At 36.8% G+C, this 57671-nt stretch carries 59 protein-coding genes (1 of these 59 cut by a window edge); 34 read left to right on the plus strand and 25 right to left on the minus strand.

Translation table 11 applies throughout. The features are described 5' to 3' along the window. From ftsH to ACHZAX_RS16865, 5 genes are all read left to right on the plus strand, one after another. On the plus strand, nt 1-398 hold the 3' end of the coding sequence (gene ftsH, locus ACHZAX_RS16845) for an ATP-dependent zinc metalloprotease FtsH (protein WP_320019913.1). It extends 1639 nt beyond the left edge of the window; the window shows 398 of its 2037 coding nt (coding positions 1640-2037); the start codon falls outside the window, past its left edge; its stop codon occupies nt 396-398. A 217-nt stretch (nt 399-615) separates the two neighbouring features. Beyond that, the gene (locus ACHZAX_RS16850; RefSeq protein ID WP_320019914.1) at nt 616-1440 is read left to right on the plus strand and encodes a phosphatidate cytidylyltransferase; all 825 of its coding nucleotides are present in this window, start codon (nt 616-618) and stop codon (nt 1438-1440) included. Between the two features lie 25 nt (nt 1441-1465). Further along, nucleotides 1466-2125 (plus strand): phosphatidylserine decarboxylase family protein, encoded by a 660-nt coding sequence (locus tag ACHZAX_RS16855; protein ID WP_101308124.1) that lies wholly within the window; start codon nt 1466-1468, stop codon nt 2123-2125. Between the two features lie 94 nt (nt 2126-2219). Further along, on the plus strand, nt 2220-3089 hold the full coding sequence (locus ACHZAX_RS16860; RefSeq protein ID WP_320019915.1) for a hypothetical protein: 870 nt from the start codon (nt 2220-2222) through the stop codon (nt 3087-3089). 4 nt (nt 3090-3093) lie between these two features. Beyond that, the gene (locus ACHZAX_RS16865; RefSeq protein WP_320019916.1) at nt 3094-3870 is read left to right on the plus strand and encodes an SDR family oxidoreductase; all 777 of its coding nucleotides are present in this window, start codon (nt 3094-3096) and stop codon (nt 3868-3870) included. A gap of 193 nt (nt 3871-4063) precedes the next feature. Here the strand turns inward: ACHZAX_RS16865 and ACHZAX_RS16870 are convergent, their stop codons facing one another. The 3 genes from ACHZAX_RS16870 to ACHZAX_RS16880 form a co-directional block, all read right to left on the minus strand. Next, nucleotides 4064-4249, minus strand: a complete 186-nt coding sequence (locus ACHZAX_RS16870; RefSeq protein WP_394698290.1) for a hypothetical protein — start codon at nt 4247-4249, stop codon at nt 4064-4066. A gap of 98 nt (nt 4250-4347) precedes the next feature. Then, entirely contained in the window at nt 4348-5376 is a 1029-nt protein-coding gene (locus ACHZAX_RS16875) for a PGAP1-like alpha/beta domain-containing protein (RefSeq protein ID WP_320019918.1), read from the minus strand. A 39-nt stretch (nt 5377-5415) separates the two neighbouring features. Continuing rightward, a complete protein-coding gene (locus tag ACHZAX_RS16880) occupies nt 5416-6480 on the minus strand; it encodes a putative type IX sorting system protein PorV2 (protein ID WP_320019919.1) in 1065 nt (354 codons plus the stop codon). Between the two features lie 126 nt (nt 6481-6606). On the opposite strand from ACHZAX_RS16880, the gene ACHZAX_RS16885 reads away from it, so the two are divergent. After that, nucleotides 6607-7362 (plus strand): CDP-alcohol phosphatidyltransferase family protein, encoded by a 756-nt coding sequence (locus tag ACHZAX_RS16885; protein ID WP_320019920.1) that lies wholly within the window; start codon nt 6607-6609, stop codon nt 7360-7362. Between the two features lie 82 nt (nt 7363-7444). Here ACHZAX_RS16885 and ACHZAX_RS16890 read toward each other — a convergent pair whose 3' ends face one another. The 4 genes from ACHZAX_RS16890 to ACHZAX_RS16905 form a co-directional block, all read right to left on the minus strand. Then, entirely contained in the window at nt 7445-8536 is a 1092-nt protein-coding gene (locus ACHZAX_RS16890; RefSeq protein ID WP_320019921.1) for a chorismate mutase, read from the minus strand. Nucleotides 8537-8793: 257 nt separating this feature from the next. Beyond that, a complete protein-coding gene (cydB, locus tag ACHZAX_RS16895) occupies nt 8794-9927 on the minus strand; it encodes a cytochrome d ubiquinol oxidase subunit II (protein WP_320019922.1) in 1134 nt (377 codons plus the stop codon). A gap of 2 nt (nt 9928-9929) precedes the next feature. Then, a complete protein-coding gene (locus ACHZAX_RS16900) occupies nt 9930-11486 on the minus strand; it encodes a cytochrome ubiquinol oxidase subunit I (protein ID WP_320019923.1) in 1557 nt (518 codons plus the stop codon). Then, entirely contained in the window at nt 11483-11734 is a 252-nt protein-coding gene (locus ACHZAX_RS16905; protein WP_101308115.1) for a DUF4492 domain-containing protein, read from the minus strand. Before ACHZAX_RS16905 ends, ACHZAX_RS16900 begins: the two co-directional genes overlap by 4 nt. A gap of 627 nt (nt 11735-12361) precedes the next feature. On the opposite strand from ACHZAX_RS16905, the gene ACHZAX_RS16910 reads away from it, so the two are divergent. The 3 genes from ACHZAX_RS16910 (at nt 12362) to ACHZAX_RS16920 (ending at nt 15751) form a co-directional block, all read left to right on the plus strand. Continuing rightward, nucleotides 12362-13297: a 4Fe-4S dicluster domain-containing protein gene (locus ACHZAX_RS16910; protein WP_101308114.1), complete on the plus strand. Its 936-nt coding sequence runs from the start codon at nt 12362-12364 to the stop codon at nt 13295-13297. 179 nt (nt 13298-13476) lie between these two features. Further along, the gene (gene nrfD / locus ACHZAX_RS16915; RefSeq protein ID WP_101308113.1) at nt 13477-14817 is read left to right on the plus strand and encodes an NrfD/PsrC family molybdoenzyme membrane anchor subunit; all 1341 of its coding nucleotides are present in this window, start codon (nt 13477-13479) and stop codon (nt 14815-14817) included. 13 nt (nt 14818-14830) lie between these two features. Beyond that, complete coding sequence (locus ACHZAX_RS16920; protein WP_320019924.1) at nt 14831-15751, plus strand: c-type cytochrome; 921 nt, start codon at nt 14831-14833, stop codon at nt 15749-15751. 3 nt (nt 15752-15754) lie between these two features. On the opposite strand, the gene ACHZAX_RS16925 is transcribed toward ACHZAX_RS16920, so the two are convergent. After that, a complete protein-coding gene (locus tag ACHZAX_RS16925) occupies nt 15755-15886 on the minus strand; it encodes a hypothetical protein (RefSeq protein WP_262885054.1) in 132 nt (43 codons plus the stop codon). 41 nt (nt 15887-15927) lie between these two features. Here ACHZAX_RS16925 and ACHZAX_RS16930 point away from each other — a divergent pair, with 41 nt between their 5' ends. From ACHZAX_RS16930 to ACHZAX_RS16980, 11 genes are all read left to right on the plus strand, one after another. Next, nucleotides 15928-18399 (plus strand): heavy metal translocating P-type ATPase, encoded by a 2472-nt coding sequence (locus tag ACHZAX_RS16930; RefSeq protein ID WP_320019925.1) that lies wholly within the window; start codon nt 15928-15930, stop codon nt 18397-18399. A gap of 7 nt (nt 18400-18406) precedes the next feature. Next, nucleotides 18407-18616, plus strand: a complete 210-nt coding sequence (gene ccoS, locus ACHZAX_RS16935) for a cbb3-type cytochrome oxidase assembly protein CcoS (RefSeq protein ID WP_101308110.1) — start codon at nt 18407-18409, stop codon at nt 18614-18616. A 4-nt stretch (nt 18617-18620) separates the two neighbouring features. After that, complete coding sequence (gene ccoN, locus ACHZAX_RS16940; RefSeq protein ID WP_101308109.1) at nt 18621-20750, plus strand: cytochrome-c oxidase, cbb3-type subunit I; 2130 nt, start codon at nt 18621-18623, stop codon at nt 20748-20750. A 200-nt stretch (nt 20751-20950) separates the two neighbouring features. Then, complete coding sequence (locus tag ACHZAX_RS16945; RefSeq protein ID WP_101308108.1) at nt 20951-21151, plus strand: cbb3-type cytochrome oxidase subunit 3; 201 nt, start codon at nt 20951-20953, stop codon at nt 21149-21151. A 23-nt stretch (nt 21152-21174) separates the two neighbouring features. Further along, complete coding sequence (locus tag ACHZAX_RS16950) at nt 21175-21741, plus strand: cbb3-type cytochrome c oxidase N-terminal domain-containing protein (protein WP_320019926.1); 567 nt, start codon at nt 21175-21177, stop codon at nt 21739-21741. An 87-nt stretch (nt 21742-21828) separates the two neighbouring features. Then, a complete protein-coding gene (ccoG, locus tag ACHZAX_RS16955; RefSeq protein ID WP_320019927.1) occupies nt 21829-23226 on the plus strand; it encodes a cytochrome c oxidase accessory protein CcoG in 1398 nt (465 codons plus the stop codon). A gap of 45 nt (nt 23227-23271) precedes the next feature. Then, nucleotides 23272-23709: a FixH family protein gene (locus ACHZAX_RS16960; protein WP_180327171.1), complete on the plus strand. Its 438-nt coding sequence runs from the start codon at nt 23272-23274 to the stop codon at nt 23707-23709. 70 nt (nt 23710-23779) lie between these two features. Continuing rightward, nucleotides 23780-24154 (plus strand): GxxExxY protein, encoded by a 375-nt coding sequence (locus ACHZAX_RS16965; RefSeq protein WP_320019928.1) that lies wholly within the window; start codon nt 23780-23782, stop codon nt 24152-24154. 60 nt (nt 24155-24214) lie between these two features. Next, entirely contained in the window at nt 24215-24946 is a 732-nt protein-coding gene (locus tag ACHZAX_RS16970) for a sulfite exporter TauE/SafE family protein (protein ID WP_320019929.1), read from the plus strand. An 80-nt stretch (nt 24947-25026) separates the two neighbouring features. Continuing rightward, nucleotides 25027-25881 (plus strand): hypothetical protein, encoded by an 855-nt coding sequence (locus tag ACHZAX_RS16975; RefSeq protein ID WP_320019930.1) that lies wholly within the window; start codon nt 25027-25029, stop codon nt 25879-25881. A gap of 123 nt (nt 25882-26004) precedes the next feature. After that, nucleotides 26005-26268: an SEC-C metal-binding domain-containing protein gene (locus ACHZAX_RS16980; protein WP_320019931.1), complete on the plus strand. Its 264-nt coding sequence runs from the start codon at nt 26005-26007 to the stop codon at nt 26266-26268. A 69-nt stretch (nt 26269-26337) separates the two neighbouring features. Here the strand turns inward: ACHZAX_RS16980 and ACHZAX_RS16985 are convergent, their stop codons facing one another. Beyond that, complete coding sequence (locus ACHZAX_RS16985; protein WP_320019932.1) at nt 26338-26769, minus strand: c-type cytochrome; 432 nt, start codon at nt 26767-26769, stop codon at nt 26338-26340. Nucleotides 26770-27068: 299 nt separating this feature from the next. Between ACHZAX_RS16985 and ACHZAX_RS16990 the strand changes: the two genes are divergently transcribed. The 9 genes from ACHZAX_RS16990 to ACHZAX_RS17030 all read left to right on the plus strand — a co-directional run bounded on the left by ACHZAX_RS16990 (nt 27069) and on the right by ACHZAX_RS17030 (nt 35303). Continuing rightward, nucleotides 27069-27851 carry an SCO family protein gene (locus tag ACHZAX_RS16990; RefSeq protein ID WP_101308100.1) on the plus strand — a complete coding sequence of 261 codons (783 nt, stop codon included), beginning with the start codon at nt 27069-27071 and terminating at the stop codon, nt 27849-27851. A 95-nt stretch (nt 27852-27946) separates the two neighbouring features. Then, on the plus strand, nt 27947-29557 hold the full coding sequence (locus ACHZAX_RS16995) for a cytochrome c oxidase subunit I (protein WP_320019933.1): 1611 nt from the start codon (nt 27947-27949) through the stop codon (nt 29555-29557). After that, on the plus strand, nt 29550-30164 hold the full coding sequence (locus ACHZAX_RS17000) for a cytochrome c oxidase subunit 3 family protein (protein WP_101308098.1): 615 nt from the start codon (nt 29550-29552) through the stop codon (nt 30162-30164). Before ACHZAX_RS16995 ends, ACHZAX_RS17000 begins: the two co-directional genes overlap by 8 nt. A 10-nt stretch (nt 30165-30174) precedes the next feature. Further along, nucleotides 30175-30462: a cytochrome C oxidase subunit IV family protein gene (locus ACHZAX_RS17005; RefSeq protein WP_101308097.1), complete on the plus strand. Its 288-nt coding sequence runs from the start codon at nt 30175-30177 to the stop codon at nt 30460-30462. A gap of 3 nt (nt 30463-30465) precedes the next feature. Next, on the plus strand, nt 30466-31410 hold the full coding sequence (coxB, locus tag ACHZAX_RS17010; RefSeq protein WP_320019934.1) for a cytochrome c oxidase subunit II: 945 nt from the start codon (nt 30466-30468) through the stop codon (nt 31408-31410). Nucleotides 31411-31423: 13 nt separating this feature from the next. Beyond that, a complete protein-coding gene (locus tag ACHZAX_RS17015; RefSeq protein ID WP_320019935.1) occupies nt 31424-32290 on the plus strand; it encodes a protoheme IX farnesyltransferase in 867 nt (288 codons plus the stop codon). A 377-nt stretch (nt 32291-32667) separates the two neighbouring features. After that, nucleotides 32668-32985 carry a cation transporter gene (locus tag ACHZAX_RS17020; RefSeq protein WP_320019936.1) on the plus strand — a complete coding sequence of 106 codons (318 nt, stop codon included), beginning with the start codon at nt 32668-32670 and terminating at the stop codon, nt 32983-32985. A gap of 944 nt (nt 32986-33929) precedes the next feature. Further along, nucleotides 33930-34742: an HNH endonuclease gene (locus ACHZAX_RS17025; protein WP_320019937.1), complete on the plus strand. Its 813-nt coding sequence runs from the start codon at nt 33930-33932 to the stop codon at nt 34740-34742. Between the two features lie 225 nt (nt 34743-34967). Then, the gene (locus tag ACHZAX_RS17030; RefSeq protein ID WP_320019938.1) at nt 34968-35303 is read left to right on the plus strand and encodes a GIY-YIG nuclease family protein; all 336 of its coding nucleotides are present in this window, start codon (nt 34968-34970) and stop codon (nt 35301-35303) included. Nucleotides 35304-35458: 155 nt separating this feature from the next. Here the strand turns inward: ACHZAX_RS17030 and ACHZAX_RS17035 are convergent, their stop codons facing one another. From ACHZAX_RS17035 to ACHZAX_RS17060, 6 genes are all read right to left on the minus strand, one after another. Beyond that, the gene (locus ACHZAX_RS17035; protein ID WP_320019939.1) at nt 35459-36025 is read right to left on the minus strand and encodes a c-type cytochrome; all 567 of its coding nucleotides are present in this window, start codon (nt 36023-36025) and stop codon (nt 35459-35461) included. A 25-nt stretch (nt 36026-36050) separates the two neighbouring features. Continuing rightward, nucleotides 36051-37214 (minus strand): hypothetical protein, encoded by a 1164-nt coding sequence (locus ACHZAX_RS17040; RefSeq protein WP_320019940.1) that lies wholly within the window; start codon nt 37212-37214, stop codon nt 36051-36053. Nucleotides 37215-37234: 20 nt separating this feature from the next. Next, nucleotides 37235-37756 (minus strand): DUF3341 domain-containing protein, encoded by a 522-nt coding sequence (locus tag ACHZAX_RS17045; RefSeq protein ID WP_320019941.1) that lies wholly within the window; start codon nt 37754-37756, stop codon nt 37235-37237. Between the two features lie 195 nt (nt 37757-37951). Then, nucleotides 37952-39331: an NrfD/PsrC family molybdoenzyme membrane anchor subunit gene (nrfD, locus tag ACHZAX_RS17050; protein WP_101308089.1), complete on the minus strand. Its 1380-nt coding sequence runs from the start codon at nt 39329-39331 to the stop codon at nt 37952-37954. A gap of 10 nt (nt 39332-39341) precedes the next feature. Beyond that, nucleotides 39342-42326, minus strand: a complete 2985-nt coding sequence (locus ACHZAX_RS17055; RefSeq protein WP_320019942.1) for a Fe-S-cluster-containing hydrogenase — start codon at nt 42324-42326, stop codon at nt 39342-39344. 62 nt (nt 42327-42388) lie between these two features. Beyond that, on the minus strand, nt 42389-43543 hold the full coding sequence (locus ACHZAX_RS17060) for a cytochrome c3 family protein (protein ID WP_320019943.1): 1155 nt from the start codon (nt 43541-43543) through the stop codon (nt 42389-42391). 641 nt (nt 43544-44184) lie between these two features. On the opposite strand from ACHZAX_RS17060, the gene ACHZAX_RS17065 reads away from it, so the two are divergent. From ACHZAX_RS17065 to ACHZAX_RS17085, 5 genes are all read left to right on the plus strand, one after another. Beyond that, the gene (locus ACHZAX_RS17065; protein WP_320019944.1) at nt 44185-45252 is read left to right on the plus strand and encodes a hypothetical protein; all 1068 of its coding nucleotides are present in this window, start codon (nt 44185-44187) and stop codon (nt 45250-45252) included. Further along, a complete protein-coding gene (locus tag ACHZAX_RS17070; RefSeq protein ID WP_320019945.1) occupies nt 45252-45668 on the plus strand; it encodes a hypothetical protein in 417 nt (138 codons plus the stop codon). Before ACHZAX_RS17065 ends, ACHZAX_RS17070 begins: the two co-directional genes overlap by 1 nt. Further along, nucleotides 45665-46081 (plus strand): hypothetical protein, encoded by a 417-nt coding sequence (locus tag ACHZAX_RS17075; RefSeq protein WP_394698291.1) that lies wholly within the window; start codon nt 45665-45667, stop codon nt 46079-46081. The genes ACHZAX_RS17070 and ACHZAX_RS17075 overlap by 4 nt, the downstream gene beginning before the upstream one ends. Continuing rightward, nucleotides 46081-46494, plus strand: a complete 414-nt coding sequence (locus ACHZAX_RS17080) for a hypothetical protein (protein WP_320019947.1) — start codon at nt 46081-46083, stop codon at nt 46492-46494. Before ACHZAX_RS17075 ends, ACHZAX_RS17080 begins: the two co-directional genes overlap by 1 nt. 144 nt (nt 46495-46638) lie before the next feature. Then, entirely contained in the window at nt 46639-48117 is a 1479-nt protein-coding gene (locus ACHZAX_RS17085) for a rhomboid family intramembrane serine protease (RefSeq protein ID WP_320019948.1), read from the plus strand. 83 nt (nt 48118-48200) lie between these two features. Here ACHZAX_RS17085 and ACHZAX_RS17090 read toward each other — a convergent pair whose 3' ends face one another. The 10 genes from ACHZAX_RS17090 to ACHZAX_RS17135 form a co-directional block, all read right to left on the minus strand. Continuing rightward, entirely contained in the window at nt 48201-49301 is a 1101-nt protein-coding gene (locus tag ACHZAX_RS17090; protein ID WP_320019949.1) for a collagen-like domain-containing protein, read from the minus strand. 108 nt (nt 49302-49409) lie between these two features. Further along, on the minus strand, nt 49410-50003 hold the full coding sequence (locus ACHZAX_RS17095) for a Yip1 family protein (protein WP_320019950.1): 594 nt from the start codon (nt 50001-50003) through the stop codon (nt 49410-49412). A gap of 15 nt (nt 50004-50018) precedes the next feature. Continuing rightward, on the minus strand, nt 50019-50789 hold the full coding sequence (locus ACHZAX_RS17100; protein ID WP_180327168.1) for a TIGR00266 family protein: 771 nt from the start codon (nt 50787-50789) through the stop codon (nt 50019-50021). Nucleotides 50790-50832: 43 nt separating this feature from the next. Next, the gene (locus tag ACHZAX_RS17105) at nt 50833-51351 is read right to left on the minus strand and encodes a DUF3592 domain-containing protein (RefSeq protein WP_320019951.1); all 519 of its coding nucleotides are present in this window, start codon (nt 51349-51351) and stop codon (nt 50833-50835) included. 12 nt (nt 51352-51363) lie between these two features. Next, nucleotides 51364-52410 carry a hypothetical protein gene (locus tag ACHZAX_RS17110; protein ID WP_320019952.1) on the minus strand — a complete coding sequence of 349 codons (1047 nt, stop codon included), beginning with the start codon at nt 52408-52410 and terminating at the stop codon, nt 51364-51366. Nucleotides 52411-52596: 186 nt separating this feature from the next. Beyond that, complete coding sequence (locus tag ACHZAX_RS17115; RefSeq protein ID WP_320019953.1) at nt 52597-53121, minus strand: outer membrane beta-barrel protein; 525 nt, start codon at nt 53119-53121, stop codon at nt 52597-52599. 56 nt (nt 53122-53177) lie between these two features. Then, on the minus strand, nt 53178-54401 hold the full coding sequence (locus ACHZAX_RS17120) for a hypothetical protein (protein ID WP_320019954.1): 1224 nt from the start codon (nt 54399-54401) through the stop codon (nt 53178-53180). A 2-nt stretch (nt 54402-54403) separates the two neighbouring features. Continuing rightward, entirely contained in the window at nt 54404-55024 is a 621-nt protein-coding gene (locus ACHZAX_RS17125) for a hypothetical protein (protein ID WP_320019955.1), read from the minus strand. Nucleotides 55025-55168: 144 nt separating this feature from the next. Next, entirely contained in the window at nt 55169-55831 is a 663-nt protein-coding gene (locus tag ACHZAX_RS17130; protein ID WP_320019956.1) for a hypothetical protein, read from the minus strand. Between the two features lie 46 nt (nt 55832-55877). Continuing rightward, entirely contained in the window at nt 55878-57593 is a 1716-nt protein-coding gene (locus ACHZAX_RS17135; RefSeq protein WP_320019957.1) for an OmpA family protein, read from the minus strand. Between the last annotated feature and the right edge of the window lie 78 nt (nt 57594-57671).

Consider the following 57671-nt stretch of genomic DNA (forward strand, 5'->3'; position numbering starts at 1 on the left):
ATTTGGAAAAAGTAACCAAGCAAGCAATGGCGATGGTTTCAATATTCGGTATGAGTGAGAAAGTGGGAAATGTTAGTTATTACGACTCATCAGGACAATCAGATTATGGGTTTTCAAAACCATACAGTGAGAAAACTGCTGAACTAATTGATTCTGAAATTAAAATCTTAATCGAAACAAGTTACAAAAGAGCCAAACAAGTTCTTTTAGACAATATGTCGAAACACAAAAAACTTGCAGAATTACTTTTGGAACGTGAAGTTATCTTCAGTGAAGATTTAGAAGCAATTTTTGGCAAACGAAAATTTGGAGAGCCTCAAGGTTTGGGTGAAAAGAAAATCACTCCAACTACTAAAGCTGAAAACACAACTAAAGACAATGAAAGTCAGGCTGTTTAATCAGTCCTTACCATCATAACTTAAATTGCTAAATTATTGAGGAAACTCAATAATTTAGCTTTTTTTTAACCTCTTTTTTTTCTTATCCACTCCTAAAAGATTCGCTTAAGATACCCGATTGTAATAAGTGCTGAAAAAACACTATTTTTGGGATCGAATAATTACAAAAGCAAAATCTGCAGGTTAGGGTCAGATTCAACTATATAAAATATATCAAGTGGGGAACTTTATCAAGAGAACATTATCAGCTGCAATTTTTGCAATTGTTTTAATAGCGGGAATTACCCTTCACCCAATTGGCTTTTTAGTCGTTTTTCTTGGAATTACCCTATTAGGTACTTTTGAATTTTACAAATTGGCTAAAAAAGCAAACAGCACACCACAATGTTATACTGGTATGTTTGCTGCTGGAATATTATTTTTAGCCTGTTTCGCGAACACTTACTTAAACAACTCTGGTATTTTTCTTTTGCTCGCAGTAACGGTTGTGATGATCCCCATTATTGAATTGTACCGAAAAAAAGAAAATCCATTTGTGAATATCGCATTTACATTGTTGGGTTTACTATATGTGGCACTACCCTTCTCATTATTGAATTATATGGTTTTTCCATTTAATAGTCACCAATTTCATTACGAAATAATTCTGGGTGTTTTTGTGATGATTTGGGCGAATGATACAGGAGCTTATTTAGTAGGTGTTAATTTTGGAAAACACAGACTTTTTGAGCGCATTTCGCCGAAAAAATCATGGGAAGGAAGCATTGGCGGTGCAATTATAACACTGGGAATTGCTTGGTTATACTCCAATTACTCCAACGACTTAACTCTGATTCAATGGTTGGTAACCGGAGTAATCGTTGTTGTTTTCGGATCAATTGGTGATTTAGTCGAATCTCTTTTCAAGCGGAGTATCAACATTAAAGATTCAGGAAATATTCTGCCTGGACACGGTGGCATTCTTGATCGCTTTGATGCCATTTTGTTAGTATCTCCTATGGTTTTTGTATTCTTGCAAACAATCAAAGAATTTTTTCATTAAATTTGCCAAAATTTAAATTCAAAATATGACAATTCACAAGGAAGGATTCGGAATTATTGCAGTATTTTTTATCGCTATTGCAGTTATAGATGCAATACTGTTTTTCACCATTGGTTCCGGACTTTTATTCGATATCTTCTTAGCGGTAAGCATCGCATTTTTCTTGTTGGTTGTATCTTTTTTCAGGGTTCCTAAACGTACCCCTGTTATTGGAGATAATTTGATTATTGCTCCTGCAGATGGAAAAGTGGTTGTGATAGAAGAAACAGAAGAATCGGAGTATTTTAAAGATAGAAGACTTCAGGTTTCTATCTTTATGTCACCCTTAAACGTTCATATTAACTGGTATCCTGTACAAGGATTGATAAAATATTGCAAACACCATAGTGGCTTATTCTTAAAAGCCTGGTTGCCTAAATCTTCTACCGAAAACGAAAGAACTACAATCGTAATCGAGAAAGACAAGAACATCACCATTTTAATGAGACAAATTGCCGGTGCTGTTGCCCGTAGAATCGTGTCTTACTCGGTAGAAGGCGAAAAAGTAGAGCAATGTGAGCAGGAAGGATTCATTAAATTTGGTTCAAGAGTTGATCTTTACCTTCCCTTGGGAACAAAAATTGATGTGAAATTAAACCAGAAAGTAACTGGTTCTCAAACTATCATTGGCCGTTTCTCCGATTAAATTAACAGTAACATATCCTTATCGCGAATAATATTTCAGGTCTGATCTGTAAAAAGTCGTAACTTCACGTTTGCGAACTTTTAACCAATATATCATGACAAAAATTATTCAGTTTACAGCCATCGCCCTAATTTGCATACAAAGCTCTGCAAGTTTTGGACAGCAAACAGATGTTCCCGCGTTTCTCAGCCCGGAACTTGAATTTGTTTGGGAAAGTGAAAACACTCTTGAAGTTCCTGAATCGGTATTTTTCGATGCTGACAATTCCTGCATATATGTTTCGAATATAAAAGGAACGCCCAGCAATCAGGATGGTAATGGATACATTTCCAAGCTTAACCTAAAAGGTGAAATTACTACACACAAATGGATTACCGGACTTGACGCTCCTAAAGGAATGGCCAAATACGGCAATTTCCTTTTTGTTAGTGATATTAACGATTTGGCAGTAATTGATATTGCAAAAGGTGAAATTGTAAAGAAATATCCTGCCCCAACAGCCATTTTTCTAAATGACGTTGCAGTAAATCCTAAAACCGGAACTGTTTATGTTTCCGATAATATGACAGGGAGTATTCACCGTCTGAAAAATGGAAATTTTACTGTCTGGTTAAAAGATGATCAACTGGATCATGTAAACGGCTTAACCTTTAAGGATGATTATCTTTGTGCCGGTGTTCTCAACAAAATTATTAAAATTGAGACAGACACAAAATTAATTAAAACTCTTGCTGATAACACAGGAAGCATAGATGGATTGATAAGTATTGATGACAACACCTGGATAATATCAGATTGGGTGGGCAACATACAGATGATTAAATCGGGAAAAGCTAAAAAACTGCTAAGCTCGGCCGAACAGCAAATAAACGCAGCCGATTTAGGCTATATTCCCGAACAAAAAATAATTTTAGTTCCTACATTTCATAACAATAGGGTAATTGCCTATCAGTTAAAAATATAATTTTATGGATTTACACATTAAAAATCAACTCTTTGTGGTTTGCGGTGCCACATCGGGATTCGGAAGTGCCGTATTAAAAAATTTAGTCGCTGATGGTGCTAATGTAATTGCCATTGCCCGCGGACAAGAGAAACTGGATGAATTGCAACATTCCAATCCAGATCAAATAGAAAGCTTTTGCGGTGATATCACTCAATCGGAAACCATCCGTCTGTTATTGGAAAAAATAGGCAATAGAAAGCTCTCTGGTGCTTTTGTAAATGCCGGCGGTCCACCGGCAATGAAAACCCTGGAGACAAAACTTGACGATTGGGATAATGCCTATCATCAGCTATTGCGTTGGAAAGTAGAATTGACCCAGACTCTTGTTCCTTTGATGATGAAAGAAGGTTACGGAAGAATGGTTTTTTTAGAAAGTTCGTCGGTAAAACAACCCATTGATAATTTGGTATTGAGTACCTCCCTGCGTCTTTCGGTTGTTGGTTTTGTAAAAACCCTTTCGCAGGAAATTGCCGAATCGGGAGTAACACTAAACATTGTTGGCCCGGGATATCATGAAACACCTGCCATTAATAGATTATTAGAGAAAAAAGCTGAACAGGAAAATATCACTTCACAGGAAGCTAAAGATAAAATTGCCTCGGGCATCAGAATGAAACGAATGGGAAATCCTGAAGATTTGGGTCAACTGACCGCTTGGTTGCTTTCTCCTTCCTCAGGCTACATCACCGGGCAAACCATCAGCGTTGACGGCGGACAAATATTAGGAATTCACGGATAAAAACAAACCCCAAAGAATAAAATTCTTTGGGGTTATTATTTTTTCCTTCGTATGTTATTTCCATATCCCAAAGGGAAAATTTAATGTACTACATTAGCAACAATACTAGACAGCCAGACAATCAAAACTGACAAAACCAAAATAAAGAGTAATTATTGAAATTGCATAACATAGGGTGTTCTTTTAACACAGGTTATGCTGAATTCCCGCAAACAACATATGGAATTCCAACACTTACATTTTCATTTCCTTGGTCTACATTCAGATTCCCAAAAGAAACATTTACGATCCCTTTATCAACATTCAAATTCCCATAAGCAACATTGGAAGTGTTTTGACTTACATTTTCGCTCCCGAAGACTACAATCACATGCCCCACAGCTGCAATTCTTACTCATTCATGCAAAATTGACAGTGTGCGTTGCATGTTAAGTCAGGTAAAATCAACATCATATAATGTAGTCAGTAAAATTTTTCTTATCTCTTTCTGCGAAACCACGATCGAACTTTCCTTTTCTGAATAGAAAGTTTCAGTTTGGTTATTTTAAAGTATTTATTTGTTCTTCCAACTAATTTTTCTTTGAATGTTAAGCGTTCGGAGAGAATGAACCCATTCAGTATTTTGGAAAATTCGGGCGTACGCAAATAACCATAAGATTTATGAGGATTAGCGACACCATTTATTTCATAGTTGTTTACAACTAAAAAATCGACAGGTTTTACGCCAAATTTATTCTCAGAAAAATCATCAGCCAATTCATAGTTTAAAGCTACTTTATCCAAAATATCAGAAAAGTTGTACCAATTGTTCTTAACACCTTCAGGTGTAATCATGAAACTTTGTCCGTTTAATTTTTGCCTTTGTTCTGCGGCAATTTTACTAACAACTATTGGCAAACCCAGAGGAGAACCAATGGTAATTAAAGTATGAATCTTAATTTGATCAGCTAAAAAAGTCAGAACATCGAAAGCCACTATCGATCCCATTGAATGAGCGATCAACATGATATTATCCTTCTGATATTTTTCGAGTACTTTTAATAATCTCTCTCTTATCAGATCTTTTATTTTGGAGGTGGATGCTACTTCTACAGTAGTTTCCTCTTTGTAGTAAGTCTCCAGATCTGTAAAGTAATTACTTAAAATACTGTCCGTTATAAAAGAATAATTTAAAGAGAAGTCTTCATTTAGAAAAATTCTGTTTAGTTGCCGGTTCAAAAATCCAATAATCTTTTTTCTTGTATCATGATTCTCCGGCAAGAGTTTCTTGCTTGGTTTTGCATAAATTTCATCCAGGTAATAAGGACTTTCCTTATCTTTTTCGAACTGATTTAATGGTTTATCGTGCAGAATATCGGCCCAATAAACCATTTCATGTTTTGGTAAATCAGTTTTGTAATTGTTGTTTTTTAAGCCTTCAATCATGGCTCGTTCCCACCAACGTTCCAATAAGTCCTTAGGTGGTTTATTGCCTAAACCATGAATTTGGATAATAACATTTGCCATGCGTTATTGTAATTCTATTAAAATGATTGTAAGTCTTATCTAATCAAAAGCATAAGACAAGGAAAATACGTTGGAATATTTAGCTATTGACTGATCTCCAATATCCGTTAAGGCATAATCCAATCTGAAATTTTTATAACGAATCCCCAAACCTAAATTGGGTTGAAAAGTCCACGACTTAGTTTGGTCAAAATCGGTTTCTTCCTGAAAATTACTTAGTCCGGCACGAAGAAATATAAACTGTTTGTAGGAAGCTTCCAAACCAAAGTGAGGATCGATACTGATTGGATCTCCCTGAATCAAAACATTTCTCTGTCCGTCGAAAGTCATATCCATATCGAGCTCCGTTAACAATGAAAATTTGTCCGAAATGGTAAATTCCCGGCTTACTGCAAGAATCAATCTTGGCAAAGTAATTTCCGTAGAATTCTCAGGTATTTCGTTGCCTGTTAGTTCAAACACTTTTTCAAGATCTCCTGTTTTAAACACCCATGCATTAAAAGTGCTTGTGGCATCTCTAAGAACGGCACCCATCCGCCATTTCCCTTTTCGGTATGTTCCTGCAATATCAAATCCAAAGCCGTAAGCCGAGGCAAAATCACCAGTGTGCCGATAAATTAATTTCACATTTCCACCTATGCTCAATCCTTCTATTTCTGTTTTTCGGGAATATGAAAAAAGAAATGCATAATCGGCTGCCGAGAAGGTCGTTACCAAATCGTAGCGGATGTTTCCATCTTTGTCAATTAATTCCAGTGTATTCGGAATATCATCAACCCCGTAACGCAGCAAACTTAAACCAACCGCACTTTTCTCATTTATTTTCATGCCAAAACCCAAATAATCGTATGCTGATAAGCCTCCGAAATATTCGGCATGCATCGCCGAAACATCAAACTTTGTTCTTAACTCCACTAAATTAGCCGGATTCCAATAAGACGATTCAACATCATTTTGAGAAGCAATGGTGGCATTTCCCATTCCAAAAGATCTTGCACCTACTCCAATAGACAGGAATTCATTACTATATGTTGGTGCTGAAGTCTGGCCAAATACCGACGCAGCAAGACATAAGCAAATAAAAAATGCAATAATTCTGGACATATAGTTAATTTTCATTGACAGGTAAAAATACTATGCTTTTTTTAAACTTATGCATCGAAGCAAAAGAAATCATAAGTTTCGAAAAAATCCATTATTTTTGTGGCGTACTATACAAAATCAAAATTCATGTCAGAAGCAAAAGGGATTATCAAACACATTCCAAATTCAATTACTTGTTTAAACTTACTATCAGGATGCACTGCGAGCCTTATGGCGATGGAAGGCTATTTAGTAAATGCCGCTTTCCTGATTCTTTTAGCTGCTGTATTCGACTTTTTTGACGGTTTAGCTGCCCGCGTGCTTAAAGCTTATTCTCCTATGGGCAAGGAACTAGACTCACTTGCCGACATGGTTAGTTTTGGTTTTGCTCCGGGGGTTATTGCTTTGGCTTATTTGAAAAATGCTGTTTTAGGCAGTCCTTCTGCCGATTTTGTGCCTGCAGAATTAAGTTATCCGCAAATTGCTCTCTTGTTATCGGCATTTATTATCCCAATATTTTCAGCCCTGCGATTGGCTAAATTTAATATTGACACCCGGCAAACTTCCTCATTTATTGGTGTACCAACTCCGGCAAATGCAATGTTTTGGGCCTCGCTTCCATTGGTGCTATTCTATGGAAATTATCCATTAATTGAGGAATGGCTTTCAAACGAATTCGTTATTATCGGAGCTATCCTTATAACATCATTTTTATTGGTAACAGAAATCCCAATGTTTGCCCTTAAAGTAAAAAGCTTAGCCTGGAAAGAAAATAAAATCCGCTACCTATTTCTGATTGCCTTACTTGTTCTTTCTATTCTTTTAAAATGGCTGGTGATTCCAATGATTCTGTTTGTTTACATTATCTTCTCGTTGATTAACAACCTGATCAGTAAAAAATAAACATCTGCTTTTGGCAGTTATAAGGTAAAAAGAAGAGGGTGTTCAAAAATGGATGCCCTCTTTTCTTATTTTTTGATTGGTACTATTTTCGATTCATTACCTCATTCTGTTTCAAAATAGCTTCCTTATGAATCATTCGCAGTAGTTGCGCAACGAATGGCTCAGATAAACCTAAGGATTTCCCCAATTCAATTCCTTTTTCACGCACCTTTTCCCATCGTTGAAGCTGAAGAATTGTCATATTCTTCTCTGCTTTGTATTCCCCAATCCCCTCAACAATATTCATTCGCTGGGCAAGTAATTCTATCAACTGCGAATCCACCGAATCTATTTGATCGCGGTACTTTTCAAGCCGGTTCTCTTCAATATCTTCAACAGAAGGCAATCGGCAAATCAACTTTCTTAAAACTTGATTTAAATCTGAAGGAGTTAATTGTCGCTCCTGATCACTTATCCCTTCAGCTGCATTAAAATGGCTTTCAAACATCAATCCATCCATATTCAGATCCATTGCCTTTTGCGCCATTTCCTGCACATATTTATTTGCTCCGGCGATATGACTAGGATCGCAGATAATAGGAAGGTTATGAAATCGTGATTTCAGTTCGATAGGAATTTCCCATTTAGGAATGTTACGAAGCCTCGTTTTCTCGAAAGGGTAAAATCCTCTGTGAATTGCTGCCAATCTGGAAATACCGGCTTTATTAATAGTTTCCAAAGCCTCAATCCATAAATTAATATCAGGATTTATTGGATTTTTTACCATTACAGGAACACTCATTCCTTGAAGAGCACTGGCCAATTCCTGAACCGAAAATGGATTGGATGTGGTTCTGGCACCTATCCATAAAATATCAACATTATGCCTTAAGCACATTTCAACATGTTTAGGAGAGGCTACCTCAACCATAGTAAGCAAGCCGGTTTCGAGCTTAACTTGATTCAACCATTGCAAAACATCCAAACCACGGTCGCCAAAAGACTTATTAATTGTTTGTGGTTTCCATGCTCCAGCTTTAAAAATCTTTACCTGTTCTACTTTTTTTAATTCTCTGGCAGTATTCAATAATTGTTCCTCAGACTCGACTATGGAAGGTCCACTTATCACTATCGGTCTTGTATCCAACTTCTTAAACCAAGTACTCATTGATTTACAATTCTCCAATCCGCTCATATCTTCATTTTAAGACTGTCTAATACCAAAACTGATATTAGTCGTACAAAAATACACTTTTAAATGACATCGGGAAATGTGCGCAATTAGAATTGGCATCCTAAAACAGGATGCCAATCAAATAATTATTATTCTTTTTCTATTTGAGTTTTCAATTTCTTAAGTGCAAACCGAATGGTTTTGTAACAAATAAAAATCAAAAGCGGCCAGGTTAACAGCCATATTATAGATGATGTGTACATGTCTTACGATTTAAATTAATACAAATGATCTTCCGAACTGATTTCCTGAGCATCAATCTTTTTACTATTCATAGCTCGCCATGCCCAAACAATATAGGCAATTACAAAAGGAACCATCAAAGAAACATAACTCATCGCTGTTAACGTATAGTGCGACGATGATGCATTCTGAATGGTTAATGATGATTGCAAATCAGCCAAAGAAGGATAAAATGAAGTGTTATTTAATCCTGCCAAAAGAAATAAGGAGAAAACTACAAAAACTGTTCCTCCGCCGGCAAACCAGATTCCTTTTGTGTATTTTTCAAGCAAATAAGATTTTGCCAATCCAAACAATACTCCTACTACACCTGCTAAAAATAAAACGGCCACAACAGGCATAGCGATAAGATTATGAAGATATTTAAAGGACTCCATACTTACGATACTTGTTTGTGGATCGACAGCAAATCCATCCATTATCAACAAACGAACAGCGAAAAACAGAAAAAATACCAGGAATGGAATTCCTGAAACCAGCAATTGCTTTTTTGACCGGGCAAATATTTGATCATTTTCTATACTGTTCATAAAATAAAGACTTCCCAATACTCTTGCCAGAAAAAAGACTGTTAATCCCAAGGCTACATTGTGTAAATTAAGTACTGCCTCCAATCCACCGTAAGGTGTTGCCCATTTGGATTGATTGAAATCATTAACTGTAAACTCCGCTCCATTAAAAAAGGTTCCTACGGCTGTTCCAATAAGTATGGTTCCCAATAATCCGTTAATAAACAAGAAAGCCTCGAAAGTTTTAGCTCCCCAAACATTATTGGGTTTACTTCTAAATTCGTAAGCTACGGCCTGAATGATAAAACAAAAAAGAATTGCCATCCAAACCCAATAGGCACCTCCAAACGAGGTAGAATAAAACAGAGGAAAAGATGCAAACATGGCGCCACCAAAAGTTACCAAGGTTGTGAAAGTGAATTCCCATTTCCTACCCAGTGCATTAACTACCATGGTTCTTTCCAATTCTGATTTTCCTATTCGATAGATTAGCGTCTGTCCTCCCTGAACAAACATCAGAAATACCAGCAAACTACCTAGTAATGAATCAATAATCCACCAATACTGCTGCAATGCTAAATGCGATAAATTTTCAAACATGATTAGTTTCCTCCGTGATTAGGTCCGATTTTAATTTGCTTTAACATGATTTTGATTTCTGCAATCAATAGTCCGGTAAATACAAGCAAGAAAAGGAAGAATGTAATTATTACAGACATACTATCAATACTTGAAACTGCGGCCATTGTAGGCATCAAATCCTGAATCACCCATGGCTGGCGTCCCATCTCGGCCAGAATCCACCCACACTCAGAAGCTAAATATGCCAGCGGAATACTCCAAATCGCCATACGTAAAAACCATTTTTTATTAACTACGCTTCCTTTATAGATATATACCAAACACAATACAAACAACAAAATAAAATACATTCCCAGTCCAACCATAATATGGAAACTGTAAAAGGATATTGAAACCGGAGGAACCACTTCATACGGATCAGAAAAATAACCGTACCCAAAATATTTAAAATTAGCTTTCAGCTCTTTTTCAGCTTCGTTTGCACCAACTGTATCATCAATTTTCTTCGCCGCTTTATACGCTTTTAACGCGGCAATGGCTTTGCGCCCCATTTCCATCTTTTCAGTTACAGGCGGATGAACTTCACCATCGTTATCGGTATATCCTTTAATGATATCATTCACTCCGGGAACAAAAGCATTTCCATCCAGATAAGCCATATAAGAAAGCATGTTTGGAATTTCAATTTTAAAATTAAAATCCTTCATATTTTCATTGGTTCCATCTCCTTCACTTGTTGACATAATTCCCAATGCAACCAAACCAGCTCCTTTCGATCCATTATACAAACCCTCAAAAGCAGCAAATTTCATTGGTTGATCGCGAACAATTTCTCTCGCCGAATTATCGCCGGTCATAACCGTAAATAAAGAGGTAAGCAATCCAAAAACAGCAGCCACAACAATACTTCTTTTTGCAAAAACCACATTCGTTTTTTTCAAAATATACCAGGCACTTACACCTATCACGAAAACTGACGCAAGAATATAAGCTGAAGAAATTGTATGCAAAAATTTATTAACCGCGGTTGGTGAAAACAGGACATCCCAAAAGTTATCCATTTCGTTGCGTGCCGTGTCCGGATTAAATTTCATCCCAACAGGATTCTGCATCCAGCCATTGGCAACTAAAATCCACAAAGCAGACAGATTGGAACCAATTGCAACCAACCATGTAGAAATTAAATGGAACTTTTTACTTACTTTATTCCAGCCAAAAAACATCACTGCAATAAATGTAGATTCCATAAAAAAGGCCATAATTCCTTCTATAGCAAGAGGTGCTCCAAATATATCACCCACGAACCATGAATAATTCGACCAGTTGGTACCAAACTCAAATTCAAGAATAATTCCTGTTGCAACACCAATCGCGAAATTAATTCCAAAAAGAGTCATCCAAAACTTGGTAATCTTTTTCCATGCCGGATCATTGGTTTTCACATAAATGGTTTCCATGATAGCAATAATGAAAGCCATACCTAACGTTAAAGGGACAAAAATCCAGTGATACATCGCAGTAAGTGCAAACTGCGCCCTGGACCAATCCACTAAAGAAAGATCTAAATTTTCGATCATTTTATTGATTTTTTAGGATTAGTTAATTGATCAATCACATAATCACTACGCTCCTGATCGCTGTCATATTTTGTTTTTAAGAAATTTGGAAAGAATAACAACTTTAAAATAAAAAACATAACAAATAGCTTTATCAAAATAATAAGCCAAAGCTGACGACTCCATTTACTTTGATTTCGAAAACCTTCATAATAGAATTCCCAAATAGTTTTTGGCAATTTCACTAATCTGTTGAGGACATTATTCATTGTAATAAGAACTAATGTATTTTATTCTTTGATATTTATTTTGAAATAATAAAAGACTAAGACCTCTTATACTGTTTATCAAAATACCTTACAAAGGTAAGCTTATTTGAGAGCCATTAACTAAATTGTTTATAGATAGATTTTATGTAGCCATATAGAAAATCAATAAATATTTAATTTACAATTAGTTGAAACACCAGCCACCAAACTAAACACCTTCAAACATACTGATTTTAAAGGTATCCGATAATTTACTGCCTCTTATAATAAATTCCAGTGTTTTATCTCACAAAACATTAGAAACTTAAAAAGAAAGTGTTAAAATTCATATTATCAAGCCATTACACTTCAACAACTCAAAAGAATGATAAAAACACATTGAGATCTGTTTATTAGCTTCTCTATTTGACAGGTCATTACAAATGAAAATATTTATTTATATTTGAGTTAGTTCGTAATCGTTTGTAAAGCATAATACAATTAAACAAACATAGGACAAAAGCCCTGTTAATAAGGAATCTATCTCCTTATTTAGAATTGTTTTAAAAAGTATTTTCAGCTCTTATTTCAATTACTCCCATTTGATAAAATGGACGTACTTAAATAGAAAACTAACCTAATTGCATAATGAAAGAAGAAACATCAAACAACAGCAGACGAAAGTTCCTTAAAAGCGTTGGACTTACCGTTGGCGCAGCAGGTGTTGTTAGTGGATTTTCTCTTCTTGGTGCTGCTAAAGCTGCAGCACAAGAACCTGGAGAAACAGTAAATCTGTTAACACAAGATGGACAACTCGTTCAAGTTGATAAAAATCAATTGCGCCCAACAGTAACAGGACCACTTACCGAATTGCAAAAAAGAGGACGTGAAGGTATTGCCGGAAAGTCGTTTGTAATGGTTATTGATCTTAGTAAATGCAGAAATGCCCGAAAATGTATGGATGCATGTCAAAATCATCACCAATTAAGACCGGATCAACACCATATTAATGTTCTTCAAATGCAGGATGCTGAACATACGGCTCCTTATTTTATGCCCAAACCTTGTCAGCATTGCGACAATCCTCCATGTACCAAAGTTTGTCCGGTAGATGCAACTTTCAAACGTCAGGATGGAATTGTACTAATAGATAATGAAAGATGTATTGGTTGTCGGTTTTGTATAGCAGCCTGTCCTTACTCTGCACGTATTTTCCAATGGACAGAACCTAAGGATGCGGAAAAATACAAAAATCTTACTTACAATATTGAAGCTAACGTTCCTCAAAAGAAAGGTACAGTAAGTAAATGTTTATTTAGTGCCGACAGACTTCGCGAAAACAAACTTCCTTCCTGCGTTTCTTCCTGTCCGAATGGTGTTTACTATTTTGGAGATCAAAATGAAGATGCTGTTACCAACGGTACAACTCACGAAACAGTTCGTTTTTCGAAGTTGATTGAAGAAAATGCAGGATATACGCTGATGCCTGAGTTAGGAACGAAACCCCGCGTTTACTACCTGCCTCCAAAAAACAGAGCTTTTGAGTTTAATGGTGATCTTTTAAACGAAGAAAATCTTCATTAAAGCATTGTTTCAATCATCAATAAAAAAATAATAAACAGATTTTATTTGCCCTAAATAATTTAATCTTATGAAACGTCCATGTATAAAGCTTTCTGCACACAGGGAAATGATTGTAAGGTAAGTTCTCCCGAAACAAGTTCGGGACAGGCTATATGGCAAAAACTTAAAATAATAAACATATGAATGACTTACAAGAACAGAAAGAAACGACTCTTTCGTTTGAGAAAATAAAAAAAGACATTCTTCGTCCGATGCAAAACCACAAAGGTCTGGAACTTTGGATTGCGTTTCTAATAACAGTAATAAGTGTTTGTGCCTGGGCCTACTACGTACAATTACGTGACGGATTGGGAGTTACCGGCATGCGCGATTACGTATCCTGGGGACTGTACATTGCCAACTTTGTATTTTTTGTTGCCGTGAGTTTAGTTGGAATGCTTATTTCGTCGATTCTGGGTTTGCTCCGAATCGATTGGATAACACCAATATCGAGAATTGCTGAGATAATAGCAGTTGCCTTTGTTGCCGTTGCCGGTCTGGTAATTATTATGGATATGGGGCGTCCCGACAGAGTAGTTAATGTGCTTATCCATGGTCGTTTTCAATCTCCAATTCTTTGGGATATAACCGTAGTAACAACCTATCTGACAATAAGTCTTCTGTTACTGATTTTACCAATGATTCCAGATTTGGCGATCTGCAAAAATGAATTAAAGAAAGCTTCTCCTATTCTGAAAAAGCTGTACAATATCCTATCATTTGGTTACATCAATACTCCCAGTCAATACAAGCACTTACACAAAATGATCCGGACATTAATGGTTCTTATTGTTCCGGTAGGTTTGGCAATTCATACCGTCACCTCGTGGTTGTTTGCTGCAACCTTGCGAAATGGTTGGGATACTACAATTTTTGGTCCCTACTTCGTTGCAGGAGCATTTGTAGCAGGTTCGGCAGGATTAATCGTAGCTATGTATTTTTTCCGCGTTAGTTATAAACTGAAGGATTACATTACCGACGTCCAGTTCGATAAAATGGGAAAACTGATGGTGGCTGTATGTTTGGTATATTTATATTTCAATTTAAATGAGTTCTTGGTTCCCGGGTACAAAATGAAAACCGGAGATGATATTCATTTAACGGAATTATTCGCCGGCCATTGGGCAATCATGTTCTGGTCGTCTCAATTGTTGGGTAATGTGATTCCAATTATGCTATTGGTTACTAAAAAATTCAGAAAGCCTTTTCCTATCATGATTATTTCATTATTTATTTTAGCAGGAGCCTGGATCAAAAGATATGTAATTGTTATCCCAACATTACTTCATCCTCATTTACCCATTCAGAATGTACCACAAAACTTTGTACACTACTATCCTAGTGCGATAGAAATTTCTGTAACCGTTTTAAGTTTTGCTTTAGCACTCTTAATCATCACCGTTTTATCAAAAATATTCCCGGTAGTTCCCATATGTGAAATTGCCGAACAAAAAGGAATCGAAGTGAAAATTGAAGCTTAAAAACATGCAAACAATGAAAAATGCTATCAAAATAATTGCCGGTTTGTTTCTACTTTTTGTATTCACCGCCTCTGTTGTAAATGCCCAAAAATGGCAGGCACCAGTATCGTCGAAAAAGAAACAAAATCCTTACGAGGCCAGCACAAGAAATATTAGTTCTGGTAAAAAGATTTACAATATTAATTGCAAGTCCTGTCATGGTGATGCTGCCATGGGAAACATGCTGCCTCTTCAACCAGTTGCTCCTTCCGATTTAGGATCGCAGGCATTTTTAATCCAAACAGATGGAGAAATTTATTACAAGGTTAACAAAGGCAATGGCGCAATGCCCACTTTCGAAAAAACTTTAAGTGACGAGGACAAATGGATGGTTATTACCTATCTACGCTCTTTCGATCAGAATAAAAAGGAAAGCAAGAAAATTGCAGAGGTGAAAAATCCTGAAGTAACTGATGTGAAACTTCTTTTAGACATCAATAATGAGAACAAAAGAATATTAGCTAACCTAACAGGTGTTACTGCAAAAGGTGATCGTGTTGCCTTGCAAGGCATCGAACTAAGCGTTAAGGTGAAAAGAAACTTTGGCTATTTAGATATTTCGGGCGACGATGCATACACAAACGAAAAAGGGGAAGTCAGTGTTCAATTTCCGGAAGATTTACCCGGCGATCGTGAAGGACATGTGAATCTTTTAGCCAAAGTAACCGATGATGCCTACTATGGAGAAGTAATTGTTGATAGAATTGCCAGCCTTGGTATACCGACCAACCCGGTAAATCCTTTGGATGAAAGAGCTATGTGGGGAACCCGGGCAAATGCTCCGATATGGATTATTTTTAGCTATGTTGGTGGAGTCATCTGCATTTGGGGAGTTATCTTTCTGGTACTATTTCAACTAATTCAACTACCTAAACTCGCAAAAAACAAAGAATAAAAACTACTCGGAATCATTCTCTTTCTTCTTTTTTGATGGTGCACCTAATTTATACAAAAGGTATCCCATCCCCACTAAAAAGTGAAGAGCTGTAATTCCAGCTATAATGTAAACAAGAGTTGAATCAGATTTCATATCAAATAATCTAAGACTGTAAGGTCTGCAAGTTGGTGAAAATGCAGGAAGAATCAAAAAAACACATTTGTGTACACTGTGGCGACGACTGTGGTTCACATCCCGTAATTTGGGATGAGAAGCCATTTTGCTGCAATGGTTGTTCTACTGTATATCAGATTTTGCACGAAAATGAACTTTGTACCTACTACGATTTTGAATCGAACCCTGGAATTAAAATTGAAGCCGGAAAATACAAAGAGAAATTTGCTTTTTTAGATGACAACGAAATTGCAGAGCAACTTTATGAATTCGCAGAAGGAAATATCAGAAAAATAACTCTTTATATCCCAAGCATACATTGTAGTTCTTGTATTTGGCTGTTGGAACATCTCAATATTTTAAATCAGGGAGTTATTAAGTCGATGGTCAATTTCGTTAAGAAAGAAGTGGCCGTTACATTTAATTCCGATGAAATATCAATTAGAGAATTGGCTGAATTACTTTCTTCCATTCATTATATTCCTGAGATTACTCTTGATAAATTACAATTAAAACAAAATAAAGAAGTAAACAAAAGTCTTCTTTACAAAATCGGTATTGCCGGATTTTGTTTTGGAAACATCATGCTTTTAAGCTTGCCCGAATACGTTCCGGGTCATGAGTATTTGGAAACTCATTTCAAAGAATTTTTTGGGATGATGAATTTCTTCCTTGTTTTACCTGTTTTCTTTTACAGCGGAAGTGATTATCTGCTATCTGCCGGAAAGGCAATAAAACACAAATTTATTAATATTGATGTTCCTATTTCGATGGGAATACTGATGCTCTTTACACAAAGCAGTATCGAGATTTTCAGCGGTTCGGGAGCTGGTTATATGGATTCCCTTACCGGATTAATTTTCTTTCTCTTAATAGGAAAGTGGTATCAAAACAGAACTTACCAGGCCCTCTCGTTCGAACGGGATTACCGTTCTTATTTTCCGGTTGCCGTAAGTAAAATGGAAAACGGAATTGAGATAAGTACTCCTATCGAAAAACTGGAAAAAGGCGACATCATATTAATCCGTAATCAGGAATTGATTCCTGCCGATGGTATTTTAATGAAGGGAGAAGCCCAAATTGATTACAGCTTTGTAACCGGTGAATCGAAACCTGTATTTAAAGAAAGCGGCGACGCCGTTTTTGCAGGGGGAAAACAAATGGGAAGCGCCATTGAACTGACCATCGAAAAAGATGTAATTCAAAGTCGTTTGACCCAATTGTGGAATCAATTTGAAGGTGAGGATTCTTCAAATACCAAACTAAACTCATTAATCGATCAGATCAGCAAATATTTCACCATTGTAATTATTGCAATTGGACTGTTTGCAGGAATCTACTGGCTGATAAATGATTCAGGCAAAGCTGTTTTTGCCTTTACTTCGGTTCTGATTGTTGCCTGTCCGTGCGCACTGGCTCTCTCTGCTCCTTTCGCTATGGGAAACACCATGCGATTGATGGGAAGAATGGGAATCTATCTAAAAAGCTCGGCAGTGGTCGAAAAATTGAATTCAATCACCACTATCGTTTTTGACAAAACAGGAACGATAACACAAGCCGATGAGGTAAAGGTTAAATTTCATGGAGATGCATTAAGTGATGATGACAAAATCGCAGTAAAATCATTAACCAGACATTCTACTCATGTTCTAAGTTCTACTTTGTACGAATTTTACAAAAGTATTCCGCCCGAAACGGTTGCTGACTATACTGAATTGCCATCAATGGGAATTTCGGGTACAATTAATGGCCGGAAAATTAAGTTGGGCTCTGCAAAATTTATTCGGGAAGGAAAAACAGAAACCAGTTCTTTAAACACTGAAGTTTACCTTTCGGCAGATGGAAAAATAAAGGGACATTTCTCTTTGAGTAATCAATACAGAACCGGTTTGTCAGAATTAATAAACGAACTGGCTCCTAAATACGATCTGCACATTTTATCGGGTGATAATGATTCGGAAATGGAAAATCTGAAACAGATATTTCCAACAACATCAATTATCAGGTTCAATCAGTCGCCTAATGATAAATTGGAATACATCAATAATTTAAAAAAACAAAACAAGTGTGTGTTAATGATTGGTGATGGATTAAATGATGCCGGAGCCTTAAAAACCAGCGATGTTGGTATTTCAATTGCTGATGACATTTACCATTTTTCGCCTGCATGCGATGCTATTTTGGAAGCTTCAAAATTTCAAGAGTTAAAGTACTTCCTAAAAATATCAGCAAAAAGTGTTTGGATAGTAAAACTAAGTTTCATACTCTCCTTTCTTTACAATTTATTTGGATTGTATTTCGCAGTACAAGGAATCTTATCGCCTGTTGTTGCGGCTCTGCTAATGCCAATCAGTTCCATCTCGGTGGTGGCTTTTGCAACTTTTACCACCAATTACATTGCTAAATCGAAAGAGATAAATAATAAAACCAAATCGAATATTAAAGAAGCAAAAACATCTGTTTTTCTAAAAAAATCGGTTCAACTAAATTAAATAGTAAATGAGTGTATTGTTCGTTTTAATAGGTGTTAGCATGCTTGTAGCAGGAGGATTTCTTGTCGGATTCCTTTGGGCTGTAAAGAAAGGACAATATGATGATTCTTATTCCCCATCTGTTCGAATTTTATTCGACGATCAGGAAAATGAAGCGCAAAAAGAAGAAAAAAAACAAATAGAAAAGGATACAACTAAGAAAAACCATAAATCTTAATTTAATGGAAACACAACATTTTTCGTACGATAACAAAATCGTGAAATTTTTCGCCTACGCAACCATTCTTTGGGGAGTAGTTGGAATGCTGGTAGGGCTTTTGGCAGCACTGCAATTGGCATTCCCGATTTTTAATTTCAATCTGGCTTATACCTCTTTTGGTAGAATTCGTCCGATTCACACCAATGCAGTAATTTTTGCATTTGTTGGGAATGGAATATTTACCGCAGTTTATTATTCACTTCAGCGCTTATTGAAAGCCAGAATGTTTAATGACAGACTTAGTTGGATCCATTTCTGGGGATGGCAGGCCATAATTGTTTCGGCGGCTGTCACCTTTGTTTTAGGAATCACTACCAGTAAAGAATATGCTGAGTTGGAATGGCCGATCGATATTGCCATTACCATTATTTGGGTTGTGTTTGGCTGGAACATGTTTGGTACCATTCTAAGAAGAAGAGCCGATCACCTTTATGTTGCCATATGGTTTTATATCGCAACTTTTGTAACAGTTGCCGTTCTTCATATAGGTAATTCAATCTCCCTGCCTTACAGCTGGATTCAGTCATATCCTGTTTATGCCGGTGTGCAGGATGCTTTGGTGCAGTGGTGGTATGGTCACAATGCAGTTGCATTTTTCCTGACTACGCCGTATTTAGGTTTAATGTACTATTTCCTGCCCAAAGCTGCCAATCGTCCGGTGTATTCCTACCGACTTTCGATTATTCACTTCTGGGCATTGGTTTTTCTTTATATCTGGGCCGGACCTCATCACTTACTTTATACCTCGTTACCAGATTGGGCACAATCTTTAGGTGTTGTTTTCTCAATCATGTTACTTGCTCCTTCGTGGGGAGGAATGTTTAACGGACTGCTTACACTTCGCGGTGCCTGGGATAAAGTCCGCGACAGTGCAACTCTAAAATTTATGGTGGTTGCTGTAACTTGTTACGGAATGTCGACCTTTGAAGGCCCGATGATGTCTCTTAAATGGGTAAATTCACTAACACATTATACCGACTGGACGATTGCTCACGTTCACATTGGAGCAATGGGCTGGAATGGCTTCCTTACTTTTGGAATGTTGTACTACTTGTTCCCAAAAATGTGGAATACCAAACTGTACTCTGAAAAATTAGCCAATGCACACTTCTGGGTTGGAACATTAGGAATGATTTTTTATGCGCTTCCATTGTATTGGGGTGCCATTGTTCAAACCCTAATGTGGAAAGAATTCACTCCGGACGGATTGTTGGCTTATCCTAATTTCTTAGAAACTGTCACTCAGATTCTGCCAATGTATCACGTCAGAGTTTTAGGAGGACTTCTTTACTTCTCCGGACTGTTTTTAATGGTTTATAATCTATTAAAAACTGCCGCATCCGGTAAATGCACAGACAATGAAGAAGCTTCGGCTCCTGCTATTGTTACCGACACAAAACGCAGCAATAGTGAAGGTTTACACCGTTGGCTAGAAAGAAAACCTGTTCAGTTTATGATTTTGGCTACAGTCGCGATCTTAATTGGTGGTGCTTTCGAAATTATCCCAACGTACCTGATCAAATCAAATATCCCGACCATCGAGAGTGTAAAACCTTATACTCCTCTTGAGTTGCAGGGTAGAGATATTTATATCCGTGAAGGCTGTAATACTTGTCACTCCCAAATGGTTCGTCCGTTCCGTTCAGAAACAGAACGATATGGTGAGTATTCAAAAGCAGGCGAATCGGTTTACGATCATCCGCACTTGTGGGGATCGAAACGTACTGGTCCGGATTTGGCCCGCGAAGGTGTTCCCGGTGGAAAAATGTACAAAACTAATGTTTGGCATTTTAACCATATGCTGGATCCGCAAAAAATGAATGCTCAATCCATTATGCCTAAATATCCCTGGCTGATAAAAGACGTATTGGATACTTCATCAACTCCGGCAAAAATTCGGGCGATGACCACTTTAGGTGTGCCATATGCTGAAGGATACGATCAAATTGCCAATGACGATTTGAAGAAACAAGCAGAAGAAATTGCTGCCGATCTTAAAAAATCGGGTATTGAAGTAGCTAGTGATAAAGAAATATTAGCTGTAATTGCGTATCTGCAACGTTTGGGCAGAGATATTTCGGTGCAAAAATAGATATCATATATGTAGGTGTGAGAAATGAGAAAAATACTTTTATAGTGATTTTACCTCACTTCTCAGATCACCTATCTAAAAAAATAAATGAAACGTCCATGTATAAAGCTTTCTACACACAGGGAAATGATTATAATGGTAAGTTCTCCCGAAACAAGTTCGGGACAGGCTATATGACAAAAACTTAAAATTATAAACACATGAAAATAGTTAGTCATTATTTACAAGGCATTGCTGATGTTGGTTTTTTCCCAAGCATCTCATTACTGATTTTCTTCCTGTTCTTCGCAGGAATGCTTTGGTGGACTTTCAAAAAAAGCAACAAAGAATTCTTTACGGAAATGGAAAGTTATGCTCTTGACGAGGATGGTGTAAATCCATCATCGGAAGCAAAAGAATAAACAGGCCCAAAAATCAAGATAAAATGGAGAAAAAAGATAAATTCTTAGAAGAAAACGAGCATCTGATCAGCGATCATGATTATGATGGGATTAGAGAATTAAACAACCCAATGCCAACTTGGTGGCGTTACTTGTTTTATATCACAATTGTTTTTGCCGCAGTATACATGTTTCGTTATCATGTTTTTGGTGATGATTTACAAATTGCAGAGTACAATAAGGAAATGGCTCTTGCCGAAGCAAATAAACCGAAAACTGCTTTTGACGAGAATGCTCTTGTTTTAATGACAGCGTCGGCAGATTTGGACAATGGAAAAGCCATCTACGACAAAAACTGCATTGCTTGTCATGGATCATTGGGAGAAGGTAATGCAATTGGACCAAACCTTACCGATAAGTATTGGTTGAATGGCGGCAGTCTTAAAGATGTTTATCAAATCATTAAAGTAGGAAAACCTATGAAGGGGATGTTAGCCTGGCAAAATCAATTGGCGCCTGAACAAATGCTGCAGGTTGCCAGTTATATAATGGGACTGCAGGGAACAAATCCTCCTAATGCAAAAGACGCTCAGGGTGAATTGGTTGAATAATATTTAAGCTTCAAGCTGTTAGTTACAAGTTTCAAGTAATTCAGCTTGAGACTTGAAGCTCGTAACTAATCCATAAACAAAACAACAATGGCTCCTAAAAATCCATACACAGGTTATCGTGACCAACTTGCGACTCTTAATGAGACAGGAAAACGCAGATGGGTATACGCACAAAAACCAAAAGGGAAATTATATAACTATCGGAATATTGTTAGCTATACCTTACTATTTTTGCTATTTGCCATTCCTTTTGTGAAGTTAAATGGTGAGCCATTTTTGATGTTGAATATTTTAGAGCGAAAATTCATTTTATTTGGTGTTCATTTTTGGCCTCAGGATTTTCATCTTTTCCTGTATTCCATGATTACTCTTTTTGTATTTGTGGTACTATTTACCGTTAGCTATGGTCGAATATGGTGTGGTTGGACCTGTCCGCAAACTGTTTTTTTAGAATTTATTTTCAGAAGAATTGAGTACTTAATTGAAGGAAATCCAAGCCAACAGCGCAAATTGGATTCCCAACCAATGAATTTCACTAAATTCTGGAAAAAGAGCTTGAAAATTATTCTTTTTTATGCAATCTGCTTCTTAATTACAAACGCCTTTTTATCCTACATTATTGGAATTGACCAATTGCTGGAAATAATGAAGGCTCCAATATCCGAACATAGCGTTGGATTTACTGTGGCAGTTTTGTTCTCGGGCGTTATGTTCTTTGTTTTTACAAAATTGCGAGAGCAGGTATGCTCGATGATTTGCCCTTATGGGAGACTACAGGGTGTACTATTAGACTCCAATTCGATAGTTGTTGCTTACGATTACAAACGAGGCGAAGAAAGAGCTCCGCTGGAGGCTGGCGAAGATCGAAAAAAAGATGGCAAAGGAGATTGTATTGACTGTTATCAGTGTGTTGATGTTTGTCCTACCGGAATTGATGTGCGCGATGGGACTCAATTGGAATGCATCAACTGTACTGCATGCATAGATGAATGCAATTCTGTAATGGAGTGGATAGGAAAACCAAAAGGTTTAATTCGATTCGATTCTGAAAAAAATATCGCCGAAGGCAAAAAACAAAAATGGCCTGCCCGTAAAATTGCTTATACCATAGTTCTGTGCATTCTGCTGGGAATTGTTGCTGCTTTATTTGCTTCCAGAAGCGATTTGGAAGCCGTTATCCTGCGAACTCCAGGCTTAATGTATCAACCTCAGGAAGGCGGTATTAGTAATATGTACAGCTTTAAAGTTGTTAACAAAACGGTTGCCGAGGTTCCTATTCATTTTAAGATTATGAATCACGAAGGTGTTATTAAAGTAATTGGAGAAGAATTAAAAGCCAAAGCAAGTTCAATAAAAGAAGGTGTATTCTTCGCAATTTTACCACAAAAAGAAATTACAAGCGATAACATTCCAATTACCATTGGTGTGTATGCCGATAAACGATTAATAGAAGAAGTTAAACTAACTTTTGTAGGACCAAACTAAAGTAAAAGTAACAAGGATAAAGTAGAGAGGATCAAAATGAAAAAGATGAGTTGGGGGACAAAACTAGCAATAGGAGCTTCGATATATGTTATCGGGATTCTTACTTTTGTTGCATTTAGTACAACGCAAAAAATCAATTTAGTATCAAAAGATTACTATCCTAAAGAGGTGGAATATCAACAACAAATTGATAAATTAAATAATGCCAAAAAATTAAATGAGACGATCCTTATCTCGCAGGAAAATGGGAAATTACAATTACAGTTTCCGGCCAATATGCACGATCAGGTAAAAGGCGAAATCATATTTTATCGTCCTGCCGATTATGAATCAGATTTTAAAACTTCAATTGAGCTTGACGAAAACGGATTGCAGGAACTTAATACAGACCAACTTTTAAAAGGCATGTACACCGTCAAAATAGATTGGGAACACGGTGGCAAAGGATATTATAAAGAAGAGGCTGTTTACTTGAATAAATAAGTGTTTAACCACGAAGGTAATGAAGTCCTGCACGAAGTAACACCAAGAAAAAAATAAGATCTTAAAGTAAATGAAAGACTTAGAAATAGTTTACAAGAAAGTATTAGATTGTGCATTTAGGGTGCATACCGAACTCGGCCCAGGACTATTAGAGAGTGCTTATGAAGAATGCCTTTACTATGAACTTTCTCAAGAAGGACTCAAAGTTGAGAAACAAAAAGAACTACCTCTAATTTATAAAGAAATTAGATTAGAATCTGGCTACAGACTTGATCTATTAGTTGAAGATTCAGTAATAGTTGAGATTAAAGCAATAGAAACTTTAAACGATAAGCATCTGGTACAGATTTTAACCTACATGAAACTGTCAAAGTGTAAACTGGGTTTACTGGTTAACTTCAATGTCAAATCACTTAAATATGGCATTAAAAGAGTAATATTTTAAACCTTAGTGTCCTTTGTGAAAATACTTTGTGCACTTTGTGGTTAGATAAAAAAGAAAAACATGGTATATCTATCAGCATTAATACTTGGACTTATGGGCAGTTTTCACTGTGTGGGAATGTGTGGTCCTATTGCACTGGCAATTCCATTAAAAACGACTTCATGGCTGGCAAGAATTTCGGGCGGTGTGATTTACAACATCGGACGTGCCCTTACCTATGCAATAATGGGAGCCATATTTGGTTTGCTGGGAAGAGGTTTGGTTATGAGTGGATTTCAGCAATGGGTTTCTGTTATCATGGGTGTTATCATGATTCTATCCGTAATTACTCCTTCTATTTATAAGAATCGCTTTAACGCTGAAAAAGGGATATTCTCCTTTGTGGGAAAAGTAAAACTTTCATTGGGAAAACTATTCACTCAACGCAGTTATGGTTCTCTTTTTCTGATCGGATTATTAAATGGACTACTTCCGTGCGGATTGGTTTACGTTGCTATTGCTGCAGCAATTGCCACAGGATCATCTGTTGGCGGCGGACTTTTCATGTTCATTTTTGGTTTGGGAACTCTTCCCATGATGTTGGCGATTTCACTAATTGGTAATTTAATCACTCTTGAATTGAGAAAGAAAATTACCCGGTTGATTCCTTATGCCATTGTATTTATCGGTATTCTGTTCGTGCTTCGCGGATTGAGTTTAGGAATTCCTTTCCTAAGTCCACCCGAAAAAGCTATGCATGTTCCAACCGAACAAGTGGATGTAAGCAAACCAAAACCAGATTGCTGTCATTAAATGTATTCATCGTTTAATTATTTTGGCTTGATTATTGTTTATCAAAACAATAATTTTAGCTCTCTTCAACTAATTAAACGATGAATAAAACAATTGCTGTTTTCCTATTCCTGCTATGTTATTTAAGTACATACAGCCAAAAAAACATTGAAATTTCTGATAATAAACGAGATCAGTTTTTCTTCGAGAAAATGCCCGAGTACATCACTAAATTTGGATTAGAGGATTTAAGAAACACTAGAGATTCTCTTAGAATTAGAATTTGGAGTAGAAACTCAACCATTGAAGTAAAACAACAGAATGGTGTTAAAGCCTACCTAACACAATGGGTAAGATGGCAAGATCCTATTATTAATAAGGTAGAATTCGAATCTAAAATTTCTAGGCAATTACTAGATTCTCTCCTTGCTTACGATATAACAACAATTCCTGAAGACGACAAATGGGGAATTGATGGAAGTTACGTTAACATCGAGATTTCAACTCCTGAAAATTACCGAACTTACACCTATTGGAGTCCTCGTTTAAATGAAAGTGACAATAGATTTAAAGTTGCAAAAATAGCAATCTTAAAAAATCAAATCTTAAATACCCAACAATACCATCAAGAATTTGTTGAAACCCTTCCTCCTGGAGGATATGGTTTATCCTCAGGACATATTGATCGTTTTTTACCAGAAGGATCTACAGAATCATCCTTATATCAGGAAGTAAAAAAAAGGATGCAATTGAAATTAGGGATTAATGAACATACAAGTCATACAAAATTCCCACTCTTCATTGTTGATATGATGCCGTGCTACATGGAAGGACTTAACAAGTACGAATTATCAGAAGTTAAAGAGATAAAAATTTTAACCCAAGATGATAAAGAAAATATTATCTACGGGACAATGTCACGAAATGGAGTTGTGATAATTACAAGCAAAAAATAATTTAAGCATTCAATTACACACTAAAAACGAACTCTTCAGCTGATAACTTATTTTAATTGTTTCCAATCAGGATATCTTGTAAATTAAGGGGAACCTAACTTTTACTAAAGATATTCCAGCACTATGAAAAAAATACTTAACAATTTGTTGACATTTTTCAACACTGAAAATGACGATACCTTTTATTATGTAAGAATTGAACGTAACGATAAATGTTTCTGCAACAGCGGTAAAAAATACAAAGCCTGCCATTATCCTGATCATCAGAAAAAAAGTAGAGTTGCCGTTAAAAAAATTAGTGAAACTACCGGAGAAGAACAAATTAAGGTTCTTAGTGTAAAACGCCTTCGTAAAGAATATTATCGTGTAAAATCGAATGTACATTAAACAATCTGTGCTTTTGGCTCATGGCTTTACCTATTCCCAATAACTCAAATACCATAGCCAAAAGCTCATTTATCTTTCCACTGCCTCAACCTGTTCCAAAGAAACCTGACCGTAATTGTTTCCCCAGGAATTCAGAATATAATTAAACACTGCGACCAATTCCTTATCGGTTAAACCGGATGCTGGCATTAAACTATTGTATTTAATACCATTTACTTTAATGGGTTTATTACTTCCGAATTTTACCATTTTTATGGCATCTTCCGTATGTTTCTTCAAGTAATCGGAATTAGCCAGGGGTGGATAAAATTTCTCAATACCACTACCCGTTTTCATATGACAGTTCATGCACTTGGCTCTATACAATTGAGCACCATTTTCCATTTCAGATGCTGGTATTTCGGCACTCACAACTTCTTTCTTTGCCGGTTTCTTATCCGATCCTACGCAGGAGGTTAAAAAAAATACAATTATCAAAAATATTACGTTCAATTTATTCATATTCATTATTCTTTTTTAGATCCAGTAAAAATAGTAAACACACAGTGCATTTTCAAAATTATTTCACATTCTAAATAGCTAACTACCGCAAAAAAAGCCAATTAACCATAAGAACCCATCAAATATTTTTATATATTTATAAAGACCTGAGTAATGATTACCATATAATTACCCCAATTATCTCCTTAACTCTAAAACATGGAGGACTATTTATGAAACGACCATGCAAAAAGCCTTACAACGAGAGAATGAGTGTAATTTGGGAGTTCCATATGACAAAAACTTAAAATTATAATCATATGAAATTAAAACTTACTGTTTCTTTTCTGCTAATCTTGATTACTTCATTGTCCTTTAGCCAAGGTGTCAAGGATTTGTATTACGACATGGAAGTTGGAGTTATAGAAAATCTTAACGACACCGTTCCGCAGAACATACAATTAACCAACGAAGCCGGTGAATTGGTCTTTTTAAAAGATCAGATTGATAAACCTACAGCAATTGTATTTGTCTATTTCCGTTGCCCGGGAATCTGCAGCCCTCTTATGGATGGTTTGGCTGATGTCATTCAAAAAAGTGATTTGGAAATCGCCAAAGATTATCAAGTCATCACAATTAGTTTTGATCCTGCAGAAACTTATGATTTGGCAGTTAAAAAGAAAAACAATTACAAGTCCTTAATTAAAGGTAAAAACACGCAAGAGGGCTGGAAATTCTATACCGGCGACAGCCTGAATATTGCTAAGGCAACAAAAGCATTGGGCTTTAGATATAAAAAGGTTGGCAACGAATACACACACGCTGCTACTGTTATTGTGACAAGTCCCGATGGAAAAATCACCCGCTATTTAAATGGCACCTACTTTTTGCCTTTTGAGTTTAAACTGGCTATTATGGAAGCTTCTAAAGGCCAGGCAGGACCAACTATCAACAAAATACTTCAATATTGCTATTCCTACGATCCGGTAGGACAAGCCTACGTTTTAAATATTACCAAAATAACCGGAGCCATTATATTGATAATGGGATTGATTGTTTTTCTATTATTGGTGTTTGTGAAAACAAAAAGGAAACAACAATAATACAAACCACAAATCCTCAGATCAATACAAATACGATCTGTCAGAATTTGTGAAATCTTTGCTTCTAATTAAGATAAAAAATTAACACAATACATATGTCTGATACCGTAATTCAAAACCCTGAACCAAATTACCTTGAATATCAAGGACGGTACAAAGGAATATTTGCATGGATTTTCTCAACAGATCACAAACGAATTGGCTTATTGTATTTATACAGTATGCTGGTGCTTTTTAGTGTTGCAGCTATTCTGGGTCTGTTAATGAAAATAGAGCTGATTGCACCCGGAAAAACCATTATGGATGCCCAGACTTACAACAGCTTTTTTACCCTTCACGGGATAACCATGATTTTTTTAATTGTAGTTCCCGGCTTACCTGCTGTGTTTGGAAATTTTTTTCTGCCTCTGATGATTGGAGCGAAAGATGTGGCATTTCCCAAGCTCAACCTTTTGTCGTGGTGGATCTATATTTTAGGTGCGGCCGTTGCTCTTTCGGCTCAGTTTTTTGGTGATGGACCTCCGGATACCGGCTGGACATTTTACGCTCCCTACAGTTTTAGAACAGGAACAAATATGCTCCCTGCAGTTACCGGAGCGTTTATCCTGGGATTTTCCTCTATTGCTACAGGACTCAACTTTATCGTAACTATTCACAGAATGAGAGCACCAGGTATGGCTTGGATGAAAATGCCTCTTTTCCCATGGGCTATATACGGAACAAGCTGGATTCAAGTACTGGCAACACCAATTGTAGGTATTACATTATTAATGATTGTACTGGAACGTACCCTGCAAATCGGTTTTTTCGATCCTGCTTTGGGTGGCGATCCAATCTTATATCAGCATTTATTCTGGATTTACTCCCACCCTGCCGTTTACATCATGATATTGCCGGCAATGGGCGTCATTTCAGAAATTATTCCAACATTTGCGCGAAAAACTATTTTTGGTTACAAAGCAATTGTTGTATCTACTTTAGCAATTGCATTTGTAGGCTACTTTGTTTGGGGACATCACATGTTTACATCCGGAATGAGTGGAACGGCCTTGTATACATTTTCGATTCTTACATTTTTGGTAGCCATACCCAGTGCTATTAAAATATTCAATTGGGTGGCTACCCTTCATAAAGCGTCCATCGATATTCAAACGCCTTTCCTGTGGGCACTTTGTTTTCTTTTTGTTTTCATGATCGGAGGATTATCCGGAATGGTGCTTGGTGCTTTATCGGCGAATGTTCATTTGCACGATACTGCATTTGTTGTTGCTCACTTTCACTTTATTGTTTTTGGAGGTACCGGATATGCATTTTTTGGAGCTCTGCACTATTGGTATCCTAAAATGTTTGGAAGAATGTACGACAAAGGCTGGGCGAATATTGGTTTGGCAGTATTCTTTACTGGTTTTAACACTCTTTACCTTCCCATGTTTTATTTAGGAATGATTGGAATGCCCCGCAGGTATTACGACTATGTTGAAGAATTTCACGGACCAAATATTGTATCCTCATTTGGAGCCATGCTTATGATTTCCGGTTTAGTCATTATCATCACCAATCTGGTTCGATCGGCCCGAAAAGGAGAAATTGCAGAAGCCGATCCCTGGAAAGGAAAAACACTTGAATGGACAGTTGCCAGTCCTCCGCCTTTAGAGAATTTTGCGGAAATACCAGTAGTAACGAAACGACCATACGACTATGAGTAATCACGCACACATTGATGAACACCGGGACGATGAAGGTGCTAAAACAGGAATGTGGATCTTCATATTTACTGAATTGATCCTTTTTGGCGGACTGTTTATTGTTTATTCGGTATACCGTTACTTAAACCCGGCGGCTTTTCATTTGGCTGCCGAAGAGCTGGATACTTTTATTGGCACAGCAAATACTGTAATTCTACTTATCAGCAGTATGACAATTGCCATGTCTATCAGTGCCATACAATATCAGAATAAAAAACTTACGTTGATATTAATGGGTGTTACCATTTTACTGGCTGTGGCATTTATGGTGAATAAATATTTTGAATGGAGTGGAAAAATATCACATGGAATTTATCCCGGCAGCCCAACACTGATGGAAGCCAGCCAGGGAGAAATCCTCTTTTTTGGTTTGTACTATGCCATGACCGGTCTTCATGCCCTGCACATTATTATTGGCGTAGCTTTTATTGCCTACGTTATGAGACTGGTTGTTAAAGACGAAGTTCAACACGACAATTTCACAATACTTGAAAACAGTGGTTTGTATTGGCATTTGGTCGATTTAATCTGGATTTTCCTTTTCCCCTTATTCTACCTAATCACTTAATTGTACTGCTATGGAAAAAGAACAACACACCCACATTGTAAAATACAAAACCTATGTATTTGTTTTGATTGCTTTGCTTTTCATGACGTTTACATCAGTTGCCATAACCAGTCTTAATTTAGGTCCGTACACAGTTTCAGCAGCTTTACTGCTGGCTGGTTGTAAATCCTTATTGGTATTACTGATTTTCATGCATCTTAAATTCGATAAAAAGTTCTATGCCATAATGGCAGCCAGCGTATTTTTACTGCTGGGCTGTGTTATTTTTATTACATTCTTAGACTACTTATACCGATAGCTTATGACTTCTAAAGCAATACCCGATGCTTCTAATTTTGTGAAAGGTGTAGATACTTCTTTCGAAGTGATATTGGGAATCATTTTCTTTTTCCTCATCGCCATCACAGCTACCATGATTTACTTTGTATTTCGATACCGCAAAGAAAAAAATCCGGTCGCTACTCAAATCCACGGAAGTGTAAGTCTTGAAATAATATGGACCGTGATCCCAACAATATTGGTGATGGTGATGTTCTACTACGGCTGGATGGGCTACAAACCAATGAAGGAAGTTCCTGACGATGCTTTTGTAGTTAAAAGCGTTGGCAGAATGTGGAACTGGCAATTCGAATACGAAAACGGCAAAAGAACAGATACTCTGTATGTTCCTTTAAATCGTGCTGTAAAATTGGATTTGAAGGCTCTGGATGTAATACATAGTTTATACATTCCTTCGTTTAGACTAAAGCAGGATGTTGTTCCCGGAAAAAAACAAATGATGTGGTTCATACCCGGCCGCGAAGGCGAATACGATTTGTTTTGCACAGAATATTGCGGCTTGAGACATTCCTCTATGCAAACATCTGTGATTGTAATGCCACAGGATAAATTCGACAGCTGGTATATTGACACAACTGCAACCGCTCCTCTTATTTCTGATAAACCAGGGGCTTTGGGCTTAATCATTGTAAAGAAGAATGGTTGTTTGGCCTGTCACTCGCTCGATGGATCGAAGTTGGTTGGCCCCAGCTGGAAAGGTTTATTTGGCAAAACAGAAACCGTGATCAGCAATGGGCAAACGCGTGAGCAACTGGTGGACAGTGCCTATGTACACAACTCCGTTTACAATCCTAACGATGATGTTGTAAAGGGTTTTAATAAAGGCTTGATGCTGTCCTATAAAAATGAATTAACAGAAGATGATATCGGCGAAATAATTGAATTTATGAAGACTCTAAGTGATTAACAAAAGCCAGCACATGAACATATCCTCTAAAATATCTACCCTTTTTGAATTAGGAAAAATTAAAATTGCTGTTCCAATAGCCATTTCCTGTTTCACGGGATATTTATTGTATGCGCCGGAATTTTCATTGGATATGGCTTATGTGGTGTTGGGTATTTTTTTGATTGTGGCCGGTGCATCTGCCTTAAATCACATTCAGGAACACAAAAAAGATGCATTAATGAACCGCACCAAATTCCGGCCAATCCCCTCAGGAAAAATCAGCATTTCGGAAGCAGTAAAATGGAGTGTTTTCTTTTTACTTTCGGGTTGCGGTTTACTAGCATTAGGAGGAACTACCGAAAGTTTATGGCTGGCCATTTTCTCCATCTTTTGGTACAATCTGGTATATACTCCATTAAAACAAATTTCGGCATTTGCCGTTGTTCCCGGAGCGTTAAGCGGTGCATTTCCTCCAATGATTGGTTACGCAGCAGCAGGCGGTAATTTTTTGGACTGGCCAATTTTAGCCCTGTCGTTTTTCTTCTTTATTGGTCAGATTCCGCACTTTTGGCTCTTATTGCTGCTCTATGGCGAAGATTATAAAAAAGGAGGCTTTAAAGTACTGACTGATGTGTTTAGCGTAAAACAAATTCACAACATCACATTAATATGGATGCTGGCAACAATAATGGTCGCTTTGCTGCTTCCCATCTTTGATGTTCTCTCATCGAAAATTCTGATTTGGTCGTTACTCGCCCTATCCTTATGGATTATTCCAAACAGTTTTATCCTTTTAAAAAACTACGACAGAATAACGGTTCGAAAATTATTTTTGCGCCTGAATCTATATTTCCTGATCATCATGATCCTAATCAGCATCGATAAACTTTACTTTTAGAACTACTCTTAACACTCAAATATTACATTTCTTGCTCAAAAGTTTTATTGTAAACATAAAGCACCCCTCTGTCCTTCGGACATCTCCCCTTAAAATGGGAGAAAACTTCACAACCGAGACCTTCCCATCTTGAGGGGAAGTGCCGATCCCGACACGTCGGGAAAAGGGTGTTAAATCTTGAAATTATTTTTTTTTACTCAACAAGATGTAAATAAAGAGTAGCCTTTTGAGGAGAAACCCGACAGGGAGAGGGGTGCAATCAGAAACTAAAAACACAGCTATGCAAAACTACAGCCCCATTATTGTTATCGCAACCTATAAACTAGACATTTACATCAATCCTTTTTATATTTACAATTCAACTAAACCCTGTTAAAATGAGAAAAATTCTAATCGTAGTATTTGCAATTGCTTTCCTGGCCGCTTGTCAGTCGAATACTAAAAAAGCAGAGAGTACAAAAACAGAAACAACACAAGTTGTTGACTATGAAACAATGGAACTAACCGTAACCGGGATGACCTGCACGGGCTGCGAAAACACAATTAAAAATGGTTTGAAACAAATTGATGGTGTTGTTGAAGTGGAAGCTTCCCATACAAACAATAAGGTTACCATTAAGGTGGAAAAAGATAAAGTTACCCATGAAGAAATAGCCCAGCAAATTGAAGCCATTGGTTACAATGTAGAGAAGTAAAATAAGATGTTGCGAATCTGTATTACAAAAACATCTTTGGTAACAAAGGTGTTTTTTCTTTTACCCATTTAGGGAAAGCATGAAAAATTGAGTTTTTGCCCCATGCTAATTGTAGCAAAGCCTGAAAACCTCAGTTTTGACACAATGTACTCAGTACAAAGCTTAAAAACCTGGGTTTTGACTCAATGTACTCAGTACAAAGCTTAAAAACCTGGGTTTTGACTCACTGTACTCAGTACAAAGCTTAAAAACTTGAGTTTTCACTCAATGTACTCAGTACAAAGCTTAAAAACTTGAGTTTTCACTCTATAACTATTTAGTGAAAGTACGAAAACTTGAGTTTTCACCCCATGACTATTTAGTGAAAGCAAAAAATGAAATTTTGAAAACTCAATAAATACAAAAAACATCATCCTTGGAATAATTTAATTTCAGTTGGCTAAAGCCAAACTGCAATAGATAAAAAAATACAAAGCTTTTGCTGATTAAAAGAGAAAAGTTCAGCATCTATTGCTTTGCTTTGCTTTTTTCAAATTCAACTCTGACAGGACCTTCGGACTCTGTCAGGATTTCATTTACTTAAAATAACCTGTCAGAGTCGATAGACCTGACAGAGTTTCAGGCAACTGATAATTGAAAATACAAATGATTGAAGAAGTGAAATCAAACAAATGCAAAACATCTATTGCTGTTGCTTTTAAGCAACTGATATTATAAAAGTAATAAACAGGCTTTAGCCACATAAAATAAATAATACCGCAAGATGCTGAAACAACACAAAGCAAATAGGAAAAAGCAGTTCCCTTTTTGATTCTCGCCCCAGATAAAAAAGCCTTTTTTTGGCAATTATCCGCAGGCCTGCAAGTTGGCAGCTTTGACAGCTTGAATCTTTGTTTCGATTTATTACTTTAGTATGGTTTTATAAATGATAATAGTAAAAGAATATGAGCACTTTTAAAATGGATTATTTTCGAACTTATTACTTTACGAATATTTGTGATTCGGTCATCGAGGATACCTTTCCATATGTGACTACATTGAATGATTTTTGGGGAGACGGTAAATTTGCATACTTCCTAAAGCCTTTCCAAAAGTATAGTGTTCTCCATCAGTATATAGATTTTTGTATTGACAGACTTATTTATGAAGCTAACAAAGGTTTAGGTGAATTATCCATAGAACAATTAAAGACTAAAGAATTCTGGATAAATGAAGCATTAAACTACCATAAAATAGAACATGAGACATTCAGTGATTGGCTAGTATCAGCTAATGACACCCATAATCATCCAGAAGATTTATTGAGTGAGTATTTCTTTGACATAGAGATGAGTGACGCTTTTTCTATGCTTAAATATCAAATGGTAGAAGAGGCTTTTTATGTGTTATTTCTAAATAGAAAATTCTTACAAGCATTTAATCTAGAAATGGCAGAAATGTTTAATGTTGAGCATATAGAAGATTTTAACGAGGAGTCTATATACCTAAAAAAAAATGAAACATTAAAAAGAACTAGAATTCCAAAATGGGCTGAACGAGCAGTTTTTTATCGGGATAGAGGAAAATGTACTGCTTGTAATAAAGACTTAACTGGATTATTTAATATTTCAAACAAGTATCACATTGACCACATAATTCCTTTATCTGCAAATGGATTGAATGATGTTTCAAACTTACAATTACTGTGTGAAACTTGTAATACATCTAAAGGCGGAAAAATTTGGGCTACATCAACTAACTATGAAAAATGGTATTGATATTTTTTTTCAATCCTCGCTACCGCACGATTTGCATCGTGTGGTTTATGAAGGTTAGCGTTTAGCCCAACATAAACCAGAATGTATTTTGAGTGGATAAGGGATTCTGGAAAGAGTGATTGTAGTAATGTTGTTGGAGCCACACGATGCAATCGTGCGGTAGCGGAGGGACACACTCAGGTTTTCGATAGAAGAACAGTTATGACACAATTAAGATTTATATAAATGAAGACAAAGAAAGAACTTAAGAGCGAATACAAACAGATGGAATTTCCTATGGGTGTTTTTCAAGTGAAATGCACAGTGAATGAAAAATCATTCATAGACAATAGTGTTGATATGGAATCAAAATGGAACCGCCATAAAATGGAACTTAAATTTGGAAACCATAGAAACAAAGATTTGCAAAACGATTGGAGCCAATTTGGAGAAGACAAATTCGAATTTAAAGTTTTGTCAGAGCTAAAGAAAAGTGAAGAAGAAAATGTGAATTACAATAAGGAATTAAAGACACTGCAAGATATGATATTGGATGAACTGAAAATTGAAAAGGTGTATTAAAAGCAGGTGCCAGTCGAGTAAGTTAGGGGAATTTGACTTCGTCGATTTTCAATTCACCCCTAACTTCTCGCAGAACCGGACAATTCGCAAGCGCTGCACAAAGCAAGCGGGTTTATTCAGAAAATAATTTCACAATAATTCATAAGGGGCACACCCTACTTTTGTCCTTGCAGATCCACTTTTATGTACTCAATAATTTTCCATCTGTCGGCTTGCTTAATTTGAGCACCATGAGCGCCCATAACCCCAAAACCAACGGTTATTACATGGAAAATCTCGCCACGGGGAGTTGTTTTCATCACATCAGTAATCAAACTTCTGGGCTGAAATGGATATTTGCCGCTCGTAAACAGATATCCTTGTCCATCTCCATTTTCACCATGACAATGGATGCAGTAAATCCCAAAAAGTTTCTTTCCTCTCTGCACATCATCAGCGGTCATTTCGTTGGGATTAAAGATATTTTCGCCCGCCCAAATTCTTTCTTCCGGCGTTTTTTCAAAATGGTAAGGAATCATTTCTCTGGGAATAGTTCCCTCTGCCGGCAAACGCAAACTCGAACCGTCTTCAAAATTTGGATTCTCGGAATAAGGTTCAAAAGCACGCGATTGTACCATATCCGGGAAATAGGAATAACCCGGATGGTTCCGGTCTTTATCGCAGGATGACAACAAAACCACAACTACCAATAAAGCACTACAACAGGATACGAATTTTTGCATAACAATTTCTTTTTGGGGTCATGAATCAGGTTTCGTAATGAAAGCTTTCTTCGAGTAAAGGATCATTTTTACTTAACAGCGGCGCTTTGGACAAAGAGCTTAAGACGACAAACAAGAAGCCTCCCAGATACAAGCACACAAATCCAATTTCCGTTAAACCAATTTGAGCGGTTTTACCAATTGTTCCGGGAATTACCAGTAAATAAATATTCAACCATTGCCCAATCAAGACTATCACCGCCATAATCGATAACCACTTTAAATTTCGTTTCGAATTCCGGGTCATTAATCCCAGAAATGGAATTACAAAATTAAGAACCAAAATGGTGAAAAACAGAATGGTATGATCGTGTAGTCTGGGTGCAAAATAGGCCGTTTCTTCAGGAATGTGACTGTACCAGATTAACAGATACTGAGAGAACCACAAATACATCCAAAATATACTAAATGCAAACAGGTATTTTCCCATGTCGTGAATGTGTTCTTTGTTGATAAATTCCAAATGGCCATTCCATTTCAGAAAACTGATAAAAAGGATAATGGCAGCAATGCCAATCTCAAAAAGACCAATAAAAATAAACCATCCGTAAAGGGTACTGTACCAATGTGCATCAATAGACATTAACCAATCCCAGCTCATGGTAGAACTTGATACGGCAAAGAAAACCATAAATAATGCGCCCAGTAACTTTCCCTTTTTATAGTATTTGATATCTGTTGATAAATCCTGCTGCAAGGAATTCTTTCGCAGCAAGCGCGTCAGCCATATCCAAACACCAAAATAAACCGCCATTCGGATGAAAAAGAACGGAATATTTAAATAGGCAGCTTTCCCCTCCAATACCGGATCGTGTAATCCCTCGTGGGACCAATGATAGATATCATGCATGCCGAAGTACAAAAGGAACATTAAAATTGCTGATACCGGCAGAAATGATGCGAAGGCCTCGGGAATACGCTGCAATGCGGTATGCCATCCGGAATAAGCTATTTTGTGCAATGCCTGAAAAACACCTCCAAACAAAGCAATGAACAGGAAAAACAGGTTGTTAATTAAAATATTTGTCCAAAATCGCTGACCGTTGGGGGCTTCTATTAAATACCCAAGCAGCAACAATAGAATTCCGAATCCTCCTGCTGCAAGCAGTGCAATTTGCGCTTTTCGGGAAAATGTATAATTCTTGTCCATCACCATATGGTTTATGCGGTTTACAATTCAATCTCCTTAACTTGTATGTTCATTGCGTCTTCCTTCTCCAAAATGCCTTTCACAACAGCATCCTGACTGCCTGCCTCATCCAGATCTACTATAATCACAAAACGATCGTTGGTACTTCGTTCGTCGTGAATCACATTGTTCGCTCCGGGTCCGAGTTTCGAACGAATAAAGAATGCTGTTGCCATTCCAAAAGAGGCAAACAAAACCGTCAGTTCAAAAGTGATCGGGATAAAGGAAGGAATCGCGAAATGAGGCTTTCCTCCAATAAATAAGGGATAATCAACCGTAAAAGCCCAGGTTTGAAAGCCAAAAGCTACGGCCAGACCTATTCCCCCGCAAATAAATGCCACAGTTGGCAAATTTGATCGTTTGAATCCCAATGCATGATCCAAGCCATGAACCGGGAAAGGAGTTAAAACATCCTGAATGGAAACATCCTGAGCCCGCAATTCCTTAGTCGCGCGGAGAAGATTCTCCTCATCTTCAAAATAGGCTGAAATATATCTTTTCATCTGTTTATAATTTTTATGCAGTTGTCAGATGGAACTTACCATACAATCATCTCCCTGTGTGTAGAAAGCTTTATAAATGGACGTTTCATCTGTTCATAATTTTAAGTTTTTGCCATATAGCCTGTCCCGAACTTGTTTCGGGAGAACTCGCCAAATAATCATCTCCCTGTGCGGAAAGCTTTATACATGGACGTTTCATGATGATTCGTTTTTATCCATATTTATAAATTTCTCTCCTGAACTTTTCATTACAGTCTTCACCTCGGCTATTGCAATTACCGGGAATACCCGAATAAACAGCAGGAAACAAGTAAAAAACAAACCTAATGTTCCAATAAATATTCCTACTTCAACAATAGTTGGACTGTACATCGACCAACTTGACGGCAGATAATCGCGGTGCAAAGAGGTTACGATAATTACAAACCGTTCGAACCACATACCAATGTTGATGAAAATGGAAAGAACAAAGGTAAATGCCAGATTTCTCCGTAGTTTTTTGAACCAAAGCAGTTGGGGCGAAATCACATTACAGGTCATCATGATTGCGTAGGCCCACCAATAAGGCCCGGTTGCCCGGTTCAGAAATGCATACTGCTCATATTCCACGCCCGAATACCAGGCAATAAACAATTCGGTGATGTAGGCAATCCCCACAATAGATCCGGTTGCGATAATAATTTTATTCATCGATTCAACATGCCCAACCGTAATGTAGCTTTCCAGATTTAGTACTTTCCGTGTAATGATTAATAGTGTGAGCACCATCGCAAAGCCAGAAAATATGGCTCCGGAAACAAAATAGGGCGGGAAAATTGTTGTGTGCCATCCCGGAATTATCGAAGTTGCAAAATCGGCACTTACAATACTGTGAACCGAAAGTACAAGCGGAGCTGCCAATCCTGCCAGTACCAAACTCATGGTTTCGTGCCTGCTCCAGTGTCTGGCAGATCCTGTCCATCCAAAACTTAAAAATCCGTAAACTGCTTTCTTAAATTTCGATTTCACTTTGTCGCGGATGGTTCCGATATCAGGTATTAAACCAACATACCAAAACAAAAGAGAAACACTAAAATAAGTACTGATTGCAAATACATCCCACAGCAGTGGTGAGTTGAAATTTACCCAAAGACCACGCGTATTTGGATAAGGAAACACAAAGAAACCCAGCAGCGGACGTCCCATATGAATTAAGGGAAACAGACCGGCACACATTACAGCAAAAAGAGTCATTGCCTCGGCAGACCGATTGATACTTGTTCTCCATTTTTGACGAAACAATAATAGAATGGCTGAAATAAACGTGCCTGCATGACCGATTCCTACCCACCACACAAAATTGGTAATTCCCCAACCCCATCCTATGGTTTTGTTCAATCCCCACGTTCCGATTCCCTGCCAAATGGTCCAACCCATCATGGCTAAGCCGAAAAACAAGGCCGATAAAGTAATTGCAATTCCAGCATACCAAGCCTTCCCCGCCTTTCCTTCAATTGGAGCAGAAATTTCGTCGGTAATCTTTTGATACGTTTTTTTCCCCGTGATTAATGGTTCACGAATTGGCGACACATACATAAGCGTGGTTTTATGAATTGTTCGTTTCTTTATTTCTAATCTTTGTTAGATAACTTACCGATGGCAGCGTATGAATCTCCTCCAGCAAATGGTAATTTCGCTTGCTCGAAGTTTCTTTTACTACCTGACTGTCCTTATCGTTTAAATCCCCAAATATGATTGCTCCGGCAGGACAGGCTTGCTGACAAGCTGTTTTTATTTCGCCGTCCCGAGGCCTTCTTCCGTCAATTTTTGCATTCAATTTCCCTTCCTGAATTCGCTGCACGCATAGAGAACATTTCTCAATCACTCCTTTTGCCCGCACGGTAACGTCCGGATTCAAAACCATTCGTTTTAAATCGATCGTCATGTCAGCCACATCGTGCAGGTTATTTGGAATCGAATCTGCTTTCGTAAAATCAAACCAATTGAACCGACGCACTTTATAAGGGCAGTTATTTCCGCAGTAACGAGTCCCGATGCAACGGTTATAGGCCATTTGATTCAAACCTTCGCTGCTGTGAGTGGTGGCCGCTACCGGACAAACATTCTCGCAAGGTGCATTGTCGCAATGCTGACACATTACCGGTTGAAAAGAAACGTCCGGATTCAATTCACTGCCTGAAAAATATCTGTCGATACGAATCCATGACATTTCATGTGCCCGAATCACCTCTTTTTTACCAACTACAGGCACATTATTTTCTGCCTGACAGGCAATGGAACAGGCACCGCAGCCAACACATGAATTTAAATCGACAACCAATCCCCAATGATGATTTGGAAAATTTGGTTTCTTATAGATACCTGCATTCTCATATTCCTGATGCGATTCATTTCCGGCCGCCGGATCTTTTAAATATTCGCCTAATGAAGCTTCACGAACAATTGCTCTTCCCTCCATCGAATGATGAGTTTGAGTCATTGCCAATTCATACTTTTCTTCTGTTTTTGTTAGTTCAACCCCCGTCGAAAAATCTACTCTGTAATTATCTTTTATATGAGATAATCCAGAAACATTAACTCCTACATTCTTACCAACTACTCCGCAATCTGTCCTGCCATAACCTAAAGCAACTGCAGCAGTATTGTATGCTTGTCCCGGTAAAATATATACAGGCAGCTTTACTCCTGAATTCAACTCCACCACATCACCTGTTTCTAAACGCATTTCTTCCGCTTGTTTTGGTGATACAGTCAAATAATTGTCCCAACAAATTTTCGTTACCGGATCGGGAAGTTCCTGAATCCATGGATTGTTTGCCATTTTTCCATCGCCCATGGCTGAGCTTTCATATACCTGAAGCTCAAAACCAGAAGATTTTGGTGCATTTGCAATGCTATTAATCAATTCGCCAATGCCATTCAACTTAAATTTGGTATCGAAAACCGATTTTGTTTTAGGTTCAAAGATTCCCTGCTGCAGGCTGTTGTTCCAAAAACCGGTAAAGTTTGGATAGACCGTTTGCAACGGATATAATTTCTCTTCCCAGTAATTCTTTATAAATTTTAAATAGTCAGTTTCCTGCCCCGACCACGCAAGCAAAGTAGATTGAAATTGCCGGGTATTGAATAACGGACGAATTCCCGGCTGCATCAGACTGTAACGGCTTGTTTTAGGTTCCAAATCATTCCAGCTTTCTATAAAATGATTATCAGGAGCTGCATATTTAAAACGACCACTGGTTTCATTGGGAGCCATATCCAGTGACACCGAAAACGGCACTTTATCTATTGCCTTTCCGAATTCCTCCCCCTTAAAATAATCGTATACCGGATTTACACCGTAAGAGAACAAAGCTTTTATTTTACCCGAGTTCAGATCAGTAAGCAATTGCTCCATATCCAAATCAATCGCTTGCTTGGTTAGTATTTGTTTATCAATCCGCAAGGTTGTTCCGTAATTTTCCAACTCGTAATTAATCCCATTAATTAAAATCTGAATATTCAAATCATTCTCTCCTGCAATAACCAATGATTTCCCTTTATTTACCCACAGTTCTTTTGCCAATTCATGAATATCTTCGTTGGTGTCAATTATAGAATAGGAATCCAGACCTTTCAATTTGAGTATTTCATTGTACAATTGAGCAACAAGCAAAGTTTGTTCGGAAGGTTTTACCGGAATCCGATAATCAGCATTACTGCCGGTTAAGGACAAACGCGATTCAAACTGAATGTGTCGTGACATATTCGTATTTCCATCGCTCAATTTGCGTTTTTTGGTGTACTGACGAATGTGTTCAACAGGCATCAGCCAATTTCCCAAAAAATCAGCATCGAAACTCACAATTACATCTGCAAAATCGAAACGGTAATCGCAAATTCCTGCTTTCCCAAAACACATTTCGTTCGCCTTTATCAATGCAGATGCAGAGCGGTTATCGTACTGTATCCATTTCACATTGGGATAAGATTTTAAAAATGTATTGATCACAGCCTTTGTTGATGGGCTGTATATTGTCGGAGTCAAAAGAACGGCGCTCTCTTTACTTTCTTTTAATTGATTTAGTTGCTGAATAATGTCTTGATCCAACTCCTCCCAGGAAATTTTGGTATTGCCTTTCAGCGGATTTTTATAACGGCTGGTATCGTACAATCCCAAAATGGAAGCCTGAACCCTTGCACTTGTGCCTCCATAAGTAACCGACGACAAATCGTTGCCTTCAATTTTTATTGGACGGCCTTCCCGGGTTTTAATCAAAATACTGCAATATTCACTGCCATTTACATAGGATGATGCATAATAATTTGCTTTCCCCGGAGTAATTTCTTCGGGTTTGATTAAATATGGAATGGCCTTTTGAACAGAATTTTCGCAACTTGCCAACACGGTACTTATTGCCAGACTGTATCCGCAAAGCTTCAGGAAATCACGACGGTTCGATTGTGATTTTTCATTCCCGTTATCAAATATATCGAGTATTTGTTCCAGATTCCCCTTAGGCAAAATTTGCTTTTCGGAAGTTTCTGATCCATTTTTACGTTCGGCAAGACTTTTCCAATGTTTCTTCATATCTAAACGGTTATCAATAGGTAAAATGCAATGCAACAGGGCAATAATTGGCTTCTACAATCCTAATAATGACATCGGGCACATTCCCTTCCTCCAATATCAGTAACTCTAACACTGTCAATAACTCCTGCTGCCAAATCTTCGTGCAGTTTTTTAAAGCCATTGGAATAATATCCATTGGCCTGAAAATCAACAGCTGTTTTATCATGACAATCCAAACACCAGCCCATCGACAAATCTTCAACTTGCTTAATTACATCCATCTCTTCAACAGGGCCATGGCATTCCTGACATTCTCTTTTTCCCACATTAGCATGCTGGGCATGACTGAAAAAAACATGATCGGGCAACTGATGAATCCGAACCCATTCTACAGAAGTATTATTTTCTACTGCCTTGATAATTTTGTTAATTTCGAATTTCCCTGAATTAGGTCCTTCCCTTACAATAATATGGCAGTTCATACAAAGGTTTACATGAGGAATTCCTGCAGATTTGCTTTCGTCGGCTGTTGTATGACAATATCTGCAATCAATTTTATTCCCGGTAACATGTACTTTATGAGAAAACTTAATGGGCTGTGCCGGTTGGTAATTTTGTTTGCGTCCCAAAGCCATAGCTCCATCAGCCAACATATTTATCTGGTATCCAAAAGCAAGTACAAAAATTAGTATTGGAATAAATTTATATTTGATTTTTTTTGTGAAGAACAAATCAATTAAAGCCATAGTAAGTAAGGCACCCAAAAAGAAAAAAACAATCAGGTTATTTACCTTAGGTTTGGCTTCATGGAGAGTATCCTCTTTTAATTGAACGAGATATGATTTTATATATCTCAGTTCCTCATCCGAGTAAGTATATCCTACATGCGATGCCTCCATTTTTTTCCCCAACGGGCTCATCAATACAGACTTGAATTCTGCAATTGATTTATCAGCATAGGTTCCGGCAATATCCATCGCGGAAGGATTCCAATTCAGCGTATCGATGTATTCAATATTGTGACAGGAAACACAGGATGTTACATCCGTTTTAATTCTGGTTAAGCCTTTAAAAAGACGTTCTCCCCTTTTCCCGGAGTTTAGAAAATAGTTAAAATGATGATGATCATTTTCAGCAACATGAGTGCTGTCGGCTTCAATTGCAAGAAGCGCAGGAGGACTAAATAACAGAAAAAGTATAATCAGGGCATAAAAAAATCCGTAGGGTCTACTCATAAGTAAGGTATTTGATACAGATTAGGGTTATATAACAGCCAATAATGAAACGTCCATGTATAAAGCATTCTACACACAGTGGGATGATTATAATGGTAAGTTCCATGTGGCAAAAACTTAAAATTATAAACACATGAAAATACAAATCAAAATACGAAACCCTTATCTGACAAATCCTACTGCAATCCAACCATTCTATATTAAGGTAGCTGAGCTCACTTTCTTCGTAACTTCCTCGCTCTCTACCAAATATAATAATTTAAACGAATAAATCATATTCATTCACATAATGAAACACAAATAGAAGCAACAATAGATAGGGATTTAAATGTCTTTTTATTAATGTTTATAAATGGTACATGAATTCTGAAAAAAAAACAGAATTGGCCTAATTCAGAAATGATTTGAATATGAATGAAATTTTACCTCTTTATACTAAAATCCGAAATGGAATACAGAGCCGTTTTAATTTCAGAACACCTTTAACACGACTTTGAATCATTTAATAAATAAACATTGCAATTAATTATTGCAAAACTACATCGCGCTTATGGTATCATGTAATTATTTTTCATAAATTTGATTTTTATTAAAAATATAGTTTATACTATTAACCAGCAGAATGATTTTAATCAAAAAAAATGTCAGGAAAATTAAATAATTTACAACAGTTTGTTCAAAATGCTGCTGATACAGCCTGGAGAGCAAGCCAGAACAATTCACAATATGACCCAAATCCTACTGGATTTGGTCAACATCTTGAATTTACATTGCAAGCAAGAAGCGGTGAGTTAGCTAAACTTTTAAACGAAATTGCAGAAGATGAACTCAATCAGGTAGACAAATCACCTGAGCCTATCGATTTTACCAAATTCGTGAAAATCTCTAATCGTGAATTTAATCACAAGGAGGTATTTGTAGGTGATAAATGGGTGCTGGTTCCTAATGATGCCAACATCCGTTTTGATGCAAGAACAGATAGTTATGCAGGTACTGTTCAGGCTTCCTTCAATGTAACAATTAGTCACAATGGCGATACTGCTACTTATACCTCGAGTGAAACTTACCAGCAATACCAAAGCAACAAACCATTAGTAGACAACGAACAACTATTGGTTAAGGGCCAAAACCTAAGACTAAATGATGGTGAACTAGATTGGATGCGACTAGGTGCAGGAGTTTACGGAGTCGCCGACAAAAGCGCGAACACTGCAAATAATTTCAGATCGTTATATGATTGTCGCACTAAAGATTTTAAACGAAAATACACTTACAAACTATCAAAAATTGCCCCAAAAGCAGGAAAGTCTGGAGAAATATTTCAGAGCTTAGAAAAATTTGCTAAAAAAACAAAATCTCTAGGTAGAGTCTGTAATTATTTGACATTCGGCACAATACTATATGAAGGAATAACAGATACTTGGGATGCACATACTATAGTAAACGGATGCCTATTAGCTGTGAGTATTATTGCTGTATCCGCTGCATCCGCACCTATTGTAACAGGAATTGCCATTTACGGATTACTTGACCTTGTTTTTGATATAGGTGGTGGTATTGATGATATTTTTGGCCGAGACTCCAATTTTTGGAACAATCAAGCAATCGAAAGCTATCCAACAGAACTGTCACCTCTATTTCTTGAAGCTCGAATTGATAATACTTATGTAGCCCCACAATTCATTAAACCTCTAAATTTTAAAGACTGATGATGAAATTTCTATTTAAACCATTACTCGCGGCCAATTACTGCGCTTCCAAATGGATTGTCAATAAGAATTTACCACAACGAGTAATTCCTACTGCCCTACATACCTTCACCTCACCTTTTGCTTTTATATCTGCGGGAATATACTGTGTCATCTTAGGATCTATTGATTATAAATTTAAAACATTCACTCCAATCTTCATTGGATTAGGAATTGTTATGCTTAGTGTTTCCTTTTTTGTGGAAAAAAAGGCAAAAAATTCTATTGAAAGATGGGGAATTAAAAAAGAATACAAAAGCTTAAGTAAAAATCAACGACAAAACAGAAATACTTTTGCATTCCTCTTCTTTTGGGCAGGCTTTGCTTTGTCTGTTTATTTAATAATAACTTTTACTGAAGGATATTTAGTAAAATGATGAAAATTCTATTTAAACCATTACTCGCGGCCAATTACTGCGCTTCCAAATGGATTGTTAACAAAAAATTACCCAAACGAGTAATTCCTACTGCTCTACATACCTTTACAACTCCTTTTGCTTTTTTATCTGCAGGAATATATTGTGTCGTTATAGGATCTATTGAGTTTAAATTTAAAACCTTCACACCAATCTTCATTGGACTAGCAATTGTAATGCTTAGTGTTTCCCTTTACATAGAAAAAAAAGCGAAAAATTCTATTGAAAGATGGGGGATTAAAAAAGAATACAAAAGCTTAAGTAAAAATCAACGACAAAACAGAAATACTTTTGCATTTCTATTCTTTTGGGCAAGCATTATTTTGTCTTTTTATTTGGGAGTAACGTTTACTGGAGGATATTTAGTAAAATAATGAAATTGCTATTTAAATATTTATTATCAGCAAATTACAGTTTTGCCAAAAGATGGGTCAATAAAAAAATGACTCAACAAATACTTCCTGCTACAATACATACTTTTACTACTCCATTTGCATTTATAGCTGCAGGCTTATACTGCACTGTTATAGGCACAATTGATTATAAATTTAAAACTTTCCTACCTATATTTATTGGATTAGGAATAGTAATGCTAGGAGTTTCCTTTTACATCGAAAAAAAAGCAAAAAAAGCAATTTACAAATGGGATATAGAGAAAGAATATAAATCTCTAAACAAAAGCCAACGATCCAATAGAAATACTTTTGCATTTCTATTCTTTTGGGCAGGCTTTGCTTTGTTTTTTTATTTAGCAATAACTTTTACAGAAGGATATTTAGTAAAATGATGAAAATTCTATTTAAACCATTACTCGCGGCCAACTATTTTCCGATAATAACCTGAATAACACAAAAAAAAGTACGACAACAAAAAACATAACGAACAAAATAATTGCATTTTTTTTTCGAACCCATTATAAAAAACAAAAAATATGGCATTTGGATTTCCACCTAAACACAAAGAAATTTTTCAGCTTGATAATATTGACAAAGAGCATTATTTACTATTTGCCATAGAAACAGCCAAGCAACTTAATTGGGATGTAAGTTTTATAAATGAAAGTGGATTTGTTGCTTACACAAACTTTTCGATGGTTTCGTGGAGCGAGGAGGTAAATATAACTATTGAAGAAAAATCAGTAACAATCAAAAGTGCATGCACGAGTATACAGATTTTCGACTGGGGAAAAAACAAGAAAAATATAAGTCTTTTTGTGTCAAAATTCGAAGAGGTAAAAAATACAATGTCACAAGAAGAAATTAATTCTAAATTAATAGAACTATGGCAAAAGAATCCGAGAACAGAAAACAATGCCCTAAGCAAACCGCCATCTACATCTAAAAATAAACTAACTGGTTTCTTTTCTGTTTTTAAGCCTACCAAAGATTATTTTGTTACTCCAATATTGCTTCTTACTACCATCTCTATTTTCCTGATCATGGTATTATCCGGCGTTAATTTTTTTGCCCCTAGCGGCGAAAGTCTTTTAAATTGGGGTGCTAATTTTAAACCGATGACCTTAGATGGACAATGGTGGAGATTATTCACAGCTATTTTTTTACACATTGGAATCTTCCATTTACTGATGAATATGTACGCATTAGTCTACATTGGCCTTTTATTAGAGCCTTATCTTGGCAAAACCAGGTTTATTGGCGCATACCTACTCACAGGTATTGCTTCAAGCATAGCAAGTCTATGGTATCACGACATCACGATTAGTGCAGGAGCTTCAGGAGCAATTTTTGGATTATACGGTGTTTTTCTTGCTCTTCTCACTACCAATCTTCTTGATAAATCAGTGAAAAAGGCATTCATGACAAGTATTTTAGTATTTGTGGGTTACAATATAGTAAACGGATTAAAGCCCGATAGTGGCATTGACAATGCCGCACATATTGGAGGTCTTCTTAGCGGATTCATAATTGGATACGCCTTTGTTCCAAGCCTAAAAAACTTCGAATCTAAAAAGTTGAAACTTTCTACAATTACTGCATTGACAGTTATAACTCTACTTTCATCTATATTGGTGTACAAAATCCTGCCTAATGATATTGGTAAGTATGAAAAAGAAATACAGCAATTTGTTAGTATGGAAGCAAAAGCATTAGAAGTCTATAATTTACCAGATGACACATCTGAAGAGCAATATATTGATGAGTTTACAAAGCATGGAATTTACTATTGGAATGAAAATATAAAATTGCTTGACAGCTTTAAAGAATTAGACTTGCCAGCACACATCAGAACCCGAAATTTGATACTAAGAGAATATTGCGAACTTAGAATAAAAAGTTATGAATTTGTATGTAAATCTATTGAAGAAGATACTGATGCATATGAAATTGCAATAGATGACTGCAACAAAAAAATGGAAAAAATAATCTCAACCTTGACCAATTTGCAATAGAAAAAACATTCCAAAATAGAATCTTAATGACATCCAAAAAGGGCATCCTCCTAAAAGAATGCCCTTTTATTTTCAATATTTTTCTAGTTCAAACTCTCAACTAATCTATCAAACTCAAGTTGATTGCCTTTATTTGCTTCCAACTGAACAGCAGCCTGACCCGTTATTAGTTTTATTTGATATTCAACATCTTCTACAACGAGTAGTTCCGTCATATTTTCCATTCCTTTAAGAGTGTTCTGTAATCGTAGTATGTACCTATCATCACTACTGTTTTTAAATATCCACCCCTCGCGTGTAAGGAAGTTTTTCTGATTAGTTAGCTTAGTTAATGGCAAAAGTCTTATGGAGTTTGCATCTTTCCAATAAACCAATACGATACCATTTTCGTACACATCTTGGTTTAGAGCAGGAAAGTCAATATCATCAATAATCGTTTTTGTATAACTAGTAGCGATATTGCTATACACGGTCCAATTAGAAACACTGGCAGTATATTTAAATGTTTTTACATTGGCATTTCCATCAGCACCTTTCAATTCTAAACCAGCTCCCCAGCTTGTATCGCCTTCCTCATCAGTTACTGCAGGGCCATAAAGTACACAGGTTGCTTTGTCAAGGTAAAAATCGCCTGTATTTCCGATAGTATTACCGGGAACACCTTCACCGGAAAGTATTTTTGAACCATTTGTTCCATTGGTTCCATTGATACCATCAACACCGTTCGTTCCATTGATACCATCAACACCGTTCGTTCCATTGGTTCCATCAACACCGTTCGTTCCATTGATACCATCAACACCGTTCGTTCCATTGGTTCCATCAACACCGTTCGTTCCATTGGTTCCATCAGCTCCGTTAGTACCATTTGTGCCTTTCAAAGAAAACCCATCTGTATCTGTCCAATTATCTGCATTTACTTTAGGACCATACAACATTCCTGTTGCAACGTCCAGATAATAATCACTAACTGCACCAACTGCAGCTGCAGGCTCGCCTTCACCGCTATAAATAATACTGCCATCGGTTCCAGCTGGTCCAACTTCTCCTGCTGCACCTTGTTCTCCTTTATCACCTTTAGGACCTAATAATCCGGCCTCACCATCATCACCACTACACGAAACCATCGAAATACTTAACGCCATAAAAGCGACTGCGAAAAAATAAAGTTTACTCGTTTTCATTTTTTTTGTAAATTTGAAATGATTAATAATTTGGAATTAAAGAGATCTTGCGTGATGTTTAATTCCTTTTAATTGTATTCTTCCGGAGGCTGTAACCTCCGGATTTTTTTAATATGTTCGTAATCCTGCTGAAATTAGTATTACCCCAATTACAAAGGAGACCAAAACGGACACTCCAATGACTAAAATCAGGCTGACAATAAAGTAGTTGGTCTTTTTTTCCTCGCTTACCTTCGTTATGGGAACAAAACCAATATATAAAATATACAAACTGTATAAGCCAGCCAGTAAAGCCAAGATGGTTAGACTTGGAAGAATGTAAAAAACTCCCGCAAGCCATATTGGCGTATAAGAATAGGCTACCAGTTTAATTGCATTATCCAGGCTTACCTGAGTACCGAAATTAGTTGCTAACTTATGAATACAGAATGCGCTTAGGAAAACACCTAAAAATGCGCCTAAAAAAGCAAGAATCGCCTGATGAAGTCCCCAGCTAAAAGAAGCTACTTTAAAATAACTCCCCAGACCAATCAATCCGTAACCAATAAAAGAAGCTATGGTAGGAATCAAAACCAAAGGAAGCACGTAGGACAGTAAGAAATCCTTCAGGTCTATTTGCTCATCACTAATTTTCGCCCATGCTTCTTTCGGCTGAAGGGTAATCAGTTTTACTCTATCGATTAAATATTCAATATTTATCATGATTTCAGGATTTTATTATGATTCCAATAGACTCTGTAAAATCCCGTTACTACCTTCTTTTCGACTATTGGAACCTCCTGTTGATAATTGATTGATTAACTTGCTAATCGGCATGGATTGCAACCACACTTTTCCTGTTCCCTGAAGAGTTGCCAGAAATAAACCTTCCCCTCCAAAAACCATCGATTTTAAATTACCGGCCTGTTGAATACTAAAATCAATACCTTCCTGAAAACCAACAACGCAGCCTGTATCCACTCTTATTGTTTCTCCCTTTAAATCATGCTCGATAAGTGTTCCTCCGGCATGAATAAAAGCATTTCCATCGCCTTGCAGTTTCTGAAGAATAAAACCTTCGCCTCCAAAGAAACCAGCACCCAATTTCCGGTTAAAATGCATACTGATTTTTGTTCCTAATGCAGCGCACAAAAAAGCATCACGTTGCACAATCACAGTTCCACCTAATTGCTCTAAATCGATAGGAACAATGGTTCCTGGATAGGGTGCGGCAAAAGCAACCTGACTTTTTCCTGTTCCCCGATGTGTAAAATGAGTTATAAATATTGACTCTCCGGTAATTTTTCTGGATGCCGCCGAGAGCAATTTTCCAAAAAGCCCCTTGTCCGGCTCTGAACCATCTCCCATCTTTGCTTGAAAATCTATCCCTTCTTTCATATATAACATTGCTCCTGCTTCAGCTATAACTGTTTCATTGGGATCCAATTCAATCTCTACCAACTGAATATCGTGTCCTATAATCTTATAATCTATTTCGTGTGATTTCATGATTTATAATTTATGATTGTTACTTTTTTCAAACTATTCTATTTTAATTTCTTGAGCCTACGAATAAGGCCAAAACAAACACTCCAATTTTTTTAACAAACTGCCACAACATCAGGAATCCAATTAAACAAAACAGTAAAGGTCCGTAAGTAATCAAATAAGTAAAAAAATTGGGGCCGGGTTCAAGCAGGGCAGCATCAGGTAATTCCGGATCATAATAAACAGTAACCGAACTTCCTTCCGCATATTTCTGAATATCTTTTTTTGCACCTGATGCACTACTGCTGCTTCCATCAACAGTAGAAATCCGGGTTCCTGAATACTCCTTACCCTCAACAACATATTTGTAAACAATGTTGGAAGCATACATTTTTGTTCCATCACTTATCGATGTGCTGATATCCGCTATAGTAACCTTGCCCTCTACAGCAGGCCATGACTTTGAAGCATTTGCCTCTTCAACAATAGTTTGGCTGATATTTTTATAAAAAAACCAACCTCCGATAATAAATGCAATTGCGAAAATGAGTAAGGCAATTGGCGAACTTTGCTTGTTTTCCATAGTCTGTCTTTTTTAAAAATTAAACGCATCCATTAGTTTAAGCATCTCCAATTTAGTCTGAACAGAACTGGACACAAGTATAATATATGTATCGTAATCTGGAATTTCGATGATTAAAGAAATACCTTCGTCTCCTTCCATTTTACCATACATACACTTTTTCCCGCTGTGTGTAAAAACATCCAGATTTCCTCCCTGATCAGGATTGCCGTTTTTACGTGAAGTTGCAGCTACTCCCAAACTACCGTTCATTCCTTTCATAAACATGGCGCTATAGGTTCCCTCCATATTCATTACCATCATTTTATGGTAATTATTAAAGCTAAAACCATTTGCAATTTTCTGAAACTTCTCGTAAGGATACTTTACAGGAACTAAATCTATTGCTTCATCGCCATCACTGTCATCGCTAAATCCTTCGCTCATACCACCAAATATTTCCTGCTGATACTGATCCTGATCTTCGTATTTAATGTTGGTGGGAGGAGTAAATTTTGAGGCAGACACAGAACTGTTTTTGTCAAATCTGGTTGCTGTTTCGATCGCTTCAATTCCTAATATTTTTGCTTCCGATTTTAAGGTAACACCTTCGTATATCCAACATTTCGCTCCCATTAACTTTACTACTTCGCACTCATTCCCTAAAACATCTTCAGTACCAACAATCTCGCCACCAAATGCTTCCAACAGATCTTTTCCCATCTTCTTCTTTTCTGCTTCGGTCATGTTTTCAGTAATATCCTGAAAAGGAACTGTTCCTTTCTGCCCTTTATTCTCAATTAAATTAGCAGACCAAAACTGTCCTCCCTTTATAATTGAAATATCATGTGTTTTGGTTTCACTCTTAATTCCAAACATTTTAGTTACGCTTACCGATTTGGTTTCCGTAAAAGATGAATTCCCATAGTTGTCCCACCAAACAGATTTGGTGCCAGTAGTATTTCCGCTGAGTTGATACTCAACATGCCCCGATTTGATGGCATATATTTGACTCTTTTGTTGAGATGTAGCAACATGCGTCATTAGCAAACACGTTACTATAAGAATAATCTGTTTCATCAGTGAATGGATTTGAATTAAATGTTCTGGTTTATTTGTAAGCATTAAGAAAAAATGGTTGGTGAAAATTTGATTAGAAAGACTTCCTGTTCGGGACTTTTTTATTATGGTTGTTTGGTTGTAAAGTGAATTGGTTGATTGCCCAAACAGGAAATACTAACTAAATGTATCTAATCAAATAAAACTCTAGAAATGGTATAACAATCCTACCCCAGCTGACAAGTAGTTGGCGTTACCAATGGTATATTTCAAATCAGCATTAAAATACATCTTGTCAGAAATTGCAAATCGACTACCCACACCAATATTTACTCCAACATTACTGTCGGAAACAGAACCACTATCAGATCCAAACCCTTCAAGAACTTCATAACCCTCATAACCCTCATAAGTATACTTCAAGAAAGTCATATTCAAACCTCCAATGGCATAAAATGTATTCTTATCATCTGCAGAAAACACGTAATGTGCATCGAAATCTAATGTAGACCAATTCAGATTATTTTTCTTTAGATAATAAGTGAATGCAGGAGCAATTTCCCATGTATCACTTGCTAAATAAACACCTTTAGCTTCAATACCCATAGTACTGATATCTGTTGCATACTTAAGACCAGCTCCGGCCAAAATTTTTGAGTCTTGTGCTTTGGTAGTCAGGCTAAAGAATACAGAAAGCACGGTTGCGAATACTAAAATTAACTTGTTTTTCATTTTGTTTACTTTTTACTGGTTTTTAAAAAATTAATTAAGGTTTATTGAATAATAAGCTATTTCGCTTCTATTATTTTATTTAATTCATACATATAATAATGACCAAACATGCCTTCTTTGTCTTCAATTATCTTGGCATAAACTCCAGGTTTATCATTAATCATCCATAGTTTATATTTTTCTTCGGAAGTGCCGACAGACTCAATTACGGTACAATCGAAAGTGCCCGATGGCGTTGTGAGTTTTTCTTGTCCAGCTACCCGAAACGAATTCTCTTTTAATGGATAAAGGCGATTGTAATAATTGAAATCTAAAACATTGGGTGGTAATTCCGTTTCATCAGGCAAATTGTATCTGTCGTATCCGTAAAAAATAAAATCGATACTTACACTTTGCTCCTCTTTATCGGTCTTAACATCGGCGGTCAGTTTTTTAGTTTCAAAAACTTTTGTCCCCTCTACCAATGTTGAAAAATTATATTCCAATTGACTCGTATTTACTAAAGACATCAGCATTTCGAAAGGATCCTTCCAAGGCAATTTGTTCTCTTCCCCATCATACTTGTAATCTCCATTTTCATCGAAGAAATCGGCTTCGGTAAAAGTTAATCTTTCGATATTTTGAGAATTAGCCTCTGATTTAAGCAAGACTGTTTCTACTCCTGCATTTTCTAAAACAAATTCTTTATCACTCAGCTTAAAGATTTTGTTTTTACCGCCAACCTGGTCTATTCGGCCAATCAACAGCAGGCTTTGTTCTTTTGGATTAAAAATCCACATTCCTCCAGTCCTACTTTCCATTCCTGGCTCTTTCTCGATAAAACTAAAACTATCCGGAGCCTCAAAGATCAATACTCTTGTTCTTTCATCATTTGCATCATCGGCAAACTCCCACGATCCAATAAGACCAGACTCTAAATTATTCCTACCTATTTCAGACATATTTAGTCTGGATAGGAACCATTTCTGATCACCCTTTTCAAAGTTTAGCTCTTTCTGATTCAGATTCATAATTTTACAATCTCCTCCAAAATCTTTATCCATATCCGAGCTCATAACCAATTTCTCTTCTTTCTGATTATGCGACCACGATCCTACATCAATTCCCTGAGTTATAATAGATCCATCAGCTCTGTAATCGATAACAAATAATGGTTCATCAACTTTATCACCCACCACTATTTTAGTAACCAGCCAGCTTCCACTTATTTTTGAATCCTGAGCATTTGTCACTTTTATCAGCGACAGCAAAACGATAAGAATAATTGTTGCTTTTTTCATTTTTATTTGGATTTAGATGGGTTACCTAACACTTTCACAACTTCATTATAAGCATCTCTAATTTCACTCTCGCTCAAATCAGGCTTCCTTTGTTTGGCTCGTTTTCTGAAATCTTCGTAAGACATAAAATTGGTTTGCTTTTGGAGCTTTTCAAATTCCTTTTCGGCTTCTTTCAGCATTCTTTCCAGTTCGGGACTGGCTTCATCAAACTGCTTTTCAGCCTTTTTCAGTTCCTGATCCAATTGACTTTCCGGCACTGGCTTGTCTGATTTTTCGCCTTCTTTTCCAATAGCTTTATCTGCATTGATGTATGCATTAATGAATTGAAAAGCATCCTCCTTTGTCAAACCACTCTGATCATTCTTCACCTCTTCCAGTATTCCCATTTCGTTCAGCATCTGATCGAAATCGCTCTGATTGGGCGCCTTTAAGCTATCTTTCTCATCATACTTTAAGAAAAAATCAATCATGGGTTTGGTCGAATCAATCATATTTTTGTTTGCTTTCAAGTAAGTATCCATAATCACATCAGCTCCTTCCTTCTCAACTGTCTTTACCTTTTCCTGAGCAAACAAGGCAGAACTTGCAATAAAACAGAGCACTATCATTACAATTTGTTTCATATAATTTTAAGTTTGTCATATGGAACTTACCACGCTAATAATAATCATGCTCCTGTGTGTCATAATTGCTTTGGCATGGACGTTTCATACTTTTTTGTTTGATGATAAATAAAAGATGTGCCCTTATTACAATCAATAATTAATTTACAAATCAGTAATATCCTTGTGAGGAAAATTAGGAAGTTCGAAATAGCTGTTGGCTACAGAAACATCAAATTTGATACTTGTGGCTTCCTTTATGATTGTGATTCCCGCCATACTTGTTACTACTTTCAAACTTAGACCTTTGTAAATCCACTGTTTAACTCCAAGTAGATCCCAAACTTCACAGTCGTAAGCCAGAATTTTCTCATTATCCAATTGTACTCCACCCATACTTATCATGGTCTCTCTTCCTGCATCCAATGCATCCAAATTATTCTGGCGCATGTAGTCAATTAATGGATCTTCTTTTGTATAAATTACACTCGCAGCGTAATCAACCACATAAATTTTCTCATTATCAATTTTATAAGCATTGCGGGCATTCGTAGTTGTCGATTCTTCAATTCCATTGGCATTAATGATGGTAAGCGTTTCCGATTTATCCTCAAAATTCATCTCCAAAGCGCCCCATTTTTTGAAATACAGATCTTCTGTTCCTGATCCATTCACATATAGGCCGGATATTGAAGTTTCGTAGTGTACAATGCCAGTCTCCACATTGTAGCGTTTTATGTCTTTACTCTGTAAATCATCATCCTTATCGCATGAAACAAACACTGCAACCAAAAATAAGATGCCTAAGTACTTTGCTATATTCTTCATAATTCTGTTTATTATTTATGTATATCGTGCTATAAATTCTTGTTTACTAGTTAGGAATTACATAAAAACCTGTATTTTCCCTTTGTACAATTGTTGTTGTTTTAGCATCCGATCTGCCCAGCCAAAAATCTTCTTCCGATCTCATCATGTCACCGGTACTTCCTTCGTCCAAATCGCAGGTATAAGTTCCTCCAATTTCCAAATGATCCGATTTGCTGTGAACAGAACCATCATCATTATAGGTTACATACTTAACTGTCAACCTGTAATTATCACTTTCATCAACATTCAGGATTTCCATCTTACCCAAATTTCCATCCGATGATCCATAGATGATGGTAGTCCCATTTTTCAGAAGAATTCCCGATTGATTGGAAACCGGGATATTCCCATTTGGTAAGCTTTCCATTTTAGTATCAATAGCTTTACGATCCAAAGAATCAAAAATTGAATTGCCTGATGTATTGGGATTGGCAGATGCAGTATTCCCCTCTGTTTTCACGAACTCTACTCTTCGATTGTTCGCTTTTCCCTCTGGTGTGCTGTTGTTATCCAATGGCTTGCTTTCTCCATAACCGGCATAACTCAAGCGGTTCGATGAAATTCCCATTTCGATCAATTTCTCCATCACCACTTTGGCTCTTGCTTCCGATAAACTTTTGTTTGAAGCATCATCGCCATCGCTGTCGGTATGACCTTCAACACTGAAATTTAGGTCGGGCTGTTTTTGTAAGAGTTGGAATATTTCATTGATTGGCCCCATCGATTCAGGCTTTAAACTTGCCTTGTTAACATCGAAGCGGATTCCATTACAAATAATTTTACCATCTTGAAGAACGCGATCGTAATACTTTACTCCTCCTTTTGCAATGCGAACATTTTTCACATAGTATGCTTTGTCGTCGGCTAATTTAGCCCAATAAGCCTGCAGGCTGATTCCCGTTGGATTTGCTTCATAATGTGGAATATTTATCAAGCGGGTGTCATCCATATACACTTTCAACTTGCCTTTTGTATAGGCTATCGATACATGAATCCAACGAGCTTTATCATTCCAGGTATAATCCAAATCCGGGTGTTCTCCTGAAACGTCGCTATTTTCAACAGAAATATGTTTGTAGCCTATTTCAATTTCCTGAGCACTATTCTTCTGATTTTTCAGATCGTATAAGTATACCGAAAACCTATTTCCATTCGCTGGCTTGTAAAAATCAAACTCAACCGTAAAAATTTCAGGAAGATAATCTTCACTTGCATTCTTCAGATATGGAACAACCGTAGGGGTTCCATCCATAAACATCATCACATTTTCGCCATTTACACTTGCTATTTCAACCTGCCCTTTCACCAAATCCCAACGACTAGGAAATTCGCCATTCTCTTCCTTTAAGCTTGGTCCATCTTCGAAGATTACAACATCACCCGGAACAAAATCAAATTTATTCCAAACTACATTTGGCTTATGAGTAACTTGGTCTTTAACTTCTCCTTGCTCATTATTATTCTGATTTACTTCTTGATTGTTTTCTTGCGAAGTGCTAGCTTCCTTATTGGATTCTTTCTTCTTTTTCTTTTTCTTACCAAACAAGCTACCTAAACCTTCTTCTAATTTATCGAAGCCTTTATCTACACCTTGTTCTATTTTATTATTAGCACGACGTGTACCTTGTTTCTTTACTACTTTTTCCGGCTCTACAACTTGTCCGTTTACCAAACTAAAGCTAAGCGCAAACAAAAACGTTATGAATATTCCTTTTTTCATGTTTCCTATTTTTTGGTTTCGATTACATTGTAAATGTATGGCGACAATCATTTTTAAAATAGGTGTATTGTTCCATTC

It is taken from the genome of Labilibaculum manganireducens (assembly GCF_963665805.2).
GTDB classification, from domain to species: Bacteria; Bacteroidota; Bacteroidia; order Bacteroidales; family Marinifilaceae; genus Labilibaculum; species Labilibaculum manganireducens.

Bases quoted from the DNA above. Each gene is read 5' to 3' on its own strand.
- ACHZAX_RS16855 (WP_101308124.1), top strand. From the start codon at position 1,466: ATGACAATTCACAAGGAAGGATTCGGAATTATTGCAGTATTTTTTATC.
- ACHZAX_RS16860 (WP_320019915.1), top strand. From the start codon at position 2,220: ATGACAAAAATTATTCAGTTTACAGCCATCGCCCTAATTTGCATACAA.
- ACHZAX_RS16865 (WP_320019916.1), top strand. From the start codon at position 3,094: ATGGATTTACACATTAAAAATCAACTCTTTGTGGTTTGCGGTGCCACA.
- ACHZAX_RS16875 (WP_320019918.1), bottom strand. From the start codon at position 5,376: ATGGCAAATGTTATTATCCAAATTCATGGTTTAGGCAATAAACCACCT.
- ACHZAX_RS16880 (WP_320019919.1), bottom strand. From the start codon at position 6,480: ATGTCCAGAATTATTGCATTTTTTATTTGCTTATGTCTTGCTGCGTCG.
- ACHZAX_RS16885 (WP_320019920.1), top strand. From the start codon at position 6,607: ATGTCAGAAGCAAAAGGGATTATCAAACACATTCCAAATTCAATTACT.
- ACHZAX_RS16890 (WP_320019921.1), bottom strand. From the start codon at position 8,536: ATGAGCGGATTGGAGAATTGTAAATCAATGAGTACTTGGTTTAAGAAG.
- cydB (WP_320019922.1), bottom strand. From the start codon at position 9,927: ATGTTTGAAAATTTATCGCATTTAGCATTGCAGCAGTATTGGTGGATT.
- ACHZAX_RS16900 (WP_320019923.1), bottom strand. From the start codon at position 11,486: ATGATCGAAAATTTAGATCTTTCTTTAGTGGATTGGTCCAGGGCGCAG.
- ACHZAX_RS16905 (WP_101308115.1), bottom strand. From the start codon at position 11,734: ATGAATAATGTCCTCAACAGATTAGTGAAATTGCCAAAAACTATTTGG.
- ACHZAX_RS16910 (WP_101308114.1), top strand. From the start codon at position 12,362: ATGAAAGAAGAAACATCAAACAACAGCAGACGAAAGTTCCTTAAAAGC.
- nrfD (WP_101308113.1), top strand. From the start codon at position 13,477: ATGAATGACTTACAAGAACAGAAAGAAACGACTCTTTCGTTTGAGAAA.
- ACHZAX_RS16920 (WP_320019924.1), top strand. From the start codon at position 14,831: ATGAAAAATGCTATCAAAATAATTGCCGGTTTGTTTCTACTTTTTGTA.
- ACHZAX_RS16925 (WP_262885054.1), bottom strand. From the start codon at position 15,886: ATGAAATCTGATTCAACTCTTGTTTACATTATAGCTGGAATTACAGCT.
- ACHZAX_RS16930 (WP_320019925.1), top strand. From the start codon at position 15,928: ATGCAGGAAGAATCAAAAAAACACATTTGTGTACACTGTGGCGACGAC.
- ccoS (WP_101308110.1), top strand. From the start codon at position 18,407: ATGAGTGTATTGTTCGTTTTAATAGGTGTTAGCATGCTTGTAGCAGGA.
- ccoN (WP_101308109.1), top strand. From the start codon at position 18,621: ATGGAAACACAACATTTTTCGTACGATAACAAAATCGTGAAATTTTTC.
- ACHZAX_RS16945 (WP_101308108.1), top strand. From the start codon at position 20,951: ATGAAAATAGTTAGTCATTATTTACAAGGCATTGCTGATGTTGGTTTT.
- ACHZAX_RS16950 (WP_320019926.1), top strand. From the start codon at position 21,175: ATGGAGAAAAAAGATAAATTCTTAGAAGAAAACGAGCATCTGATCAGC.
- ccoG (WP_320019927.1), top strand. From the start codon at position 21,829: ATGGCTCCTAAAAATCCATACACAGGTTATCGTGACCAACTTGCGACT.
- ACHZAX_RS16960 (WP_180327171.1), top strand. From the start codon at position 23,272: ATGAGTTGGGGGACAAAACTAGCAATAGGAGCTTCGATATATGTTATC.
- ACHZAX_RS16965 (WP_320019928.1), top strand. From the start codon at position 23,780: ATGAAAGACTTAGAAATAGTTTACAAGAAAGTATTAGATTGTGCATTT.
- ACHZAX_RS16970 (WP_320019929.1), top strand. From the start codon at position 24,215: ATGGTATATCTATCAGCATTAATACTTGGACTTATGGGCAGTTTTCAC.
- ACHZAX_RS16975 (WP_320019930.1), top strand. From the start codon at position 25,027: ATGAATAAAACAATTGCTGTTTTCCTATTCCTGCTATGTTATTTAAGT.
- ACHZAX_RS16980 (WP_320019931.1), top strand. From the start codon at position 26,005: ATGAAAAAAATACTTAACAATTTGTTGACATTTTTCAACACTGAAAAT.
- ACHZAX_RS16985 (WP_320019932.1), bottom strand. From the start codon at position 26,769: ATGAATAAATTGAACGTAATATTTTTGATAATTGTATTTTTTTTAACC.
- ACHZAX_RS16990 (WP_101308100.1), top strand. From the start codon at position 27,069: ATGAAATTAAAACTTACTGTTTCTTTTCTGCTAATCTTGATTACTTCA.
- ACHZAX_RS16995 (WP_320019933.1), top strand. From the start codon at position 27,947: ATGTCTGATACCGTAATTCAAAACCCTGAACCAAATTACCTTGAATAT.
- ACHZAX_RS17000 (WP_101308098.1), top strand. From the start codon at position 29,550: ATGAGTAATCACGCACACATTGATGAACACCGGGACGATGAAGGTGCT.
- ACHZAX_RS17005 (WP_101308097.1), top strand. From the start codon at position 30,175: ATGGAAAAAGAACAACACACCCACATTGTAAAATACAAAACCTATGTA.
- coxB (WP_320019934.1), top strand. From the start codon at position 30,466: ATGACTTCTAAAGCAATACCCGATGCTTCTAATTTTGTGAAAGGTGTA.
- ACHZAX_RS17015 (WP_320019935.1), top strand. From the start codon at position 31,424: ATGAACATATCCTCTAAAATATCTACCCTTTTTGAATTAGGAAAAATT.
- ACHZAX_RS17020 (WP_320019936.1), top strand. From the start codon at position 32,668: ATGAGAAAAATTCTAATCGTAGTATTTGCAATTGCTTTCCTGGCCGCT.
- ACHZAX_RS17025 (WP_320019937.1), top strand. From the start codon at position 33,930: ATGAGCACTTTTAAAATGGATTATTTTCGAACTTATTACTTTACGAAT.
- ACHZAX_RS17030 (WP_320019938.1), top strand. From the start codon at position 34,968: ATGAAGACAAAGAAAGAACTTAAGAGCGAATACAAACAGATGGAATTT.
- ACHZAX_RS17035 (WP_320019939.1), bottom strand. From the start codon at position 36,025: ATGCAAAAATTCGTATCCTGTTGTAGTGCTTTATTGGTAGTTGTGGTT.
- ACHZAX_RS17040 (WP_320019940.1), bottom strand. From the start codon at position 37,214: ATGGACAAGAATTATACATTTTCCCGAAAAGCGCAAATTGCACTGCTT.
- ACHZAX_RS17045 (WP_320019941.1), bottom strand. From the start codon at position 37,756: ATGAAAAGATATATTTCAGCCTATTTTGAAGATGAGGAGAATCTTCTC.
- nrfD (WP_101308089.1), bottom strand. From the start codon at position 39,331: ATGTATGTGTCGCCAATTCGTGAACCATTAATCACGGGGAAAAAAACG.
- ACHZAX_RS17055 (WP_320019942.1), bottom strand. From the start codon at position 42,326: ATGAAGAAACATTGGAAAAGTCTTGCCGAACGTAAAAATGGATCAGAA.
- ACHZAX_RS17060 (WP_320019943.1), bottom strand. From the start codon at position 43,543: ATGAGTAGACCCTACGGATTTTTTTATGCCCTGATTATACTTTTTCTG.
- ACHZAX_RS17065 (WP_320019944.1), top strand. From the start codon at position 44,185: ATGTCAGGAAAATTAAATAATTTACAACAGTTTGTTCAAAATGCTGCT.
- ACHZAX_RS17070 (WP_320019945.1), top strand. From the start codon at position 45,252: ATGATGAAATTTCTATTTAAACCATTACTCGCGGCCAATTACTGCGCT.
- ACHZAX_RS17075 (WP_394698291.1), top strand. From the start codon at position 45,665: ATGATGAAAATTCTATTTAAACCATTACTCGCGGCCAATTACTGCGCT.
- ACHZAX_RS17080 (WP_320019947.1), top strand. From the start codon at position 46,081: ATGAAATTGCTATTTAAATATTTATTATCAGCAAATTACAGTTTTGCC.
- ACHZAX_RS17085 (WP_320019948.1), top strand. From the start codon at position 46,639: ATGGCATTTGGATTTCCACCTAAACACAAAGAAATTTTTCAGCTTGAT.
- ACHZAX_RS17090 (WP_320019949.1), bottom strand. From the start codon at position 49,301: ATGAAAACGAGTAAACTTTATTTTTTCGCAGTCGCTTTTATGGCGTTA.
- ACHZAX_RS17095 (WP_320019950.1), bottom strand. From the start codon at position 50,003: ATGATAAATATTGAATATTTAATCGATAGAGTAAAACTGATTACCCTT.
- ACHZAX_RS17100 (WP_180327168.1), bottom strand. From the start codon at position 50,789: ATGAAATCACACGAAATAGATTATAAGATTATAGGACACGATATTCAG.
- ACHZAX_RS17105 (WP_320019951.1), bottom strand. From the start codon at position 51,351: ATGGAAAACAAGCAAAGTTCGCCAATTGCCTTACTCATTTTCGCAATT.
- ACHZAX_RS17110 (WP_320019952.1), bottom strand. From the start codon at position 52,410: ATGAAACAGATTATTCTTATAGTAACGTGTTTGCTAATGACGCATGTT.
- ACHZAX_RS17115 (WP_320019953.1), bottom strand. From the start codon at position 53,121: ATGAAAAACAAGTTAATTTTAGTATTCGCAACCGTGCTTTCTGTATTC.
- ACHZAX_RS17120 (WP_320019954.1), bottom strand. From the start codon at position 54,401: ATGAAAAAAGCAACAATTATTCTTATCGTTTTGCTGTCGCTGATAAAA.
- ACHZAX_RS17125 (WP_320019955.1), bottom strand. From the start codon at position 55,024: ATGAAACAAATTGTAATGATAGTGCTCTGTTTTATTGCAAGTTCTGCC.
- ACHZAX_RS17130 (WP_320019956.1), bottom strand. From the start codon at position 55,831: ATGAAGAATATAGCAAAGTACTTAGGCATCTTATTTTTGGTTGCAGTG.
- ACHZAX_RS17135 (WP_320019957.1), bottom strand. From the start codon at position 57,593: ATGAAAAAAGGAATATTCATAACGTTTTTGTTTGCGCTTAGCTTTAGT.